Origin of the sequence: Nonomuraea sp. NPDC049695, assembly GCF_040674955.1 — a bacterium.
In the GTDB taxonomy this organism is placed as follows: Bacteria; Actinomycetota; Actinomycetes; order Streptosporangiales; family Streptosporangiaceae; genus Nonomuraea; species Nonomuraea helvata.
In genome coordinates this window covers 1-55683 of sequence record NZ_JBFANV010000064.1, presented here as the reverse complement: position 1 = coordinate 55683, position 55683 = coordinate 1, and the positions used below count along the sequence as shown (strand labels likewise).

Below are 55683 nucleotides of genomic sequence, written 5' to 3'. Positions count from 1 at the left end.
CACGCTGTGACCCTCAGTCGTCAACGGTCGCCACGGGTGCGGCCGTAGTCGGCCAGAATCAATCAGACAAAAACGACAGGCGAACCTGGCGTTGCGGGTTGTCGACGTTCAGGTCGACAAGTGCGATCGACTGCCATGTGCCGAGCGCCAATCGCCCGCCCAGCACGGGCACCGTGGCGTACGGCGGGATCAGTGCCGGCATGACATGCGACCTTCCGTGACCCCGCGAACCGTGCGCGTGACCCCAGCGGTCATCGGGCGGCAGCAGGTCGCGCAGCGCGGCGAGCAGGTCGTCGTCGCTGCGCGAGCCCAGCTCGAGCAGGGCGACACCGGCCGTCGCATGGGGCACGAAGATGTGCAGCAGCCCGTCCCCGCCCTGCGCGCGCACGAAATCAGAGCATTCGCCCGTGATGTCGTGCACCGTCTCTCGTGACCCTGTGGCCACAGAGATGATTTCAGATCTCACAGGGGAAATCCTACTTATGCACCACGACGGCATCCGGCCCAGGAAACACCAGTCCGGTGTGCCCGTCGTCGAAGCGCACCATGTACGGAGGTTCGCCACCGGGGCCCTGGACCTCCATGATCACACCACTCCGGTCCCTTTCGCCGACGATATGCCCGTGCACCAGGAGCCGGTCTCCTACCGCAGCATTCATACATCCCACATTGGTACGCGGAAAGCCGTACGAAAAGAGCGATTCGCAAGTTTTGCTCCCCCTGCAGGGGGAGGGAGAAATATGACCGAAACGTTACGATTCGCTGATGTGGCGTTTCGGGCTCCGCGGCCGGATGGCGATGTCGTACGTGCTGGTCACGGCCACCGCGGTGCTGCTGGTCGAGGCCGTGATCGTGGCCCTTTACGTGCTCCCGCAGGCCGGCGCGACGGACCTGGCCTCGGTGCTGCGGGACCAGGCGGGGCGGGACGCCAAGGTGCTCAGCCTGGACGCGGCCAGGCGGCCGCCGCCGCTGCCCGACGCCTCGGGCCGCGATCTCCTGCAGAAGGCGACGTCGAGGCCAGGGACCCTCCTGAGCGGCGTCAGGCCGCCCGAGCCGGGCTTCGCCATGCTGGAGATGCTCGTCGACACGGAAGGCGTGATCGTCGGCAGCTCCGCGCCCGAGATCTACGGCGTGGGCACCGGCCTGGACGTTCCCCTGCCGGGCCGCGAGGGAGGCGGCGGCACGGCCAGGACCAGGACGGGCACGACGGTCTGGCACTTCAGCCCCGTGACCGTGAAGACGCCGGTGGGCCTGCAGATCCTCGGGTACGTGTACGTCCAGGCCCCGGCGGAGGCCGCGCCCGCCGCGCCGGTCGTGGGCTCGCTCGCGCCCTTGCTGGTGCCCGGGCTGGTGGCGGTGGGCCTGGTGGTGCCGGTCGGGCTGGTGTTCGGCCTGCTCAGCACGCGCCGGCTGACCACCAGGGTGCGCCGCCTCGCCGGCGTCACGACGGCCGTGGCCTCGGGCGACTTCCGGCCACGGGTGGCGGTCACGGGGAGCGATGAGGTGAGCACGCTCGAGCGTTCGTTCAACCTCATGACCGACCGGCTCGGCGCGGCGGTCGAGGGCGCCAGGCTGACAGCGCGGGCCGAGGCCCGCCAGGCCGAACGCGGCAGGATCGCCAGGGAGCTGCACGACTCGATCTCCCAGGACCTGTTCTCGCTGAGCCTGCTGGCCGGGGGCATGCGCAGGGCCGCGCCGGACGCCCTGCGCGAACAGGCCGAGGCGATGGAGCGCACCGCCGCCCGCGCGATGCGGGAGATGCAGGCGCTGCTGCTGGAGCTGCGGCCGGTGGCGCTGGAGGACGTGGGCCTGCTGCCCGCCCTGGAGGAGCTCTGCCACGCGTACGAGACGCGGCTCGGCGTCGAGGTCCGGGCCGAGCTGGCGGAGGTCGCCCTCTCGCCCCCGGCCGAGCACGCGGTGCTGCGCCTCGTCCAGGAGGCGCTCGGCAACGCGATCAAGCACGCGGAGCCGACCAGGATCACGGTACGGCTGGGCCGCCACGACGGCCCGGTCACCGTGGAGGTGTCGGACGACGGCCAGGGCTTCGACCCTTCCGGCGTGGCCGCCAAGCACGGCATGGGCCTGGCGCTGATGCGCGAGCGGGTGGCGGAGCTCGGCGGCCGATGGGAGATCCACAGCGACGGGAGCGGCACCACGGTGAGAGCGAGCCTGCCATGACCATCCGCGTCCTCATCGTCGACGATCACGAGGTGGTGCGCCAGGGGCTGCGGTTCGTCCTGGAGCAGGAGGAGGGGATCGAGGTCGTGGGGGAGAGCGGCGACGGGTCGGCGGCGCTGCACGCCGTCCGGGGGCTGCGGCCCGACGTGGTGCTGCTCGACCTGGTCATGCCCGCCATGGACGGGCTCGCGGTGCTGGAGAGGCTGCGCGGGGAGGCGGAGCGGCCCGCGGTGATCGTGCTGACCTCGTTCCAGGAGGAGGACAGGGTGGTGGAGGCGGTACGGCTCGGCGCGCTGTCGTACCTGTCCAAGACGACCGCGGTCGACCGGGTGGTGGAGGCGGTGCGCGCGGCGGCGCGGGGCGGCAGCGTGCTGGAGCCCGGGATCGCGGCGCTGCTGCTCGGGCGGGTGCGCCAGGGCGGGCGCCCGAGGCCGCTCGACCTGCTGACGCCCAGAGAGCGGCAGGTGCTGTCGGCCGTGGCCAGGGGGCGGTCGAACGCGGAGATCGCCAGGGACCTGCGCATGGGCAGGGAGACCGTCAAGACGCACGTCTCCAGCATCCTGGCCAAGCTCGGCGTGGCCGACCGCACCCAGGCCGCGATCTTCGCGCTCCAGCAGGGCCTCGTCCCGCTGGACGAGGCCCTGGGGTAAGGAGGCGAAGGACCCTCGGGAGCCGCCCCGGGAGGACGGCCGTTAGACTCCCTCGGTCACATCGCGCTGTCGCGGGTGAGAACCTCTCCTCTTCGGGGGAGAGAGGAGAGTACGGGCAGCGGTGGCAAGGGAACATTCGAGCGAAATTTCGTCCGTTTTCCTGTCTTGTTAAATTGCTCCCGGGATGTAACCTTTGGGGGCGATTCGTCCTACCATCGGTGGTCTAGGCCATCTGATCGTCTCTGCCAGCAGGGACGCCTCTGGTTACCGGCCAGTAGAGATGCGTTTTCTACGGCTAGCGACCAGGATGGAAGGCGACCGCGAGGGCTAAGCGCCCAAAAGACCAGACATCAGTCATCCTCGGAAGGCGAGACCCAGTGGCTTCCGGACGCCAGCGATTCTCGATCATCAGCGACGGCCTACCCAGCCAGCTGCCTGATGTCGACCCCAGCGAGACCAACGAGTGGCTCGAGTCTCTCGACAATGTCGTCAAGACCGAAGGCCGCACCAGAGCCCGCTACCTCATGCTGCGCATGCTGGAGCGGGCCCGCGAGCACCAGGTCGGCGTGCCGGGGTTGCGGAGCACCGACTACATCAACACGATCCCGCCGGAGCGCGAGCCCTGGTTCCCGGGTGACGAGCACGTCGAGCGCCGCATCCGCGCCTACATCCGCTGGAACGCCGCGATCATGGTGTCCAGGGCCAACGCCCGCACCAACGTCGGCGGTCACATCGCCACCTACGCCTCCGCCGCCTCCCTCTACGAAGTGGGCTTCAACCACTTCTTCCGCGGCAAGGACCACGGCGAGTCCGGCGACCAGGTCTTCTTCCAGGGGCACGCGGCGCCCGGCATCTACGCCCGCGCCTTCCTCGAGGGCCGGCTCAACGAGGCGCAGCTCGACGCGTTCCGGCAGGAGCTCTCGCACGGCTTCCACGGCCTGCCCTCCTACCCCCACCCGCGCCTCATGCCCGACTTCTGGGAGTTCCCGACGGTCTCCATGGGCCTCGGCCCGATCGGCGCGATCTACCAGGCGCGGTTCAACCGCTATCTGCTCAACCGGCAGCTCAAGGACACCAGCCGCAGCCACGTGTGGGCGTTCCTCGGCGACGGCGAGATGGACGAGCCCGAGTCGCTCGGCGCGATCGGCCTGGCGGCCCGCGAGGAGCTCGACAACCTCACGTTCGTGATCAACTGCAACCTGCAGCGGCTCGACGGTCCGGTACGCGGTAACGGCAAGATCATCCAGGAGCTGGAGTCGTACTTCCGCGGCGCCGGCTGGAACGTGATCAAGGTCGTGTGGGGCCGCGACTGGGACCCGCTGCTCGCGGCCGACGTCGACGGCGTGCTGGTCAACCAGATGAACACGACCCCCGACGGCCAGTTCCAGACGTACTCGGTCGAGTCCGGCGGGTACATCCGCGACAACTTCTTCGGCGGCGACCCGCGCCTGCGCAAGATGGTCGAGCACCTGACCGACGACGACATCCGCAAGCTGTCGCGCGGCGGCCACGACTACCGCAAGGTCTACGCGGCGTTCAAGGCGGCCCGCGAGCACGTCGGCCAGCCGACCGTGATCCTCGCCCAGACCATCAAGGGCTGGACGCTGGGCAAGGACTTCGAGGCGCGCAACGCCACCCACCAGATGAAGAAGCTCACCAAGGCCGAGCTGAAGGAGTTCCGCGACCGGCTCTACCTGCCGATCCCGGACTCGGCTCTGGAGGGCGACCTGCCCCCGTACTTCCACCCGGGCGAGAATGACCCCGAGATCCAGTACATGAAGGAGCGCCGCGCGGCGCTCGGCGGCGTGCTGCCCAAGCGGGTCATGCGCGCCAAGCCGGTCAAGCTGCCCGGCGACGAGGTCTACAGCACCTTCCAGAAGGGCTCGGGCAAGCAGCAGGTGGCCACCACGATGGCGTTCGTGCGGCTGCTGAAGGACCTCATGCGCGACAAGGAGATCGGCCACCGGTTCGTGCCGATCATCCCGGACGAGGCCCGCACGTTCGGTCTCGACGCCATGTTCCCGACGGCCAAGATCTACTCGCCGCACGGCCAGACGTACGAGGCCGTCGACAGGGAGCTGCTGCTGTCGTACAAGGAGGCCGTGCAGGGGCAGATCCTGCACGAGGGCATCAGCGAGTCGGGCTCGATGGCCTCGGCCATCGCGGCCGGCACCGCCTACGCCACGCACGGCGAGCACATGATCCCGATCTACATCTTCTACTCGATGTTCGGGTGGCAGCGCACCGGCGACCAGATGTGGCAGATGGGCGACCAGATGGGCCGCGGCTTCCTGCTCGGCGCCACCGCCGGCCGCACCACGCTGAACGGTGAGGGCCTGCAGCACGAGGACGGCCACACGCCGCTCATCGCCTCGACCAACCCGGCCGCGGTCTCTTATGACCCGTCCTGGGCGTTCGAGGTGGCCCACATCGTCAAGGACGGCCTGCGGAGGATGTACGGCGACCAGCCGGAGGACGTCTTCTACTACCTGACCGTCTACAACGAGCCCTACCTGCAGCCCGCCCAGCCCGCGAACATCGACGTGCAGGGCCTGCTCAAGGGCCTGTACAAGTTCGCCGACGGGCCGCAGATCCAGGGTCCGAAGGCCAACATCCTGGTCTCGGGCGTGGCGGGCCCGTGGGCGATGGAGGCGCAGCGCCTGCTCGCGGAGGACTGGGGCGTGTCGGCTGACGTGTGGTCGGCGACGTCGTGGTCCGAGCTGCGCCGCGATGCCATGGCCTGTGAGGAGCACAACCTGCTCAACCCCGACGCCGAGCAGCGGGTGCCCTACGTGACCCAGGTGCTCTCCCACGCGCAGGGCCCGTTCGTGGGTGTCAGCGACTACATGAAGGCCGTGCAGGACCAGATCGCGCAGTGGGTGCCGGGTGACTGGTCCTCGCTGGGCACCGACGGGTTCGGCCTGTCCGACACGCGCTCGGCGCTGCGCCGCCACTTCCACGTGGACGCCGCCTCGATCACGCTGGCCGTGCTGACCAGCCTGGTCAAGCGGGGCGAGCTCGACGGCGAGGTGCTGCGCGAGGCCATCGCCCGCTACCACCTCAAGAACGGCGTCACCGAGGCCGGCGGCGCCGAGAGCAACGACACCCAGTCGATGGGCGTCTGAGTCATCCGGATGAGGCGCTCCCGCGAAGATTCTTTCGCGGGAGCGCCGTCATTTCAGCGCCCAGGCCGGTTGGCCTGTGAGGCGGCACGTCGAGGAGGGGTACGCGCTGCCTCACCCGGGTATGGTGCGGCGTCACGTATTGTGGGCACTACTTCCCCCTGAGAGACGAGGGGAAATCAGTTTCATGCGACGCGTCCTAGCCGCCGCCCTGCTCATGACGGCCGCCGCCGCCGGCTGCTCCACCGTGCCGGCAGCAGAGCCCGCCACGCAGTCCACGGGGGGCATCGATACGATCAACTGGGGACCGTGCACCGACATCAAGCGCCCTGACGGCGAGCCGCCGGCCCGCCAGGACGCGTCCGTACGATGTGGGAAGCTCGCGGTGCCCCTGGACTACGCCAAGCCCGACGGGGAGAAGATCGACCTGGCGCTCATCAAGCTCCAGGCCACGGGCAAGGCCAAGAAGCTGGGCTCGATGGTGTTCAACTTCGGCGGGCCCGGCGCCTCGGGCGTCGACACGCTCGACCAGGCCGGCAAGGCGCTCACCGCGCTGCGCGACCGCTACGACCTGGTCAGCTTCGACCCGCGCGGCGTCGAGCGCAGCTCCGGGGTGCGCTGCGGTGACGGCGCCGAGATGGACAGGTTCACCGCCCTGGACACCCTGCCGGTCGACAACAAGACCCACCAGGAGGCCGCGCAGGCCAACAAGCAGTTCGCCAAGCTCTGCGAGCAGAACTCCGGCAAGATCCTGCCGTACATCGGCACGGTGAACGCCGCCCGCGACATGGACAGGATCCGCGCCGCGGTGGGCGATCCCAAGCTCAACTACGTCGGCATGTCGTACGGCACGCAGCTCGGCGCCGTGTACGCCACCGAGTTCCCCAAGAACGTGGGGCGCATGGTGCTCGACGCGCCGCTCGACCCGACGGTGACGTTCGAGCAGCGGACGCTGGTGCAGACGCGCGGGTTCCAGCGGGCGTACGAGAGCTTCCTGCGGGCGTGCGTCAAGAACAAGTGCGACCTCGGCGCGGACCAGACCGCCGCCGACGCGAACGTCGAGAAGCTGATGACCCAGCTCACCACGCAGCCGCTGAAGGTCGGCCAGCGCGAGCTCACCCAGGGCCTGGCCTCCACGGGCGTGGCGGCGGCGCTGTACTCGGAGATGACCTGGCCGTTCCTGGAGCAGGCGCTCAGCGAGGCGCTCAAGGGCCGGGGCGACGGGCTGATGTACCTGGCCGACTCCTACACGGGCCGCTCCGAGGACGGCTCGTACTCGACGCAGATGACCAGCTTCCCGGCCATCACCTGCGTGGACACCTCCGAACGGCCCAGCGAGGCGGAGATCAGGCGCACCGAGGCGGCCGCGATGAAGATCTCGCCGCTGTTCGGCAGCGAGGGCTCGGGCGGGCTGTGCCGGGTCTGGCCGGTCAAGGGCAGCGATCAGGCGCGGCACGTGAACGCCACCGGGTCCGCACCGATCATGGTGGTCGGCGGCAAGGGCGACCCCGCCACGCCGTACGAATGGGCTCCCAAGCTGACGGCCCAGCTCAAGACCGCCACCCTGGTCACGTACGAGGGCGAGGGGCACGGGGCCTACCTGTCGGGGAGCAGGTGCATCCAGGGGCTCGTGGACGGGTTCCTGATCGACGGCAAGCTGCCGGCGAAGGGCACCACCTGCCCGGCGGCCTAATGTGGGCCTGTGACGTATGACTCGCTTATCGAGACGGAGGCCGCGCGGCTCGGCGCTCTGGCCACGGACCTGTCCATCCCGGTGCCCACGTGCCCGGGATGGACGATGGCCGACCTGATCACGCATGTCGGCCAGACGCATCGCTGGGCCGCCCACATCCTGCGTAACCAGGTCCAGGAGCGGATCTGGTCGCGCCAGGTGCCCAGCGGGCTGGCCGAGGGCCGGAGCGGCGACGCGGCCTGGCTGGCCGCCGGGGCAGCCGAGCTGCTCGACACGCTCCGCGCCACCGACCCGTCGATGACGGTGTGGACGTGGGGCCCTGACCGGCAGGCGTCCTGGTGGCCCCGCCGGATGGTCTTCGAGCTGGTGGTCCACCGGGCCGACGCGGAGCTGGCGCTCGGCATCGACCCGGTCGTCCCGGCCGACGTGGCGATCGACGGCGTCGAGGAGTTTCTGCACAACCTGCCGTACGCCGGCTGGATCACGCCGCGGCTGGCGGAGCTCGGCGTGGAGGGGGCCACGATCCACCTCCACGCGACCGACGCCGACGGCGAGTGGACCATCACCCAGGGGCCGGCCGGGAGGATCTCCTGGGAGCGCGGGCACGCCAAGGGCGACAGCGCGGTCCAGGGGACAGCCCAGGACCTGCTGCTCCTGATGTACGGCCGGCGCTCGCCGGAGGAGCTGACGGTCTACGGCGACGCTGACCTCCTCGGCCGCTGGCTCGCCACGGCCGCCTTCTGACCGTGCTCGGCCTGGCTGTGCTTGGCCTGATCGTGCTTGGCCCTGGACGCGCCGCCGCTCGGCGATCGGCGGCGTGCCCAGGGCACCGGGTGAACCGCTGTGAAGCGACCCCGTCCGTATGCCGGAGCCCGCGGGGAAGGCGCTCTCTCCGGCCGTCGGACGGCTGATCACCCAGGCGTCGGGGTCACCTCCGGTGGAAGATCCCGAAGACGCTGCCCGACGTGTCACGGAGGTAGGCGAAGTCGGTGCCGGCGCCGTCGTCGATCACCTTCATGATCACCTTGCCGCCCAGCGACTCGCTCTTGGCGCAGGCCGCCTCGACGTCGGCAACCTGCACGTGGAAGATCGCGTGCGCGGGGAACTCGCCCTTGGTGTTGAACAGCCCGCCGGCGGGCCGCTCACCGCCCGGATAGTTGATCATCCGGTAGTCGAGCGGCCCCTCGTCGTCGCGGGCGAACGTCCAGCCGAACAGCCCGCCGTAGAACGCCTGAGCGCCCTCGGGGTCGTCGGTCGCCACCTCGAACCAGGTCACCGTGTTGTCCATCGTCGTCTCCAGGTCGTATTTCTCGAACAGGACAACGATCTAACGTGATGGCGACAACCCTATGTCGGTGTTTTCCATTGACTAATCGAGCACAGTGCCGTGAACAATCATCTCGGGCACGTCGGGGGCGAAGCCTTCGAGCGGGCGGTCGGGACAGCGCTCGGCGGTCACGGTCGCGGCGGCGATCCGATCGAGGCGGAAGACCCGCACGTCATCGCGGAGCCGGCACCACGCCACGAGATACCAGAACCCGCCCCGGCCGCCCAGGAACACGCCAGGCTCGACGTCGCGCGAGGTCAGCATGCCCTTGGCGTCGGCGTAGTCGAGCCTGAGCACGCGCCGGCGCAGCAGCGCCTCCTCGATGGCCCGGGAGATCCCCTCGGCGCCGAGCGGCTGGGTCTGCGCACCGGGCTCGGGCTGATGCTGGATCAGCTGCACCCGCCGCGCCAGCTCCCTGGCGAGCTCGCCCTCCGACCCCGGCATCGCGGCCACCACCTTGCGTAACGCGCTGCGCGCCTGCCGGCCGAACGGCTGGTCGCCGGCCCGGCTGAGCGCCACCGCGATGGCCACCGCCTCGGCGGGGGTGAAGTTGAGCGGGGGAAGGGTCATCTTCTTGTCGATGGCATAACCGCCCTTGCGGCCCGGCTCGGCGTAGATCGGCACCCCTGACTCCTGCAGAGCGGTGATGTCGCGCTCGATCGTGCGCACGCTCACCTCGAACCGCTCGGCCAGCTCGCGTGCGGAGCGGCAGCGGGGCGCGATGGCGCGCAGATCCTCGACGAGCGCGTAGAGCCGGTCGGTACGATTCACAGCCGCGACGCTACGCGCCGCCACCGACAATCGCGGCGCGTCCGCCGCCCCCGCAACCCCTGCCTCACCGTACGGCCAGAGGGGTCTCACGGTGCCGAAAGGCCAGCCGCCCTACCAGCGGTGGTGGACCTGGGGGCGGATCAGGTCGTCGTAGATCTCCTGGACCGCCTTCATGGTCGCCGCGTCGAGCGCGGGCACGGAGGCCGCGGAGGCGTTGGCGGTGGCCTGGGCCGGGTTGCGGGCGCCCGGGATGACCACCGAGACGCCCTCCTGGTCGAGGATCCAGCGGAGGGCGAACTGGGCCATCGTCACGCCCGAGGGCACCAGCGGGGCCAGCCGGCGGACCGCCTCCAGGCCCGTGCCGAAGTCCACGCCCGAGAAGGTCTCCCCGACGTCGAACGCCTCCCCGCGCCGGTTGTAGTTTCTGTGGTCGTCGGCGCCGAAGGTGGTGTGCTCGTCGTACCGGCCGGACAGCAGGCCGCTGGCCAGCGGGACGCGGGCGATGATGCCCACGCCGGCGGCGCGGGCGGCGGGCAGGACCTGCTCCAGCGGCTTGAGCCTGAAGGCGTTGAGAATGATCTGCACGGTCGCCACACCCGGCCGCGCGATCGCCGTCAGCGCCTCCTCGCACGTCTCCACGCTGACCCCGTACGCCGCGATCTTCTGCTCGGCCACCAGCGTGTCCAGGGCGTCGAAGACCGCGTCCGTCGAATACACCGGAGTCGGCGGGCAGTGGAGCTGGACCAGGTCGATGGTGTCCACGCCCAGGTTCCGGCGGGAGCGCTCGTTCCACGCGCGGAAGTTGGACATCACATAGTTCGAGGGGAGCTGCTCGAGCCGGCGGCCCATCTTGGTGGCGACGGTCAGCTCCGGGCGGTCCTTGGCGAAGCGGCCGACGATCTGCTCGCTGCGCCCGTCGCCGTAGACGTCGGCCGTGTCGATGAAGGTGACGCCCGCGTCCACGGCGGCACTGAGGGTGGCGACGGCGTCGTCCTCCGTCACCTGCCCCCAGTCGGCGCCGAGCTGCCACGCGCCCAGGCCCACGATGCCCACCTGGCGCTCTGTCCGTCCCAACGTGCGTTGTTCCATGGGTAACAGTGTCCTGGATGGTCAACGGGCCGCTAGCCCAGGGGCGCGACGGCGCTCACCGTGGTGCCTCCCCCCAGCACGCTGTTGATCTTCAATACGCCGGAGATGTTCGCCAGGCCGGCCTTCATGACCCGCAGGCCCCGCCCCTCCGTCCCCAGCGGGAAGCCGGCCCCGTCGTCGCTGATGGTCAGCCGCAGTCCCCGCGCCCCCGCGGTGACCGCGACCGACACGGTACGCGCCTTGCTGTGGCGCTCCACGTTGTCGAGCGCCTCCCGAACGGTGGTCAGGACCACCTCCGCGACCTGGGAGGGCACGTTCCCGCCCGGCAGCGCCCACACCTCCACCGCGATCCCCGTCCGCTCCTCCCACTGCCGGAGGTAGTCCTCCAGGAGCTGCGAGAGCCCCCGCTGTTCGTCCAGATGAAGCTGCATATGACCCCCGTCTCGATCTTTCATCTGTTTGATTCACATAACTGGTGAAAGGTTCCGTCCGGTTTCCCCAGGCGATGACCGATACTGAACGGCATGATTCGACCTGCCACGCCCGCCGATGTGCCCCAGATCCTCAGCATGATCAGGGAGCTCGCCACGTACGAGAAGGCCGCGCACGAAGCGCGGGCGACCGAGCAGCAGCTGCACGCGGCGCTCTTCTCCGACCACCCCGCCGCGTTCGTCCACATCGCCGAGCAGGACGGCGAGGTGGCCGGTTTCACGCTGTGGTTCCTCACCTTCTCGACGTGGCGGGGAGTGCACGGCATCTACATGGAGGACCTCTACGTACGCCCCCAGCACCGCGGCGCCGGCCACGGCGTGGCCCTCATGAAGGAGCTGGCCCGCATCTGCGACGAGCGCGGCTACCAGCGGTTCGAATGGTCGGTCCTCGACTGGAACGAGCCCAGCATCGCCTTCTACGACAAGCTCGGCGCGGTGCGCCAGGACGAGTGGCTGAGGTACCGGCTGACCGACGAGCCGCTCCAGCGTCTGGGCGCCCGCCGGACTGATGATTACGTACCGTGACAAAGGTGACGCCCACGTTTCGGGGGGCAGCAGTTGATCATTACGAGCATGTTTCGTCAGTGACGCTTGTGCGTGGCTTGTTACAGCGGTGAATCACACGTAACGAACGCACAGCCACGGATCGTCAAAGTGCGTAACGAGCGCTTCCTACCTTGGAGTTCCCCGGACGCCGAGCGTAGGAGAGAGTTCGATGGCGCGCTGGATCGCCGAGTGGCACCCCGATGACCCAGCCTTCTGGGAGAGTTCAGGCAAGCGTGTCGCACGGCGCAACCTGATCTTCTCGATCCTGGCCGAGCACCTCGGTTTCACGGTGTGGACGCTGTGGAGCATCGTGGCCACCAAGATGGGGGCCTACGAGTTCTCCACGGACCAGCTCTTCTGGCTGGTCGCGCTGCCCAACCTGGTCGGCTCGGTGCTCCGCGTGCCCTACACGTTCGGCCCCGCCAAGGTCGGCGGGCGCAACTTCACGGTGATGAGCGCGATGCTGCTGCTCATCCCCGCCGTGCTGCTGGGGGTGGCGGTCAACAACCCGGCCACGCCGTACTGGCTCTTCCTGGTGATCGCGGCCCTGGCCGGGTTCGGCGGCGGGAACTTCGCCTCCAGCATGGCCAACATCACCTACTTCTACCCCCGCGACAAGCAGGGGGTCGCGCTGGGGCTGAACGCGGCCGGCGGCAACATCGGCGTCAGCTCCGTCCAGCTCGTCATGCCGCTGGTCATCGGCGCGTTCGGCCTGGCCGCCGCCGGGTGGTTCTGGATCCCGTTCGTCGTCGTGGCCGCCGCCTGCGCCTGGTTCTTCATGGACAACCTCACCAGTGCCAAGGCCGACCCGCGCCAGCAGCTCGCCGTGGCAGGCAAGGCGCAGACGTGGATCATGTCGTTCCTGTACATCGGGACGTTCGGCTCGTTCATCGGCTACTCGACGGCCTTCCCGCTGCTCAGCAAGAGCCTCTTCCCCGAGGCCCCGTTCGCCGCGGTGGCGTTCGTCGGGCCGCTGCTGGGCTCGCTGATCAGGCCGGTGGGCGGCTGGCTGGCCGACAGGCTCGGCGGCGCTCCCGTCACGCTCTGGAACTTCGCCGGGATGGGCGGCGGCGTGCTCCTGGTCTGGCTGGCCAGCGGCTCGGGCAACTTCTGGCTGTTCTTCCTGGCCTTCCAGCTGCTCTTCGTGACCGCCGGCATCGGGAACGGCTCCACGTACCGCATGATCCCGGCCATCTTCCAGGCCAAGGCGGTCGCCGAGCGCGGTGAGAGCGAGGAGACCCTGCTGTACGGCAAGCGCCAGGCGTCGGCGGCCCTCGGCATCATCTCGGCGGTCGGCGCGCTGGGCGGGTTCCTCATCAACCGGGCGTTCGGGATGGCGTTCGCCGCCGCGGGGACCCCGGCGCCCGCGTTCCTCGCCTTCGGGGTCTTCTACGTGTCCTGTTTCGCCCTGACCTGGTGGTGCTACACCCGCAAGGTCGGCGCCTCCGTCGTGGCCAGCCTCGCTTATGCCCGGGTCTGACGTGACGAAGACTCACTGCCCGTACTGCGCGCTCCAGTGCGGCATGGAGATCGGCCCCGGGCTGGCCATCAGCCCCAGGACCGACATCCCCGCGAACGCCTCGGGCGCGCTGTGCCAGAAGGGCTGGACGGCGGGTGAGCTGCTCACCAACGGCGAGCGCCTGACCGCCCCGCTCCTCCACGGCGAGCCTGTGGAGTGGGACGTCGCCCTCGACTACGTGGCGGAGCGGCTGGCCGCCATCCGCGCCGAACACGGCCCCGACGGCGTGGCCGTGTTCGGCGGCGGCGGGCTCACGAACGAGAAGGCCTACACGCTCGGCAAGTTCGCCAGGGTCGCGCTGGGCACCAGCCAGATCGACTACAACGGCCGGTTCTGCATGTCGTCGGCCGCGGCGGCCTCGATCAAGGCGTTCGGGATGGACCGGGGCATGCCGTTCCCGATCACCGACCTGGCCGAGGCCGACGTCGTGCTCCTGGCCGGCGGGAACGTCGCCGAGACCATGCCGCCGTTCGTGCGCCACCTGAGCGGCCCGCGCATGATCGTCATCGACCCGCGGCGCACGCAGACGGCCAAGCTGGCCTGGCTGCACCTGCAGCCCATGCCTGGCACCGACCTGGCGCTGGCGCTCGGGATGCTCCACCTGGCCATCGCGGACGAGCTCGTGGACGAGCGGTACGTGGCCGCCCGCACCACCGGCTTCGAGGAGGTGCGCACGTCGCTGGCCGCCTGGTGGCCTGAGCGGGTCGAGCGGATCACCGGCGTGCCGGTCTACCGGATGCGGCAGGCGGTCAGGGCGCTGGCCGCGGCGGGCAACGCGTACATCCTGACCGGGCGCGGCGCCGAGCAGCACGCCAAGGGCACCGACACGGTCACCGCGTTCATCAACCTGGCGCTGGCGCTGGGGCTGCCCGGCCGGCACGGCTCCGGCTACGGGTGCGTCACCGGGCAGGGCAACGGGCAGGGCGGCAGGGAGCACGGCCAGAAGGCCGACCAGCTCCCCGGCTACCGCAAGATCGACGACCCGGCGGCCCGCGAGCACGTGGCGGGCGTGTGGGGGGTCACCGCGGACAGCCTCCCGGGGCCAGGGCGGTCGGCGTACGAGCTCCTCGACGCACTCGGGACCCCGGAGGGGCCGCGGGCGCTGCTGGTGTTCGGGTCCAACCCGGTGATCTCCGCGCCGGCCTCCGAGCACGTGGCCGAGCGCATCGCCTCCCTCGATCTGCTCGTGACCTGCGACTTCGTGATGTCCGAGACCGCCGCGCTGGCCGACGTGGTGTTCCCGGTGACGCAGTGGGCCGAGGAGAGCGGCACCATGACCAACCTCGAGGGCCGCGTCCTGCTCCGCAACCAGGCCGTCGCGCCGCCCGAGGGCGTCAGGAGCGACCTCGACGTGATCGCGGCGCTCGCCGAACGGCTCGGGCACCGCTTCGAGACCGAGCCGGTAAGGATCTTCGACGAGCTGCGCCGGGCGAGCCAGGGCGGCCTCGCCGACTACTCGGGCATCACCTATGACCGCATCACCGCCGAGAAGGGCGTCTTCTGGCCCTGCCCGGAGCCCGGGCACCCCGGCACGCCGCGCCCGTTCCTCGACTCCTTCGCCACCCCGGACGGCCGGGCCAGGTTCGTGCCCGTCCAGCACCGGCCCGCGGCCGAGGAGACCGACGAGGACTACCCGATCTACCTGAGCACCGGCCGGGTGCTCGCCCACTACCAGAGCGGCGCACAGACCCGCAGGATCGCGCCGCTCGTCCAGGCCGTCCCCGAGCCGTACGTCGAGCTCCACCCGGACCTCGCCGAGCAGCTCGACATCTCGCCCGGGGACGTCGTACGGGTCAGCAGCAGGAGGGGCGAGAGCAAGGCCGTGGCCAGGATCAGCGACGCCATCAGGCGCGACACCGTTTTCATGCCCTTCCACTGGGAGGGCGCCAACCGGCTCACCAACCCGGCACTGGACCCGACGTCGAGGATGCCGGAGTTCAAGGTCTGCGCGGTGAGGGTGGAGAGGGACTCATGATGAGGCTCGTCGTCGTCGGCAACGGGATGGCCGGGTCGCGGCTGGTCAGCGAGGTACGCGACCGGGACCCGCACATCAAGATCACTGTTTTCGGCGCGGAGTCGCGCCAGCCCTACAACCGGGTGCTGCTGTCCAACGTGCTGGCCGGCAGCTCACGCCCCGAGCAGGTGCGGCTGCTCGACTCCGCGTGGTACGACGCCCACAGCGTCGAGGCCGCGTTCGGCGACGCGGTCGCCCACATCGACAGGGACACCAGGCACGTGGTGACCGAGGGCGGGCGGCGCGAGCCGTACGACCTGCTGGTCCTGGCCACCGGCAGCGAGGCGCTCGTGCCGCCGATCCCCGGCGTGCAGCGGGCCATCCCGTTCCGCACGCTCGACGACTGCGAGCGCATCATGGAGGTCGCGCAGCGGGCCCGCAGGGCCGTGGTCGTCGGCGGCGGCCTGCTCGGCATCGAGGCGGCCCGCGGGCTGGCCGGGCGCGGCCTGCCCGTGACGCTGCTGCACCTGGCAGGGCACCTCATGGAGCGCCAGCTCGACGTCGAGGCGGGCGAGGTGCTCGGCGAGACGCTGGCCGGGCTCGGCGTGGAGATCCGCACCGGCGTCAGCGCCGAGTCGGTCCAGGAGGACGGCGTCCGGCTGACCGGCGGCGAGCTCGTCGAGGCCGACCTCGTGGTGCTGGCCTGCGGCGTCCGCCCCGTCACCGGGCTGGCCGCCGACGCGGGGCTGGAAGTGCGGCGCGGGGTCGTCGTGGACGACGAGCTGCGTACGGACGACCCGTCGATCTTCGCCATCGGTGAGTGCGCCGAGCACGACGGCACCGTGTACGGCCTCGTCGCGCCCGCCTGGGAGCAGGCCACCGTGGCCGCCGACGTCATCACCGGCGGCAAGGCGCTCTACCGGGGCTCCCGGCTGGTCACCAGGCTCAAGGCCAGGAGCGTCGAGCTGGCCGCGATGGGCGAGACCCAGCTCACCGAGGAGCACGCGGAGGTGGTGCGCTTCAGCCACCGGGCCCGCGGCACGTACCGCAAGCTCGTCATCCGCGACGGGCGGCTGGTCGGCGCGATCGTGCTGGGCGAGAGCGACGCCGTGGGCACGCTCACCCAGCTCTTCGACCGCGGCGCGCAGGTGCCGGGGGACCGGGCGGGGCTGCTGTTCCCGGGTCTGTCCACGACACCGGTGGCCGAGAGTCCGACGCTGATGCCGGACGCGGCCAAGATCTGCCAGTGCAACAACGTGACCAAGGGCCAGATCAGGGCGTGCTGGGAGGCCGGGGCACGCGACGTGGCCGGAGTGGCGGCCGCGACCAGGGCCACCACCGGATGCGGGACCTGCCGCGACGCCGTGGAGGGCATCGTCGGCTGGCTGTGCGAGCAGGAAGGGATCTCCGTATGAGCAGGATCGTCGTCGTGGGTTACGGGCCGACGGCCCACCGGCTCGTCGAAACCCTCGTGAACAAGGGCTTCGACGGCCGGATCACGGTCATCGGGGAGGAGCCGCGCCCGGCGTACGACCGGGTGGCCCTGACCTCCTATCTGTCGGGCATCACCGCCGAGGACCTCACCTACCAGGTGCCCGTGGGCGTCGTGACGAGGCTGAGCAGCCGGGTCACCGGCATCGACAGGGACGCCCGCCTGGTCACCACGGCGGACGGCGGCACCGAGCCCTATGACGTGCTCGTGCTGGCCACCGGGTCGGCGCCGTTCGTGCCGCCGGTGCCCGGCGCCGAGCACGCCTTCGTCTACCGGACGCTCGAGGACCTGGACGCGATCAGGGTGGCCGCCAAGGACGCGGTCGAAGGCGTCGTGGTCGGCGGCGGGCTGCTCGGCCTGGAGGCCGCCGACGCGCTGCGGGCGCTCGGGCTGAAGGCGCACATCGTCGAGATGAGCCCCTGGCTGATGCCGCGGCAGGTGGACGAGGGCGGCGGCTCGGTGCTGAAGTCCCACATCGAGGGGCTCGGGCTGAGCGTGCACGCCGGCGCGGGCGTGAAGGAGATCGTCGCCGGCGACGACGGCCAGGTCATCGGCCTGCGCAAGCCGGACGGGACGCTGGTGGACGCGCAGGTCGTGGTCTTCTCGGCGGGCATCAGGCCGCGTGACGAGCTGGCCAGGTCGTCCGGGCTCGAGGTGGGCGAGCGGGGCGGCATCGTGGTGGACTCCGCGATGCTCACCTCCGACCCCTCGATCTACGCGGTCGGCGAGTGCGCGCTGGTCGGCGGAATGGTCTACGGGCTCGTCGGGCCGTGCAACACGATGGCCGAGGTGGCGGCCGACCGGATCATGGGCGGCGCCTCGACCTTCGAGGGCGCCGACATGTCCACGAAGCTCAAGCTGCTGGGCGTCGAGGTGGCGCAGTTCGGGGCGATGACGGGAGCGCTCGACGTCACCTACATGGACCCCGTGGCCGGCGTCTACAAGAAGCTGTTCATCAGCGACGACGCCAAGACGCTGCTCGGCGGCATCTGCGTGGGCGACGCCTCCCCGTACACCTCCCTGCGGCCCTTCGTGGGCAAGCAGCTGCCCGCCTCGCCGTCCGACCTGCTGTTCAGCGGGGCCGGGGCCAGCCTGGACCTGCCGGACGAGGCGCAGGTGTGCTCGTGCAACAACGTCTGCGCGGGCGACGTCCGCTCGGCCATCGCCGACAAGGGCGTCACCGACGTCCCCGGCATCAAGGCCTGCACGCGCGCCGGCACGACCTGCGGCAGCTGCGTGCCGATGCTCAAGCAGCTGCTGGAGAAGTCGGGCGTCGAGGTCAGCAAGGCGCTGTGCGAGCACTTCACGTACTCGCGGGCCGAGCTCTTCGACATCGTACGGGTCCGCAAGATCACGACGTTCTCCCAGCTCATCACCGAGCACGGGCAGGGCAGGGGCTGCGACATCTGCAAGCCGGCCGTGGCCTCGATCCTGGCCTCGCTGCACAACGGCCACGTGCTCGAGGGCGAGCGGGCCGCGCTGCAGGACACCAACGACGCCTATCTCGCCAACATGCAGAAGAACGGCACGTACTCGGTCGTGCCGCGCATCCCCGGCGGCGAGATCACCCCCGACAAGCTCATCGTGATCGGCGAGGTGGCCCGCGACTTCGGCCTCTACACGAAGATCACCGGTGGGCAGCGCATCGACCTGTTCGGCGCCCGGGTGGACCAGCTCCCGGAGATCTGGCGGCGGCTGGTGGACGCCGGCTTCGAGTCGGGCCACGCGTACGGCAAGGCGCTGCGCACGGTGAAGTCGTGCGTGGGCTCGACCTGGTGCCGCTACGGCGTCCAGGACTCGGTGGGCCTGGCCATCGCGCTGGAGCTGCGCTACCGCGGCCTGCGCTCGCCGCACAAGCTCAAGTCGGCCGTCTCCGGCTGCGCCCGCGAGTGCGCCGAGGCCAGGTCGAAGGACTTCGGCATCATCGCCACCGAGCAGGGCTGGAACCTGTACGTCGGCGGCAACGGCGGCTTCAAGCCCCGCCACGCCGACCTGCTGGCCACGGACCTGAGCACCGACGAACTGATCAGGACCATCGACCGATTCCTCATGTTCTACATCCGCACGGCCGACCGCCTGCAGCGCACAGCCGCCTGGCTCGAGTCGCTCGACGGCGGCCTCGACTATCTCCGCGAGGTGATCATGCAAGACTCGCTCGGCATCTGCGCCGACCTGGACGCGCAGATGGAGAACCACATCGCCACCTACGCCGACGAGTGGGCGGCCACCCTGGACGACCCGGAGAAGCTGAGCAGGTTCGTCAGCTTCGTCAACGCCCCCGGCGTGCCCGACCCGTCGATCGTGTTCGCCAGCGAGCGCGGCCAGATCAAGCCGGTGATGGCCCGATGAGCAACTGGACGCGGATCTGCGACTACGAGACCATGCTGCCGGAGCGCGGCGTCTGCGCCCTGGTGGAGGGCGTGCAGGTGGCGATCTTCCGGACCTACGACGGCAAGCTGCACGCGCTGGACAACCTCGACCCGTTCAGCGGCGCGTACGTGCTCTCGCGCGGCATCGTCGGCACCAGGAAGGGCGAGCCGACCGTGGCCTCGCCGCTGCACAAGCAGGTGTTCTCGCTGGTGTCGGGGCAGTGCCTGGACGAGGAGGCGGTGGTCGTGCCGGTCTATCCGGTACGGGTGGCGGACGGCGGCGTGGAGGTCGGCCTCTAGCCCTGTGGGGAGATGCTGTCCGGCGCTGCCGTTCTGGCATATCGGCTGCGCCGGCGGCCTATCGGCGGCTATGCTCCAGTCTCCACCGGGGGATAGACGTGAGGGCTCCGATGGGCCGCCGGCAGCACGCAGCGCCGTTCTGAGTCGACGCTGTCACAACGTTCGGCGTCCTCGCGCTGGGGGAGAGGTTCGGGGTTCGCCTGAATTCGCGACACCGGACGGACGCTATCGGCGACGCCCGGTGATCTGGTCTCGTGGCGGCAACGATCAAAGCTCTGACCGGTCTCATCAAATCCCGTGAACCGTTACTGTGAGTAACACCCGGGCTCGGGTAAAGGCGTCGTGCGGAGTGGCCAAACCCCGCATTCGCTCAAGACCTGCCGGGGCATCAAGCGGCCATGAGCAAGATTTTTCAGCGCAGAGGTCTCCTGCTGGCGGCGGTCGTCCCGGCCTTCCTGGTGGCGGGCTGCGCCGTGGGCGGTAACGGTACGCAAGCGATGAAGGGGGAGGCGAACCAGGCGACGCCGACGGAGGAGACGACGGAGGAGACGTCGCCCGGCGAGACCGAGTCGCCGGAGGGGCCCGAGAGCGGGGGACCGGAGGAGACGGGGAGCGAGGGCGCCACGCCGACCGCGACGAGCAGCGGCGCCGGGCTGCCCCGCTCGGCCGTCGAGGACTTCTTCTCCGCGCTCAAGTCCGGCAACCTGGACCAGGTCGTCAGCGCGTTCGCCAGCACCGCGGTGGTCGAGCTGGACGGCGCGCCCACGGCGGAGAGCACCGATGCGATCCGCGCCCTCGTCCAGAAGGTGCTCCAGGGCGGGAGCGCGAAGCAGGCCACGTACACCGTCGACGACGTGCGGACGATCGGCGACAAGAACGCCGTCGTCCGCTCGACGAGCAAGGCGGGGAACAGCACCCACCGCGAGCTGTTCCTGCTCATGAAAGACGGCGCCGAGTGGAAGATCACGGAGCTGATGAACAACAAGCCGTCCTGATCCCGGTCGCGCACATCAACATTTACCGCGAAATTATGACGGCTAAGTTTGCGGGGTGTCGCCGGGAATGCGCGGAGTGATACGGCGCTGGTCCACGAGCGCCAGATAGACGGCGAAGGCGCCGCGCGCCCACATTTCCGCCTGTCGCGTGGTCAACCGGATCTCCTCGCCCTCGTGCGAGACGATCATGTAGCCGACCCAGGGAATCCTGCGCCACGCGACCAGGACGTTCTCGTAAACGAGTACGTCGAGCATCGCAGTCAGATATTCGCGTCCGGCGGCGGACACGGCGCAAGCCTCCTCGCTCCTCGCCGAATTCTCGCCTTACTTCTATTGTGCGCCCTGCTTGGGTGTCTCATGAAGAGAATTCTTCCCGCGGGCCGTTCCCGCCATGATTACGCCCCTGCCGCAGGGGCAGATGGTGCCATGCCCCGTGCCACGAGGCCGCTGAGCGGGGCTTGGGTAGATCGCCGGGGTGTGCTCTGCGACGCCGCTTTCCCGAGCGGCACCGCGTCGCGGCCACCCCGGCTTTCGCTGCCTTGCAGCCGAAGTGCATGCGACCGGACCGCACCCGGACTAGGGTGGGCGGTTTCATGATCACGGAGGTAACAGGGTGAAGCAGACGACAGCCATGAGGATCGGCCGTTCGGCGCTGGTCGTGGCGCTGGCCGGAGGGGCCGTGGTGGCCGGTGCCGCGCCCGGGGCGATCGCCGGGACCGCCGCCACCGCGCGCAAGGCGACGTTAGGTCCGTTCGGGTACGGCAGGTTGAGGCTCGGGGCGACCACGACGAAGGCCTTGGCGACCGGCATGATCGTCCGCAAGCCCGCCGGAGACACCGCCCGCTGTACGACCTGGGACCTGAAGGAGAATCCCTACGACAGCTACCGGGTCGGGGTGTACATCTCGAAGAGGCGCGGTGTGGCCGTGATCGTCGCGCCGCCGAGGGCCAGGACGCCCCAGGGGATCGGTGAGGGCTCCACCAAGGCGCAGTTGAAGGCCGCCTATCCCAGGTTGCGGCGCGGCCCGTACGGCTACCCCGCCGCCGACGTGCCCGGCAACAAGCGGGCGTACTACCTCTTCGATGTGCGGAACGGCGAGGTCACCGGGATGAGCCTGGTCCTGGCGAAGCAGGACTGCGTCATGTGACGCGTCGCGGGCCGTCCTGCCGGGGCGTCAGAGGTGGCGTTCCTGCTGGTCGAGGATGGCGACCGACACGGCGACCGCCCGCGTCACGTCAGCGTCCTCGATCGCGCGCAGCAGGTCGTCGTGGGAGCCGTCCAGGTCGAGCTCCGTCTGCTCCTGAGGCCTGATGCTGTCGCGCAGGGCGTCGCTCATGCTGCGGTAGAGGTCGGCGAGAAGCGCGTTGTGCGCCGCGTCCGCCACCCGCACGTGGAACTCCACGTCCGCGTCCGCGAACCCGTCGAGATCGCCCGCCCGGACGGCCGCGTCCCTGCGGGCCAGCGTCTCGCGCATGGCGGCCAGGTCCTCCTCCGTGCGCCTGCCCGCGGCGAGCCTGGCCGCGACGAGGTCGAGGCCGCGGCGCACGTCGATGATGTCCATGGCGGCCGCCGTGTCGAGCCGCCGGCGCAGGGCGACCTTGGACTCGTCGGTGGCGGTCACGTAGGTGCCGTCGCCCTGGCGGGTGTGCAGCAGCCCCGCGTGGGCCAGCACGCGGACCGCCTCGCGCACGGACAGCCTGCTCATGCCGAGGGTCTGCGCGAGCTGGCTCTCGGAAGGGATCTTGGTGCCGACCGGCCACACCCCACGCGCGATCTCCCTGCGGAGCTCGTCGATGGCGGCGTCCACCAGCGAGGTCCGAGCGACGTTTCGCATGCACCTTCTCCTCATCGGCTGCAGGGAATCCAGCCTAGACGCCGACCAGCGGAAGTGTGGTCCGCGTTACCCGGCCAGCTCCGAGGCGAGGCGGTCGATCGTGTCGCGGCCCTCCAGCGTTCGCAGCCAGGAGGTGGGCAGGGCGGCGACGCCGTGGAGGGCGCCGAGCAGGTTGCCGCAGACCGAGCCGGTGGAGTCGCTGTCTCCCGAATGGTTGACGGACAGCAGGAGCGCGTCTTCCACGGAGAGCTCGGCCAGGGCGCAGTACACGCCGATGGCCAGCGCCTCCTCGGCCACCCACGCGCCGCCCAGCGACTCGACCCGCTCCGGCGAGTGCCCGCCGTCGGCGGCCAGCGCCACGGCCGCGCGCAGGGCCGCGGTGGTCTCGTCGTGTGCCGGGTACGTGGCCAGCAGCTCCAGGGTGCTGTGGACGGCGGGCTCCAGCGCCTCGCCCGCCGCCAGGTGCGCGATGATCGCCGCGAACGCTCCCGCGGCCAGGTAGCCGGTCGGGTGCCCATGCGTGATCTGCGCGCACGCCGCCGCCACCTCGAACGCCTCCCGAGGGTCGTGCCGCGAGAGCAGGCCGAAGGGTGCCGAGCGCATGACGGTGCCGCAGCCCTTCGAGTCCGGGTTCACCGGGCCGGGCTCGCCCAGCGGGGACGGGCCGGGGAACGGCCGGTGCAGGCCGGACAGGCAGGCGTTGCCCGGGGCTCTGCGCGAGTACAGCCAGCCCTCCTCGCGCAGCCACCCGCTGCGGTGCGGGCGGTCCGCGGGCGGGGGAGTGTGATGGTCCTGGGTGTCGAGCCAGCGCAGGTACGCCTGCCGCACCGCGTCCACCACCGGCGCCGCCCCGCCGTCAGCCCCTGAGGCGGTACGGGCGCGGAGGAGGCCCTCCACGGTGAAGAGGGTCATCTGGGTGTCGTCAGTGATGAGGCCGGATTTACCGCGCCAGGTCGCGACATATCCGCTAATGCCCTCCACCCCGTGATCCCTGCGGATCTCCCGCAGCGACTGGAACTCGATCGGCGCCCCCAGCGCGTCGCCGATCGCGCCGCCGAGAAGGCAGCCCCGGACTCGATCCACTACATCCATACGGGAAATCTTGTCAGCTCCCGGGCGGTCTGAGAGATTGCGGTGTATTTGGCCAACTGTCCCGGAGGTCACGCGTGCCACAATTACGACCGGCCGTGCTCGCCGTCGCCCTCGCCCTGGCGATCGCGACCCCTGCCCAGGCGGCAGCCGGACCAACGATCACCGTCGAGAACGGCCGTACGCAGCCGGTCTTCTCGTACGCGGACGCCGTCCGCGAGCACGTGTACGTCGAGTCCACCGTGGACAGCGACCTGGACGGCAGGCTCGACAAGGTACGGGTGGACATCATCAGGCCCAAGGAGTCCGGCCCGGGGCTCAAGGTGCCGGTGATCATCGATGAGAGCCCGTACTACGACAACTCAGGCCGTGGAAACGAGGCAGAGCGCAAAATTTATGACGCCGCCGGAAATGTCGTTAAATTCCCGCTCTTCTACGACAACTACTTCGTCCCCCGCGGCTACGCCGTCCTCAACGTCGACATGCTCGGCACCACCCGCTCAGAGGGCTGCCCGGACATCGGCGGCAAGGCGGACGTGCTGGGCGGCAAGGCCGTCATCGACTGGCTGAACGGCCGCGCCAAGGCGGTCAAGGAGGACGGCACGCCGGCCGTGGCCGACTGGACGACGGGCAAGGCCGCCATGATCGGCAAGTCGTACGACGGCACCCTGGCCAACGCCGTCGCCGCCACCGGGGTCGAGGGCCTGAAGACGATCGTCCCCATCTCGGCGATCAGCTCCTGGTACAAGTACCAGCGCTCCAACGGCGTCATCTACAACTACGACTACGCCTCCTGGCTGGCCAACTATGTGGACACCGACCCCGAGGCGAAGTGCCAGCCCGTACGCGACAAGATGGACGCCGAGGACGGCGACGACACCGGCGACTACAACGCCTTCTGGGCCGAGCGCGACTACCTCAAGGGCCTGCTGGGCGACGCCTCCAAGGTCAGGGCCAGCGTCTTCGTCGTGCACACGGTCAACGACCTCAACGTCAAGCCCGACAACTTCTCCACCTGGTGGAAGGCCCTGTCCGACAGGAACGTGCCGCGCAAGATCTGGGTCGGCCAGACCCAGCACGTGGACCCGTTCGACTTCCAGGACCGCAGGGCGCTCTGGGTGGACACCCTGCACCGGTGGTTCGACTACTGGCTGCACGGCGTACGCAACGGGATCATGAACGAGCCCCGTGCCGACGTCGAGATCGGCCCGGCGCGGTGGACCACGCAGCGCGACTGGCCGGCGCCGTACGCGCTCAAGGCGTCGCTGCGCCCGGCCGCCGACGGCTCGCTCGGCCTGAAGCCGGCCGCCAGGAACAGCACGGCGTCCTTCACCGACGTCGCCATGAGCGAGTCCGACATGGTGGCCGACGTCGGCACGGTGAACCCGGGGCGGGTGGCGTTCACCACGGGTGAGCTCCCGCTCGACCTGCGCCTGTCCGGCACGCCCACCGCCGACCTGCGGGTCAAGCTGGACAAGCCGACCTCCAACCTGACCGCCCTGCTCGTCGACTTCGGAGAGGACACCCGCGTCGACTGGCGGCGCGGCCAGGGCATCACCACGCTCACCGAGGAGGACTGCTACGGCGAGAGCACCGCGACCGACGACGCCTGCTACAAGAAGGTCGTCACCAACGTGGCCACCCGCCCGCTGGAGATCGTCGCCCGCGGCTGGATCGACGTCCAGAACCGCGACTCGCTCAGTCAGGCCACGCCGCTGCCGCCGAACACGTACGGCACGGTCAAGTGGCTGACGCTGCCGCAGGACTACACCTTCAAGAAGGGCCACAGGATCGGTCTCGTCGTGGCGGGCACCGACTCGACCTACAGCGAGGAGACCGGCACCGGCGCGAACGTGACCATCGACCTGGCCAGGTCCAGCGTCGTCGTGCCGTTCGTGCTGGGCACCCCGCTGGCCGACGTGCCGAAGGACACGCGCACGTTCCGCGGCCCCGACCGGGTCGAGCTGCCGCGGCCCGAGCCCGAGTTCTCGTTCTTCTAGCGGCCTGAGAGGGCCTCGGGCACACGCCTGGGGCCCTCACTTGCAATAGACGACGCCGCGCTCCCTGTCGAGCATCGGCACGCCGTTCTTGCCGGCGACCGTCCAGGTCACGCGCATGGTCAGGGTGCCGCGCCCGGCGGTCGTGCCGCCGGTGGTCTTGCCGTCGCCCGTGGTCCTGCCCGCCCACCGTACGGTGATCCTGCCCTGTTGCACGGCCGGCCGCGCCGAGCAGCCGCGCTGGGAGAGCGGCGCGCGCACCGTGAAGGCGGTTCCGGAGACGGCGATGCCGTTCGTGCCGGTGGCCGAGGTGATCGCGCAGTTCCCCGTGCACGACAGCGAGAACGTTCCGGTACGCCCCGAGCCCAGCGACACCGACGACGGCGTCAGCCGCGCCACCGGCGGCGCGGGCCTGGGCAACTCGGCCTTCCTGGCCGTGCTCGTCAGCCCCGACCCCCCGACCGGGACGACCTCGGCCACCCAGGGCGTGCCGTTCACACGGGGCTCCTCCAGCACGCCCGTCTGCGCGGCGGCCTTGGTGAGCGTCGCGGGATGCCGCTGGGCGTTCACGACGGCCCAGACCAGCCCCGCCACCAGCAGGCCCACGCCCATGACGAGCCCGAGCCTGGCCACGGCCCTGATCGGCGGCCCGGCCTCCGGGTCGTCGTCGTCCGGCCGCTCCCGCCAGAACTCCTGCACATGGGCGTCGCGCAGCTCGACCAGATCACCGTTCATGGTGATCCCGCCGTACCGGATGATGGCCCCGTGGCTCTGCCCGCCGCTGGGCCCGTCGCTGGGCCCGTCGCTGGGCCCGCCGCTGTGCTCGTGGCTGTGCCCGTTGCTCGAGCCCTTGACGACGGCGCTGTAGACGAGCTTGTCGCCGTTGGCTCCGCCGCGGAAGGCCCGGGTGCGGCTCGGCGGCGTGAACGGATGCCGTCCGCGCACGGCGTGCCCACTGAGCGGGGCTGCGGGAGGCTCCTGGTCGGCGGCAGCCGCGCCCGCCGCCGACCAGGGCTTTCCCGAGGTCGCCGTCGTGGGGTCGGCGACCGGGACTTGCGGCGTGGCGTCGGCGACCGGGGGAGCCGGGGAAGGACCGGTCTCCACCAGTGTGCGAGCCTGCACCGGGAAGCCGTCAGCCCGCCAAAGTGGCCCCTCGCCGGGCAACGGCTGCGCCAACGCCAGCCGGTTGGGAAGCGTGCCGGGCAGCGTGGTGATCGGCAGCCGGCGCAGCAGCGCCGCCGCCGACACGGTCCTGGGCGCGGCCCGGCAGGTCGCACAGGACTGGATGTGACGGCTGATCCTGGCCCTGGCCCGCCGGCCGGGCGCAGCTACCCACTCCGACACCCGCGCCGTCAGGTCGGGGCACCCGTCGTGCCCCCGCGCGGCGATGATCGCGGCGAACCACTCCTCCAGGGAGGCGGCCGCCCGGGTGACGACGGCCCGCACCTCGTCCTCGCGGAGCTCGAAGATCACGGCCAGCTCCGGATCGGCCAGGCCGTGCCGCAGGGACAGGTCGAGCAGCTCGCGCTGCGAGCGGTCCAGGGAGAGCAGCGCCTCGGGCAGCAGCTCCGACATCCGGCCGGGCCGCGACCACGAGCCGATGCTCGCCGGCCCCGCCACGATCGCCCGGTGCGCGCGGGCCACCGCGTACAGCCAGGGCCGCCGCAGCGCCGGATCGACCACGCGGTCGGCGTACAGGTGCGCCGTCAGTACCGCGCCGGCCACCGCCTGCTCGGCGTCGTCCGCGGCGAGCTCTGTGCGGCAGTAGTCGTAGAGGCGGGCTCCGTGCTTGTCGCACAGGTCCCGAATGGCCTGGCGAGCGTCGTCAGACAGGGTTCGCCACATCCGGCGCCACCTCCTCCACGGGTCGTCGTCAGCTCTTCCCCGGCACGGTGGCCAGGGGTTTGCCTGGCACGGTGTCCAGGAGCGAGGCCTGCGCCAGGTAGGCGCGGGTCGCGTCCGGGTCGCCGGCGATGGCCCGCAGCCCGGCCATGGCCGCCGCCAGCCTGGCGCTGTCGTGCTCCCGCACACCCGCCAGCCGGGTCTCGCCGCGCGGGACCACGCGTTGCAGCAGCACCGAGCGGCGCCGCCAGGCCCACGCCTCCAGCGCGGCGGGCGGGGCGAAGCCGCCGATCACGGCCGAGATCACCTGGCCCACCTCGGCGGCGTCGTGGATGCCCGCGTTCATGTTGAGCCCGCCGACCGTGGAGGTCAGGTGCGCGGCGTCGCCCACGAACAGCACCCGGCCGCACCGGTACGACGTCAGCACGCCCCTGGACAGCCCGAACCGGTCGGCGCCCGTCACGTGGATCGGCCCGCTCGCCCCCGGCAGGGCCCGGCGGACCAGCAGGGACAGGTTGGCGGGCGACAGCGGCTCGTGCGCGTCGCAGGGGATCTTGAAGATGATCCGCCAGTGGTCCGGCAGCCCGAGCAGGGTGCACGACTGCTGCACGTCCCGCACGTACGTCAGCGGCGCCAGGCTCGGCAGCAGCCGGTCCAGCGGCGAGTCGGTGAACACCCGCAGCGCCTGCGTCGGATAGGCGGACCTGGGGAACGGCAGCCCCAGCGAGCCGCGCACCGTGCTGTGCGCGCCGTCGGCGGCGATCATGTACCGGGCCCGCGTCCAGGTGTGGCCGACGCGGACCCGGATCCCTGTGCCGCCTTCCGCCACGCCGTCCACGTGGGTGCCGAACCGCACGTCCACGTCCGGGTAGACGCTCAGGGCGGCGAGCAGCAGCGGGGTCAGCGAGGCCTGGTCGGCGTGGATCCTGAACGGATGCCTGGTCAGGCCGTTGAGCCGGTTCATGCCCATCTCGGCCAGCACGATCCCGGACCGGTCGCGCCACTGCACGCGGTCCACGACGCGGCCCTTGGCGACGAGCTGGGAGGCCACGCCGAGGTCGTCGAGCAGGTCGAGCGTGGCCGGGTGGAACGTGCAGGCCCTGGTCTGCGTGCTGAGCTCGGTCCCGCGCTCCAGCACGGTGACCGGGACTCCCGCCCGGGCCAGCGAGAGCGCCGCGGTGAGCCCCGCGGGTCCCGCTCCCACCACGATGACGCCGCTCATGCCGCGCCTCCCATGTACCGGCGGTGCGGCACGCGGCCGAGCGTCACGTGCTGCCCGATGGCCCTGGACAGGGCCCACCACGCCGTGCAGAGGTTGGAGGTCAGCAGGATCCGGTCGTTGCCGGCGCTGAGCCGCGCGAGCACGGGCAGCGTGGCCAGGCCGGTGCCGGTGAACAGCAGCGCCGCGTCACCGGGCAGCTCCGCCAGCTCGACCTGGCTGATCAGCTCGGGGGGAGTGACCGCGTACGAGGAGTAGCCGTTCTTCGCGCGTACCTGGACGACCTGGGTGACGTTGAGCCCGGCCGACTTCCAGAACCGCTCGGCCAGCTCCGTCAGCCACGGCTGGTACGGCGAGACCAGCACGATGTCGCTCACCTCGGCGTGCTCCATGGCCTCGCGCGTGGCCTGCGTGGACGAGGCGAACGGCACCCCGGTCGCGGCCGTCAGCTCGGCGCACTGCTCGCGGTCCTCGTCGGGGGCGAGCAGGTAGCGGGGCTCGCTGCAGGCCATGACCATCGCGCTCAGCGGCAGGCCGTCGAACGCGTAGACCATGGAGGGCAGGGCCTCGTTGTAGCTCTCCAGCCGTTCGGCCAGGGACCCGGGACGTACCGGGAAGCGCGTGACGTGCATGTCGGCGCGCGACCCGAGCAGGCGGGTCAGCTCCGGCTCCGCCGAGGGGTTCGCGGGCGCCACGATCACGCCCACCCTCCCGCGGCTCACCGGATACTCCGGGCGAGGACGGTGCGCATATGGGTTCTCCTCCTGTGCGGGAAGGCTGGGTGTTCAGGAAGCGCGGTGCCGCAGTGCCTGGTCGATCTCGGTGATGGCCTCGACGGACACCTGCCGGATGCGGCGCAGCCGGTGCACGGTGCGCGCCGGTGCCGGCGGCGGGGTGTCGTCCTGGTCCTCGCCCCAGGACGGCGGTGGCGCGTGCCGCGCCCCTCGCGCGTGAAACTCGTGCGGTTGTGACCTGTGCAGCTCATCGGCGAGCATGACGGCTCCTGTTCATCGCGGGTTGACGCGGCTCGGCGAGGAGCCGGCGATGCCCCGCCGGCTCCTCCTCCGCCGCACGTTGAGATCGAGGTTCGGTCTCATGGCCCGACGCCCCGGCGACCCGCACCAGCGCCGCGGCGGCGAGCAGAACGGCGGCCAGGAGAACGGCCACCAGAACGGAGGCGTGCCCGGTCACGGGCACCTCCAAGAACGGCCGGTCGATCAGCACCATGGCGCCCACCACGCTGATCGCCCCACCCAGCATCGCTCCTCCGCCCAGAGCGACGCCTCCGCAGTGGCCGGCCCGGACGAGCCCGGCGCGGCGGGCGGCCACCAGGGCCGCCGGAATCGCCGCGATCATGGCTGTCAGCAGCCCGGCCGTCTCCACATAAGGCGGCCCCATGGCGAGCACGGCGAATGAGGCCGCGCCGGGCAGGCAGATCGCGCCCGCCGCCCATGGGACACCGCGCCGCCGCCGCAAGCACAGGTCGATCGCGTCGCCGCGACACCGCCACGAGGTCGCGAACGACCCCGCGAGCAGCACCGCGAACGCGACCACCCGGCCCGGCGGACGCTGAGAAAGCCAGCCCCAGGCGCAACCCCTCGAGTCGGCCAGCACGCCAGCCGCTACCGCGCTGGCCGACAACACCGCGCCGACTAAGTCGGGCACGTGCCGCACGGTGCCGGGGGGGTGGGGAAGCGCCGGGGCCAGCCGCACACGCGCGGCCATCGGTCCCGCGGCAAGGGCGGGCCGGCCGTGCTCGGCCGGCGGCCGCCCGCCGCCTGATGGCAGCGCCGGCATTCCCGCCACGCCGCACGCGCACCGGAACGCGACGCCCCAGGGCCTGCGGCCGGTGGGCGGCGCGCCGAGCGGCAGCGCGAGCGAGGCGGGCAACATCATGACGACACCGATGCCCTTCTGCTCACGTTGGGGACGCTGACGCAGACCATGCGCTCCGTCAGTCCGGCCCCTGGTGAGGACGATGTCGACGAACGCGCGCGCGACCTGGCCGGCACCGCACCACCGGCCACCGTGCGCGCGACTTTGGAGGCGAGCGCGAGATGCTCGCCGCAGCGACGGCTCACCTTGGCCTCCAGCCCGGCCACCTGGGCCAGCCTGAGCCTCAGCGGCTCCAGCGACGACCGGCGTTCGAGGCCGTCGAGATCGGCCAGCCGGGCGGGCCAGCGCAGCGCGTCGCCGCAGCGAGCTTCCACCTCGGCGGGAAGGTCCTCGACGGAGAACCTCTCGTGGCGCAGCCGGGTGGCGATCATGACGGCCATGAACGCCGTCTTGTCGAAGTCGGCCAGCCGTCCGGCCAGGGCCGCGCTCAGCATCCTGGCCCGATGGCTCAGGCAGACCGCACTCCACCCGAGCAGCACCAGCCGATCAGATCCCGTCTCCGTGTGCCATCCGGCCAGCCGCAGCTCGCGGGCCATCCGGTGATGGAAGCGCCAACGGTGGCGGGGGCTGTCCAGCCATACCTCGAGCCCGCCCAGCGGCAGGCTCGCGACGTGCACGCCGGCTCCCACCACCGGCCCCGCCACGCGCACGCAGATCCGCTGGACCACCTGCTCCTGGCCGGTGGAGGCCGGACCTTCCTGGAACAAGGATTCCGCGGTCATGTCCGGTCACCTCCTCCCCGTCTGGCTGTTAAGCCTCAGTTACCACGCGCTCCGATAGTCCGCTTATACACGGGGCTATGTCAACTGACAGTTTGCGAATAAGTTGATACCTACGCGCGGGACAGAGCTGGCCCGCATGGCAGGGGACAGTGCGGCCCGCGTCCCTTACGCTGGAAAAGTTCACGGGCGGTAGGAGGTGTGCCGTGGCGAACTTCGCCGAGCGGCTCGATCTCGCGCTGACCAAGCGCGGCTTCACCGGCGCGCAGGTTGCCTCCGCCCTGACGGAGGCGGGCATCCCCATCACCCGCGCCTACGTCAGCCAGCTGCGCACCGGCAAGCAGACCAACCCGACGCTCCAGGTGCTCAGGGCCCTGGCCTCTTGCCTCCAGGTGAGTGTCGGCTGGCTGGTCGGTGACGACTACCTGGAGTCCGGCTCCGTCGAGGACCTCCAGCTGCGCGCGGCCGCCGTCGGCCTGAACGCCTCAGGGCTGTCCGAAAGCTCGCTGACCGTCCTGCGCGGCGTCGTCGAGCTGGCGCGCAAGGCCGAGGGCCTGTCCGAGGAGTCCGGGCCCGCCGCCGCCTCCGACATCCCCGACGCGGCCGCGCCGCTGAGCGGGCCGCAGCGCCGGGCGCTCGGCAAGCGGCTGCACGGCCTGCGCCTGGCCGCCGACCTCTCGGTCGAGCAGGTGGAGACCGCCATCGGCCGGGGGACCGCCGCGATCGCGGCCGTCGAGCAGGGCAGGATCGCCCCCGCCCCCATCTCCGTCGAGCGCCTGCTCACCCTCTACGGCGTCGCCGCGCCGCCCATCCGCGAATACGTGCTCTCGCTGGCCAGGGGCGAGCGCGAGTCCGCCTGGTACGACGCGCAGTCGGTGCCCGTCTGGCTGGCCGCCACGTACGCGCTGGAGCAGCGGGCCACCGTGATCCGCACGTACCAGCCCCAGTTCGTCCCGCCGCTGCTGCAGACCGAGGAGTACGCCAGGGCCGCCATCACCGCGGCCGGGCCGGCGACGCTCGGGCAGCAGACGGTCGACGAGGCGCTCGCCCTCGTGCTGGCCCGCCAGGAGGCTGTGGCCGGCGACAGCGGCATCGTGGTGTGGGCGGTGATCGACGAGAGCGTGCTGGCACGCTCGATCGTCGGGCCGCACGTCCAGCTCCGCCAGATCGAGCAGCTCCTCGACCACGCCAAGCGCCCCAACGTCTCGCTGCACGTGGTGCCGATGGAGGAGCCGGCCTACGTGCCGCGCACCGGCCCGTTCACGCTGTGGCGCTTCGCCGAGGCTTTCGAGCCGGACATCGCGTGCGCGCACGGCATCGAGTCGGACGAGATCGTCGCCGACACGGCCGCGGTGGAGGCGTACCACCAGGCTTTCACGAAGCTGTCGGTCACGACGACCACGCGCGAGGAGACCTTCGAGGTCCTGAATTTCCATCGCGAACGGCTTTCGCGTTCACTCGGAAAATGATCTCTTTCCCGAATGAGAGATCATTATTCACGGGTGAGGGTTAGCCACATATACCGAAAACTAATGGCTTTTCCGGTTGTCATCTGTCCCCGAAGGGGGATCATATGGTCTGGGTCATCGAGTGTGGGGTCCGAAAGGATCAGCTTTTCCCGAGATAGTGGGCGAGGGGAAAGGGGCAACACTCAATGCGTCAGCGTGCCATCCGAAACCTGGCGAAGCTGGAGATGACCCAAGCTAGGATCACCCGGGTTCTCGACGCCGCCACGGGTGGAAAGAACAATTTCGCGGCGGACAGAGACACGGTGCGCCGCTACGATCAGGCCGCTCCGATCGTGACGACGGCCGCACGGGCCGTGCTGGACTATTTATGCCGTGTGGTACGTCATCTCGCGACAGCGGGCGTGGACCAGTTCGTGATCGTCGGGAGTGGCGTGCCCAGCGGCCTGCCGGCGGGCACACAGTTGCACGACGTGGCCCGTGACGCTTCGGGCGCCGCGGTCCCCCGTGTGGTCTACGTGGAGAACGACCCGATGGTGCTGGCCGGAGCCCGGGCGACGATCGAGCCCGTCACCGATCTCGTACGCGTCGTAGAGGGCGACGTGCGCGAGATCGACGACATCCTCGACGACCGGGTCATGCAGACGTTCCTCGACTGGGACCGGCCCATGGCCGTGCTGCTGCTGTCGACCCACAGCCTGAACGACGACGAGTACTTCCACTACGTGATCAAGCGGATCCGGCAGGTGGTGCCGGAAAGGAGCTACCTGTCGCTGCTGCAGACCACGTTCGACGCGATGCCACCGGAGCTGCTGCCGGCCGTTCACGACCTGCTGGCGATGACGCTGCCCGGTCACGCGATCAGGACCAGGGAGGAGGTGGCGGCGTTGCTCGAAGGTCTGGTGCTGGTAGATCCGGGACTGGTGTGGGTCCCGGAATGGCGGCCGGACGGCCTCGACACCGCCTGCGCCGATCAGCCGAGCTCCTCGGGGACGTACGGCGCCGTGGCCCACCTCCCGTGAGCGACGGCCCACCCCCTTTCCCCCAGGGGAGAGGGGCGTGGGCGGCCGGGGAGCCGGGGTTCAGTCCCACCAGAACGACCAGGCGTGCTCGCCGATGATCTGCTCGGCGTAGCCCTCCAGGTCGCCGGGTCCCTGGACGATGTTGTCCGGGCAGAACGTCCAGTGCTCCGCGGCCACGTGTAACGCGTGCTCCGGGTCGTCAGGCGGCGCGGCCACGCTCAGGTCCAGCGTGTTGAACCCGACGCTCACCACCCGCGCCCCGAACCGCTCCTCCCAGCTGCGCACCACCGCCGCCATCGGAACCATCCACTCGTTGTGGTGCAGCGCGCCCTGCCAGCCCATCACGGCCAGCGCGTCGGCGCCCCGCGGCGCGGCGACCAGGCCCAGCGGCATCCCCTTGACGGACAGCTCCCGCGCGAGCCAGTCGGCGACCGCCTCGGGATCGGCCTTGAGCACGCCGGGCGGAGCAGGACCTGGGCAGATCGCCCCGTACGGCTCCAACTCGTCCAGCGCGCCCTGCGGCATCTGGGCCACCCACTCCTGCCACACCTCGGTCATGAACCCCTCGGCGGTGAAGTGGCCGATCTGGCGTGGATCGTCCGGCACGATCTGCCCGATCCCCCAGGGCTGCGCCGACTCGTCCAGCAGCACCGGCCACAGGCCGCTGTGCGGGTGCCACTCGCGCACCCGCGCCCAGTCCTCGCCGCTCACGGCCTCCTCGCTCATCCAGAACGCCGGCCTGGCCGCCTCGCCCTGCCCGGTGTAGCCGGGATCGGGCCAGACCACGTCCCCCGGCGGCAGCGCTACAGGCAGCCTGCGCCCCCCGCCGCCGTCGGCGAACAGCCGGCCCAGCTCGGGTGGCAGCCGGTGATCGTTCATGCCCTACCGTTCCGATACCGAATCCTGTCTCGGAGATGGTAGTGCCGCCGGTCGCCCCGGCACCTTTGGTGGCGCGCGAAAAGCGGATCGCTGTCACAATGAGGGGCTGTGATCCCCTTTGACGCGGTTCTGTGTGATCTCGATGGAGTGCTCCGCCACTTCGACCACGCGGCCCAGGCGGACATCGAGGCCCGTTACGGTCTCCCGCTCATGAAGACGGCCCTCGACCCCGAGCTGATCATGCCTCCCACGCTCGGCCAGGTCACCGAGGATCAGTGGTTCGAGTCCATCGTGGCCGCGCTGGGCGGCGACGAGCGCGCCCGCCAGGCGGTCACCGAGTTCGCGCAGATCAGGTACTGGGTGGACGAGGAGGTCAGGGCGCTGCTGGCCAAGGCGCAGCAGCACGTGCCGGTGGTGATCGTGACCAACGCCATGGACCGGCTGGAGGAGCAGCTCGACCTGCTGGGGCTCACGTACTTCGCGGACGACGTGGTGAGCAGCGCGAAAGTGGGCGTGGCCAAGCCCGATCGCCGGATCTACGAGATCGCGGCCGAGCGCGCCGGTGCCGCCCCCGAGCGCTGCCTGTTCGTGGACGACCGGCTGCACAACGTGGAGGCGGCCAGGGCGCTCGGCATGACGGGCGTCCACTACCGGACGTACGAGGACCTGGCGGCCGTACTGACCTACTGATGAGCCATGTCGAAGAAGGCCCGCTCCAGCTCGACCGCGCGGCGGAACACGTGGAGCACCTCCGTCCGCCGCGGCCCGTCCAGCTCCGCGCCCAGGCGGTCGAGCTCGCCGCGCAGGAAGGCCACCCACGCGCGGAACTCCTCGCCCTCGTGCAGTTCGATCCACTCGCGGTGCACGAACCTCTCAGGAAGCGGCTCCCCGGCCCGCGACGCCCAGCCCAGGTAGGACCACTCGGCCACGCAGAGCACGGCCACGATCAGCAGGTAGTCCTGCGACGCCCGCACCTCGTCCATGAGCCGCCTGAACGCCGCCGTCACCGGCTCCAGCGGCACCTCGGTCCGCCCGCCCAGCTCGGCCAGCGCCCGGTGGAAGTACGTCTTCTCCTCGGTGGTGGCGACCTGCCCGAGGAACCTCCCGTACGGCACCCGCGCCTCGAACGTGTCGGCACTCGCCACGGCCGCCCCGAGCAAGGCCGTGAACGAGTCCACGAACTGGAAGTCCTGCTCCAGGTAGCGCCGCAGGTCCTCGTCGGCCGCCGCGCCCGTCGTGATCGCCATGGCGAACGGGTGCGTCACCACCGCCGTCCACTCGGGCTCGCACTGCTCCCTGAGCCACTCGCTGAAGCTCGCTCCGCTCACACTCCGACCGTACCGAAGTCTTGTCACCGAGTATGACCGCCGCCCCCAGCCTCGTGGAGGCGAGCTGCGCACTCGCCAGGCTGGGGGCGACGGCGAGCGAGCGCCGGTCAGTACCCGCCGTACGGGTTCTGGGAGGACGGCGAGCTGCTGGGCGCGCTCGACTGGTGGCCCGACGGGTGGTTCGTCGGGGTGCTCGACGGCGTGCCGGTGGACGTCGGCTTGGTGCCCTGCGGGGCGATGATGCCGATCAGGCCGTGCTTGGTGCCGTCGATGCCTGCGGAGAACCACAGGGAGTTCTCGCCGCCGGTGGTGGCCGTGCCGGGCTCCAGGTCCCAGAGGCCGGGCAGCACGATCGGCTTGCCGTCGGACGTGCGCAACGCGCCCAGGTGCCGCGAGTGCTTGTACACGTGTACGGTGCCGTCGCCGAAGTTGCCGACCAGCAGCGCGCCGGCGTACTGACCCCAGCCCTTCGGCGCGGCGGTGATCCCCCAGGGGGCGTTGAGCCCGACTCGGGAGATGCGGCCGGTGACGCGTCCGCCGGCGTTGAAACGGCTCACGAAGCCCTTGCCGGCGCCGAAGACGGGCTTGCCGGTGGACTGGTCACGCAGGGCGTAGGCCACCCAGATGCTGCCGTTGGCGACCGCCACGTTGTAGGCCTTGTACGTCCGGGGGACGCCCGGGTCCCTGAACTGCCAGCTCTTCAGGTGGATGGGCTGGAAATCCTCGTCGAAGGCGTGGATGCGCCCGCCGGCGAAGTCCGCGGCCAGCAGGAAGGCGCCGTCGTCGGTCTCGACGAGCTCCAGCCCCTTGTAGTCGGCGCCACGCGTGAAGGCCGCGATGATCGCGTTGGCCGGGTCGACCTCCGCGTTCCAGCCGCTGATGGCGCCGCTCGGGCTGGAGAAGATGAACGTGGCGGGCTTGCCCTTGACGGTGAAGCCCTCGCCCGGGTTGAACACCTGGCCGGTCGGGGCTCCGCCCGGAATGGCCACCTCGGTCTGCTCCTTCTTGCCCGTGCCGGAGTAGACGGTGGCGCTGCCGGTGCCGGTGTTCGAGACCCACAAAGTCTTGCCCATGGCCAGGCCCCACGGGTTGACGACCTTGGGGTCGGTAACAGGGGCTTTGCCCTTGATATCCGACACAAGGTTGATGACGTCGAAACGGTTCCTGGTGGTGGCGTGTGCGGGAGTGGTGAGAGTCGCTCCCAGAACGACCGCAACAGCGCAGAGTGTGATGATGCGTGGCCGCATCCGTTGCCTCCTAGTTAGCGCTTGTGACGCGAGATACGCGGAGGCGTGCGAGACAGGTTCACTCTTCTGGAAATATCAGGCCGGGAATTTTTCCCGTCCTGAAGGGCAGAGGGGATTGGCATGAACGTGTTGGGCATTGACATCGGCGGCTCAGGGATCAAGGGCGCGCCGGTCGACATCGAGGCGGGCGAGCTGGTCGAGGAGCGTTTGCGCATCCCCACGCCCCAGCCGTCCAAGCCCGATGAGGTCGCCGAGGCGGTAGAGGCGATCATCAAGCATTTCGGCTGGAACGGTCCCGTCGGGGTCACGTTCCCCGGCGTGGTCAAGGACGGCGTCGTGCTGACGGCCGCCAATGTGGACCACTCGTGGATCGGCGTCGACGCGGCGAAGCTTTTCGGCGGGGCCACGGTGCTGAACGACGCCGACGCGGCCGGCGTGGCCGAGATGACCTTCGGGCGCGGGCGGGGGACACAGGGCACCGTCCTCATGCTGACGTTCGGCACGGGGATCGGGAGCGCGCTGTTCACCGACGGGACGCTCGTGCGCAACACGGAGCTCGGGCACCTCGAGCTCCATGGCAAGGACGCCGAGCACCGGGCGTCGGCGCGGGCGCGGGAGGAGCACGACCTCAGCTGGGAGAAGTGGGCCGAGCGGGTGGAGGAGTACCTCCGGCACGTGGAGATGCTGCTGTCGCCCTCGCTGATCGTCATCGGTGGAGGTGCGAGCAAGAAGGCCGACAAGTTCCTGCCGCACGTCCACATCGACACGCCCGTGGTGCCCGCCGCCCTCCAGAACGAGGCCGGCATCATCGGCGCCGCCCTGGCCGCCTCCGGCTGACCGCCCGTGCTCAGTCGCGGGGTTCGCTGGGGGCGACCCAGTCGAAGTCCTTCGCCGCGTCAGGCAGCTTGTCGCCCCGGTCCGGAACCTGGAAGGTGGGGTACGCGGACCTGTCGATCTTCGCGGTGGAGAAGTCGACGTCGCGCAGCCTCGCCGCCGGCCAGCCGCCGTCCTCGTAGCTCTTGGCCATCCGGCCCAGCTCCTGGCCCTGGGTGATCAGGTAGGCGAGGATGGTCGCCTGGCCCATCAGGTACGTGATGAGCGCGCCCGCCATCACGGACACCACCTTGTCCGCGGCGTTGGCCAGCCACCGCAGGTACAGGCGGCCCTGGACCGCCCCCATGGGGGACAGGCACATCATCCCGACTCCGTACGCGGAGCAGGCGAGCATCATGGAGGAGTAGGCCGCCATCGCCCCCTTGAAGAGGCGCATGGCGCCGGCCATGCCTTCGAGGATGTCTCCCACCTGGTCGAGCCCGTCCCGCAGGGACTCCGTGGCGGTGTGCATGTCGCCGGTCACCCGCGCGAACTCCCGCTGGTCGTCGGCGATCCACCCCCACCTCGACTCCTCGGGCAAGCGGTCCAGCATCTCGACGGGAGTGTCGAGGTCCCTGGCCATCTGCTTCCAGATCTTGCCGACGTCCGAGACCTTGTCGTCGTTCATCTGGAGGCTCTCCAAGAGGGAAAGGGCCACCATGGGGACGCCCGCATAGAGCTGGAGCTGCCTGATTGACCGGATCGCCGGCAGCAGCGAGGCCGCCATCAGCGATACTCCACGATGCTGGCCTGCTCGGCCGCACGCCAGTTGGCCGCGCAGGTGGACAGGGCCTCAGAGATGCCGTGGGCGGCAATGGAGCCGTCGTCCAGCGCCTGCCTGAACCCTCGCCACGCCGTCTCATAAGCCGGGCCGATGACGCGGGACATGATCGTGCCGAGTGATCCGTCGTCGATGTCGACGTCGTAGGCGCGCTCTCCGCTCTGCAGGAAGCCACCCCAGACGTCGCTGTAACGCTCGCTGATGTTGTCGATGACCACGGATGTGATGACTTTTGTCTCTTGAGACGTGGACACGCGGCTCCTTCTGCTGTTCTGTACCGAAGGTCATCCTTCCGCGACGAAGGGCATGATCAGCCGGGTTCACCAGATGTTCGGAGAGGCGAAACCAATCGCTGGAAGCCGGTTCAGGAAAACTTGATCAACTCCGGGGCATGTTCGACTTCGATCCCGCCGCTGTCACGCCTGAGCAGCTCGAGAAGCTGGCCCGGCGCTCGGACGAGGCCATGTCCAGGCTGGCCGCGGCGATGAACGGGCTTGACGAGGTCATCGGGCAGGGGTTGGCGGCAGACGGGAAGGTCAGGGCCACCGTGGAGGCCGACGGCCTCCTCCGCGACGTCCGCTTCGACCCGCGCGTGCTGCGCACGATGGGCAGCGACGAGCTGTCGGAGGCCATCGTGGAGGCAGTGCGCTCGGCCCAGCTCTCGGCCCGCGGGCAGTTGGAGGAGCGGGTGGCCGCCGCCCAGGGCGGGGAGCGGCTGTCCCTCGATATTCACGAGACCCACCGGCGCCTCGAAGCCATCCAGTCGGCGTTCCTCTCCTCCCTCGACTCGCGCTGATCGAGGGGTTCCCACGGCCACCCTCCTCGGAACCCGAAGGCCACGCCACGGGATATTGGGATGCGCGTCACCGCCACGGTCGGGCAGCATGGGCGGTTGGCTCCGGGGAAGCCGGGCTCAAATATCCTGAAAGCAGTATGGGAACGCCTTCGTTGTCCTCTCCACTGGCCGAGCTCCACTCCCGCCTGCCCGAGCTCATGCCGCGCGACCAGCGGCGGCTGCAGCGCAGGCTTGACGGCATGCGCCGGGTGCGCTCCCGCGACGCCCGGGACAAGATCGTCGCGGAGATCCTCGCCGACGTCGAGCGAGCCGAGCAGCGGCTCGTACGGCGCCGCGACGCCGTGCCGGTGGTGACCTATCCAGAAAACCTGCCGGTCTCCCAGCGCAAGGACGACATCCTGGCGGCCATCCGCGACCACCAGGTTGTGATCATCGCCGGCGAGACGGGCTCCGGAAAGACCACCCAGATCCCCAAGATCTGCCTGGAGCTCGGCCGCGGCGTACGCGGGCTCATCGGCCACACCCAGCCCCGCCGCATCGCCGCCCGTACGGTCGCCGAGCGCATAGCCGAGGAGCTCGGCACCGGCCTCGGCGAGGTGGTCGGCTACAAGGTCCGCTTCACCGACCAGGCGAGCGAGCGCACGCTGGTCAAGCTGATGACCGACGGCATCCTGCTGGCCGAGCTGCAGAACGACCGCATGCTCGACCAGTACGACACGCTGATCATCGACGAGGCCCACGAGCGCAGCCTCAACATCGACTTCATCCTCGGCTACCTCAAGCAGCTCCTGCCCAAGCGGCCCGACCTCAAGGTCGTCATCACCAGCGCCACGATCGACCCCGAGCGGTTCTCGCGCCACTTCGACGACGCGCCGATCGTCGAGGTCTCCGGGCGCACGTACCCGGTCGAGGTGCGCTACCGGCCGCTCGACGAGGACGACGACCAGACCCAGGGCATCGTGAACGCCTGCAAGGAGCTGATCGGGGAGGGCCCCGGCGACATCCTCGTCTTCCTGTCGGGTGAGCGGGAGATCCGCGACGCCGCCGACGCGCTCGGCAAGGCCGAGTTCCGCAACACCGAGATCCTCCCGCTCTACGCCCGTCTGAGCGCCGCCGAGCAGCACCGCGTCTTCCAGAGCCACACCGGCCGCCGCGTCGTGCTGGCCACCAACGTGGCGGAGACGTCGCTCACGGTCCCCGGCATCAAATACGTCGTGGACCCCGGCTACGCGCGCATCTCCCGCTACAGCCACCGCACCAAGGTGCAGCGCCTGCCCATCGAGCCCATCTCGCAGGCCAGCGCCAACCAGCGCAAGGGCCGCTCGGGCCGCACCTCCGACGGCATCTGTATCAGGCTGTACGAGGAGGAGGACTTCCTCAACCGGCCCGAGTTCACCGACCCCGAGATCCTGCGCACCAACCTGGCCTCGGTCATCCTGCAGATGACCTCGATCGGGCTGGGCGACATCGAGGCGTTCCCGTTCGTGGAGCCGCCGGACCGCCGCCAGGTCAAGGACGGCGTCAACCTGCTGCACGAGCTGGGCGCGTTCGACGGCCACGGCAAGCTCACCGGCACCGGCCGCAAGCTGGCCGGTCTGCCCGTCGACCCGCGCCTGGGCCGCATGGTGCTGGAGGCCGAGAAGAACGGGTGCCTGCGCGAGGTCATGGTGATCGCCGCCGCCCTGTCCATCCAGGACCCGCGCGAGCGCCCCTCCGACAAGCAGCAGCAGGCCGACGAGAAGCACCGGCGCTTCGCCGACCCCGAGTCCGACTTCATGGCCTACCTCAACCTGTGGAACTACCTGCGCGACAAGCAGAAGGAGCTGTCGTCCAGCGCGTTCAGGAGGCTGTGCAAGGCGGAGTTCCTCAACTACCTGCGGGTCCGCGAGTGGCAGGACATCTACAGCCAGCTCCGCCAGTCGCTCGGCGCGCAGCCCAACAGCCAGCCGGCGCAGCCGTACCACGTGCACGTCTCCCTGCTGGTCGGGCTGCTGTCGCACATCGGCGTCAAGGACGTCATGGACAAGCAGCAGCGCGGGCAGGACGGCCGCAGGCCGATGCAGGAATATCTCGGGGCCCGCAACGCCCGCTTCGCCATCTTCCCCGGCTCCGCCCTGGCCAAGAAGCAGCCGCAGTGGGTCATGTCGGCCGAGCTGGTCGAGACCTCCCGGCTCTGGGCGCGGGTCAACGCCAAGATCGAGCCCGACTGGGTGGAGCCCCTCGCCCAGCACCTGGTCAAACGGACCTACTCCGAGCCGCACTGGGAGAAGAACCAGGGTGCGGTGATCGCCCTGGAGAAGGTCACCCTGTACGGGGTGCCGCTCGTGGTGGGCCGCAAGGTCAACTACGGCCGCATCGACCCCGACCTGTCGCGGGAGCTGTTCATCAGGCACGGGCTGGTCGAGGGCGACTGGGACACCCACCACCGCTTCCTCAAGGACAACCGCAGGCTGCTCGACGAGGTCGAGGAGCTGGAGAACAGGGCGCGCCGCCGCGACATCATGGTGGACGACGAGGCGCTGTTCGACTTCTACGACCAGCGGGTGCCCGCCGACGTGGTCTCGGCCCGCCACTTCGACTCCTGGTGGAAGAAGGCCAGGCAGGAGACCCCCGACCTCCTCACGTTCTCGCCGGACATGCTGGTCAACGAGGGCGCCGACGTCAGCGCCCGCGACTATCCCGACACGTGGAAGCAGCTCGGCCAGCGGATGAAGCTGACCTACCAGTTCGAGCCCGGCGCGGACGCCGACGGCGTGACCGTCCACGTGCCGCTCCAGGTGCTCAACCAGGTCAGCTCCGACGGCTTCGACTGGCAGATCCCCGGCCTGCGCGAGGAGCTGATCACCGCGCTGATCCGCTCCCTGCCGAAGGCTCTGCGCCGCAACTTCGTCCCCGCCCCCAACTACGCCAAGCAGGTGCTGGCGGGGGTCAAGCAGGGCGGCGAGCCGCTGCTGGCCGCCGTGGAGCGCGAGTTGCTGCGGCTCACCGGCGTACGCGTGCCGCACGACGCCTGGCAGCTCGACCAGGTGCCCGACCACCTGCGCATCACGTACCGGGTGATCGACGAGCGCAGGCGCACGGTGGCCGAGGACAAGGACCTCGACGCGCTGAAACGCCGCCTCGCCCCGCGCCTGCGGCAGACGCTCTCGCAGGCCGGCGACGACCTGGAGCAGACGGGCCTGCACACGTGGAGCTTCGGGACGCTGCAGAAGGTGTTCGAGCAGGGCCGGATGAAGGGCTATCCGGCGCTGGTGGACGCGGGCGACTCGGTCTCGATCAAGATCTTCGAGACGGCGGCCGAGCAGCGCCGCTCCCACTGGCCCGGCGTGCGCCGTCTGCTTCTCCTGAACGTCACCAACCCGGCCAAGTCGCTGCTCGGCGGCCTGTCCAACCAGGCCAAGCTGGCGCTGTCACGCAGCCCGCACGGCGGGGCGGTGGCGCTGTTCGACGACGTGGTGAACGCGGCGGTGGACAAGCTGATGCTCGACGCCGGGGGCCCGGCGTGGGACCCGGTGGCCTTCGACCGCCTCTACCAGCACGTACGGGCGCACCTCTACGACACGGCGGCCGACGTGCTGTCGAAGGTCGAGCAGATCCTGAGCGTGTGGCACGAGGCCGGGGCCCGGCTCGACGCCCTGCGGCCCGGCGCGGCCACGGACGACATCCGCGACCAGCTCGGCAAGCTCGTCTACCGGGGTTTCGTCACGGCCACGGGCTACCGGCGCCTTTCCGACATTCTCCGATATATCCGGGCAATCGACCGCCGCCTTGCCAAGCTCCCGGAGGAGCCCTGGCGGGACCAGGAGTGGATGGACCGGGTGCACAAGGTCGAGGACGACTATCACGACGTGCTGCAGAAGCTTCCCCCGGCGCGGAGGGGGGATGCGGATGTGGTGGAGATCCGGTGGATGATCGAGGAGCTGAGGGTGAGCTTCTTCGCCCAGACCTTGGGGACGCCTACGCCGGTGTCGGAGAAGCGCATCGCCAAGGCGATGGAGAAGCTCACGCCATGAAGATCGGCACGCGCGTGCTCCCGCGACACGAGTCGGCCGCCCCCGAGGGACGGCCGACTCACGGCCTCTAGTCGGCTACGTCCTCACGCAGTTCGCTCAGCCGCTCCTGGGCGAACGAGCGGATCTCCTCTTCCTCGACCGTGGCCGCATGCTCCAAGAGGTTCATGTCCTCCTCGTCGGACAGACTCGCGGCGGCCGCCGCGGCGAACAGCCGGGTCACCGGGTCGCCTGCTTCGAGCCGGATGACGATGCCGGCCAGATCCGGCTCCTCGCCGTCCTGGAGGATCAGCCACTCGGCCAACTCCTTGACCTGACCGGGGGGCAGGCAGGCAGCCCCTGCCTCAAGCTGCTCGACCGAGGCCTCGGCCAGGAACTCGAGGACCTTCCAGCGGACGGCGCTCTCGGGGTCTCGGCTCAAGTTCATGACCTGCGCGATGATGGGTCCGTGCCGCTCGTCGGCGTTCTCCAGCACCACTTCTATCGCGTCGTATCGCACAGTGCGGATCGGGCTGGACAGGAGGGCCGGAACCTCGTCGATCAGCGGCGCCGCGAGGTCGGTGAGTTCCGACAGCAACCAGGTCGCCGTCGGCAGGATCCGGTCATCACCGCTATGGAGAAGTCTGGCGAGGTGCTCGACGGGGAATCCCGCGTACAGCTCGCTGAGCAGGTCGTTGGCTGCCGAGCCCACGAGGTCGGCGTCGGCCGGATGCGCGAGGATGCGCTCGATCAGATCCTCGCCTGCTTGCGTCCGCATCGGCTCTACCACCTCCTGTTCTTCTTCTGCTGCTCCCACTCGGCATCAGTGGGGTAGCGGTCGGCGTTGGATTGTGAGCCTCCGTTGTACGTGCCCCCGCTGGACGACGAGCTGGGCGGCGCGTCGTACTGCCGTTTGTTGATGCTGTCCTCGAGCTCCCTGAGGGCCTTCTCTTCTCTTTTGAGTCGTTCCGCGTGCCCGGCCTCCCAGCCCTTTCTTTCCTCCTCGGCCTTCCTCGCCTTGATGCTCTTCTTCAACATATCCCTGGCGCGCTTCGCCTCCGCCTCCGTCATGCCCTTGGCGCTGTTAGGCGGATCGCCGTGAACTCTTCCGTCATGGCGTGAGCCATTGTTCGAGTTGCGAGAGAAGAAGCCCCCGCCGCCACGGTTCCCGCCGCTGTTGCCCCGCCCATTGCCGCGGTTGTCCCTGTTGTTCCTGCGGGCCATCTGGGCGATGCCGTCCTTGCCGGACCGAGGTCCGGACCGATTTCGCAGACCGGACGACCGCAAGGGGACTCCTCCGCGCGGGCCGGCCGCGGCGAGGCGTGATCCGGGACCTCCTGGGCCTCGGAGGTCGTCCAGGATGCGGCGCATCGGCTCGGTGACCCGGCGGCGCACGATGGGAGCGATCACCTTGCCGGTGCCCTCGCTGCCCTCACGAAGGATCTTCCTGACCGCCTGACGCGACGCCAGCACCCGAGCCGTCGCGACGGTCGCCCCGACCGCCCCGCCGAACGCCAACGCCTTGGCCACACCGACCGCGGTGAACACCGCCTGCGTGCCCGCCGCCACCTTGACAGCCGTCACCACCGCAGCGGTGCCATCCAGGGCGATCGGTATCACCTTCATCGCCGCGTTCGCCTGAGCGACGTGGCCGCCCTGCGCACCGGTCCTGTTCCAGTAGTTCTCCATGCTGGTGGCAGACTCGCCGCGGTAGACCTGCTGCGTAGCGCGGACCGCCGAATCGGCACCGCTCGCCGCGGGGGCGGTGCCGGAGTGGGCGACCCGCGCGGCGTTGGCCTCGGCTCTGACGTCGTCCTCGTTCATGTTCGGCCAAGGACCGAGCATCTGCATCATTGCGGCCGCCGCCGGGGGAAGCACTACAGCCATGTGCGACCGAGGTTCTGGACGTGCTCGATGCTCGCGGTCTCGCCGTCGCGCGTGTTCCTGACCACGGCGTGCAGGCCGTCGCCTGTATCGGCTATCACCGTGGACAGTCCGGCGAGCGCGGCCATCGACACCGCGCGGCACTCGGCGTACATGCTCGTGAAGATGCCGAACAGACCCTCATCCCCGAACGACGACACCCCGTCGCCGCGAGCTCTGAGCGGCTCCAGTGCGGCGTTGTAGTCCTCTCCATGGGTCCTGATCCGGGAGCCTTCCTGCTCCACAGACCCCATGGCGATCTCAAGTCCCGTCATGTCGAAGCACCATATCGTCACATGTCATGATCTTCGCGGCACTTGTCGTTCATGAGACATGAATCTCCACGTCAAACTCGCGGCCAATATGTGTCTAAACTGGGCGGCTGTATCTAGACTGCGCCCTCCTGACAGCCTGAGGTCCGACATGCGGCCACCCACACCCGACAACGACGACGAGTACCTGCTCGAATACTTCGCCCAAGGTCAGCGGGCCATACGCGACCTGCAGGCGGCTCAGTCCGCGATCCGACTGGTGGAAGGTCTGGCGAAGAGCAAGGACGGGCTGTTCGAGGCGGCTGCCGACGGCGAGGGCGGGCTCACCCGGTTGCGCATCGACCCGCGGGCGATGCGGCTCGGAGAATCGGCGCTCGGCCGTGAGGTCGCAGCGGTGCTCCGGGCGGCACAGGAGGACGCGGCGCGCAAGGCGCAGGAGATCGCGGACGCGGCGGAAAGCGCCGCCGCACTGCCCCCGCCACTCGACGAGACCTTCGTACGCGGGCGGGTCGAGCAGGTCGCCCGCGACCTTCTTCAATAGGCTCGGAGGCAAGCGTGTACGGCCAGCAGTTCGACCCCGCCATCATCACAGACCAGCACATCGACGACGTGGTCCGCCAGGGTGAGCGGGTGCTGGCCTGGCTGGAGACGGCGCAGGCGGACCTCGACCAGATCGTGGGGGCGGGGGAAACGGCGGAAGGCCAGGTCAAGGTTGTGGTGGACGTGAACGGCCTGGTCCTCGGGGTCACCTACGGCCCCCGCGTGACGCGATTGAGCAGCCAGGAGTTGGCCGAGCAGACGCTCGTGGCCGTGCGGGCGGCGTGCGCGGACGCCCAGCGCCAGGTGCACGATCTCATGCGCGAGGCCATGCCGGACTTCGATCCGGTGGAGGCGAACGAGCAGTTTCAGCGCCTGCTGACTGAATGGAGCTGACTCGGCCGTGACTGTCGGGCGTCGTCGCAGTTGACAGCGGTCTGCCGCTCATCCGGATACGGCAAGATCGCTCACACCGTGAAGATCGAGGTGTCGAGCTCGAAGTCGATGGGCGTGGGCAGCTTGATCGGAGTGCCGATGAGCGTGGTGTTTCTCACCTGGTAGGCGTCATCCTTGATCTCGCTGAACACGGTCACGGCCGGCTCGTCGGCGAGCGGATCGATCAGCAGGTAGACCGGCACCCGGCCCAGGGCGTAGAGGCGCACTTTCTCCTTGCGGTCGATGTCCACACTGCTGGGCGAGACCACCTCGGCGGCCATGATCACCCCAGGCGACAGCAGCTCGTTGCCCCATCGTTTACAGTCGGGCGGCCACAGCACGTAGTCAGGTTGGACCGAGTCCCGGGGCCCATCGATGCAGATGTGCGGACCATACGCTCCGTTCCAGCCGCGCTCCGTGCGCAACGGACGCAGAGCATAGGACAGCTCGTCGCTTGTCAGGAAATGCTCAGGGGTGCCCGACGGGCTCACGATCAGCTTCCCTTCGATGACCTCAACCCGGAAGCCGGGGAGGGGGGGTAGGACATCGAACATCTCGCGAGCAGTCTGCGGTAGATGCGGAAAGCTCGCGTAGGTGGATTCCGTCTGGTGCTTCTCTTCCATCATGGCGACCATGGAATCTTTCCCTTCGTATTCGAACGGACACGCTAAGTATTCCATCGCACGCGCCCTGACGCCACACGAATCGGCCGCCCTCGTGGGGCGGCCGACTCGCGTACCCCGTCAGGCCGGGACGGCGGACACGTCCCGCTCGTAGAAGCGGTGCCCGGCCACCGCCGTCGCGAACTTCTCCGCGATGCCGTCCCCCATCACCACCCCCACGTCGTTGGGCAGCCGCGCGGCCTCGAGCAGCTCGCGCCCGGACCCCACCGCGCCGATGGCCTTGCCGTGCTTGAACGCCTCCTTGACGAAGAACTGCGCCCGCCCCACCGGCGCCAGCGCGGCGCCGTCCGCGGCCACCACCGCGTCGTAGATCACCGAGTTCGCCGCGCTGAGCTGGCGGTCCACCGGGATGCCGCCGACGGTGCCCTCCGCCGGGGCGACCACCTCGCAGATGGCTCCCTTGGCCTCCAGGGACTCGCGCAGGGCCGTGACCTCGCCGGCGTCCGTCCCGTCCGCCATGAGGATGGCGATCTTGCGGGTGGCGACGCTCTGCGGCTGGCCGGTCATGCTGAGCGCGGGTGAGGCGTTCGAGTGGACCTGGGCCATCGGCGGCTCGGGGAGGCCCAGCCCCGCCGCCACCTGCGAGGCGAGGTCCGGGTGGATCTGGCCGAGGTGCCGGACCATGCCCTCCTTGATGTGCGGGCGCTCCACATGTCCCAGCTCGAACAGGAACGCGGCGACGATGTGCTGCTTCTCCCAGTCGGCCATGCTGTTCCAGAACAGGGTGGCCTGGCTGTAGTGGTCGTCGAAGCTGGGGCTGCGCTTGCGGATCTTGGTGCCGTCCACCCGCTCCTGGTAGTGCCGATAGCCGTCGGCCGCCGCGGGGTGGCCGCCGCTGATGGAGTTCGGCGCGTAGCTCGTGCGCGACTCGTGGATCATGTGCTGGTGGAAGCCGTCGCGCTGGTCGTTGCGGACCTCGTTCACCGGCCGGTTGATCGGGATCTGCGGGAAGTTCGGCCCGCCCAGGCGCAGCAGCTGGGTGTCGAGGTACGAGAAGTTCCTGGCCTGCAGCAGCGGGTCGTTGGAGAAGTCGATGCCGGGCACCACGTTGGCAGTGTGGAAGGCCACCTGCTCGGTCTCGGCGAAGAAGTTCTGCGGGTTGCGGTTGAGCGTCATCTTGCCGATGGGCCGCAGCGGCACCTGCTCCTCCGGGATGATCTTCGTGGGATCGAGCAGGTCGAAGTCGAAGTCGTGCTCCCGCGACTCCGGCACGAGCTGCACGCACAGCTCGTACTCGGGGTAGGCGCCGCGCTCGATGGCCTCCCACAGGTCCCGGCGGTTGAAGTCGGGGTCGTTGCCCTGGATGCGCAGCACCTCGTCCCACACCAGCGAGTACGTCCCCAGCACCGGGCGCCAGTGCCACTTGACGAACGTCCCCTGCCCCAAGGCGTTCACCAGCCGGAACGTGTGCACGCCGAACCCCTGCATCGTCCGGAAGCTGCGCGGGATCGCCCGGTCGGACATCAGCCACATGACCATGTGCAGCGACTCCGGCTGCAGCTGGATGAAGTCCCAGAACGTGTCGTGCGCCGACTGCGCCTGCGGGATCTCGTTGTGCGGCTCCGGCTTGACCGCGTGCACGAAGTCGGGGAACTTGATGCCGTCCTGGATGAAGAAGACCGGGAAGTTGTTGCCGACGAGGTCGAAGTTCCCCTGCGAGGTGTAGAACTTCGTGGCGAACCCGCGCACGTCACGCACGGTGTCGGCCGAGCCGCGCGAGCCGGCCACGGTCGAGAAGCGCACGAATGTCGGCGTCGGCTTCGACGTGTCGTTCAGGAAGGCCGCCGTGGTCAGGTCGCCGAGCGGCTCGTAGAGCTGGAAGATCCCGTACGCGCCGGCGCCCCTGGCGTGCACCACACGCTCGGGGATGCGCTCGTGGTCGAAGCGGGTGAGCTTCTCCCGGAAGTGGAAGTCCTCCATGAGTGTCGGCCCGCGTTCGCCGGCCCGCAGCGAGTCGTCCGTGTGGTCGACCCCGACGCCTTGGTCCGTGGTCATGGTGAGGTCGTCCGCCGGGACGCGGTGGGCGTCGAGCTGGCGGTCCTTCGCGTCGCGCTCTGATGGCATGAGAAAATCCCCCTTTGCAGGTGTTTGTCAGGCTTTACACCCGTGCCCCTATGGGCACGTCGAAACGGGGGGATCGATGATCAAGGCTGTGGTGTTCGACGTCGGGGAGACGCTGATCAGTGAGGAGCGGATCTGGGCACGCTGGGCCGAGCGGCTGGGCGTGAGCGGGTTCGTGCTGATGGGCGCGCTCGGCGGGATGGCCGCGCTGGATCGTCCCCACGGCGACGCCTTCGAGCTCATACGCCCCGGCTTCGACCTCCTCGCGGAGGAGGCCGCCTGGGAGCGCGACGACCCCCACGGCCTGCGCAGCCACTTCGACGCCGACGACCTGTATCCCGACGTGCGAGACGCGCTGGCCGCCATCCGCGCCGCCGGCTACCAGGTGATCATCGCGGGCAATCAGCCGAGACGCGCCTATGACGCACTGGTCGCCATGGACCTGCCCACCGACTCCGTGCACACCTCCGAGGGATGGGGCGTCTCCAAGCCGGCCCCCGGTTTCTTCGCCAAGGTCGCGGCTGTCGCGGGGCGGGAGGCCGCCGAGATCCTCTACGTCGGCGACCGGCTGGACAACGACGTGCTGCCCGCCGCCGCGGCGGGCATGCGCACCGCGCTGCTGCGCCGCGGGCCGTGGGGATACCTGCACGCCGAGCGCCCGCAGGCGGAGGCCGCCGACGCGATCGTCGACGGCCTGCACGCACTGCTGCCTGTGCTCGAACGCCTCGCGTGAGGCGGTCACGGGCCTGACGCCTGGGCCGGGACCTCTCACGGAAGATTCTCGTCGGGGTCGATGCGGATGGCACGCTCTTCCGCTGACAGGTCGTTGCCGTCGTCATCGCCCCAGTCCGAGGCGATCTCCTCGCTCTCGGTGTCGGGCTCCAGCCCCTCGTCCGGCTGCGTCAGCCGGTGCTTGGGCCGGGGCTCGTGGAGCCGGTCCCTGGCCTCCCGGCGCAGGCGTTCGTCGAGCGTGTCTCTGTGCTGGGGGTCGTCCTCGACGACTTCGTGGTAGAAGCCGAGGTCGTCGGTCCACTCCTCGACCTCGATCTCCTGTTCGTCGCTGAGGCCGAACCGGTCCGGAGGTTTTTCGGTCATACGCGCCCCCTACCCAGCGATGAGCCCGAAATCCTCCTATTTGGAGTGTCGTAGCGCCTCGGCCAACTCCTTCTTGCCCATCTGGGATCGGCCGGGAATGTCGGCCTTCTTGGCCTTCTCGTACAGCTCCGCCTTGCTGGCCCCCTCGCGCGAGCCGGCCGGGGCCGCCTGCTTGGGGACGCCGAGCGCCTTGAGCTCCTCCGCCCTGCGCTCCTTGAACGCCTTGCCGAGCTCCTTCAGCTGCTTCTCGCCGACGGACTTCGCGAGGGTGGGCAGGATCTTGCTCTCTTCTTCCTCGACGTGGTGGGTGACGGACGTGATCAGCTCATCGAGCGTCTTGCGGAACTCCGGCGTGCCGGGCTTGGCGCGTACGAGCGCGTCGAGCAGGATCTCGGCCTCTTTGTGCTCCTCGACGCTGTGGTGGGCGTCGATGTGCGGATAGACCCGGTCCTCCTCGGCCCGCGAGTGGGCGATCAGCAGGGCGTGCAGCTTCGCCACGGTGGCCGACGGGTCGCCCTCCTGCTTCTTGAGCCGCTCGAAGAGGCTCTCCACGGTCCGGTGGTCACTGGTGATCAGACTGATGACGTCGGTTGCCATGGTGGCCACCGCTACCCAAGTGAACGGTGTCCAATCACGTCACTCCAGCTCGCGGATCCTTTCCCGGGCTTCCTTCAGCTCCTGGCGGAGCTCGGCGAGCTCCCGCTCGAGCTGGAGGATGCGGCGGATGGCGATGAGCGTCATGCCCTCGTCGGCCATCCGCGTGACGTGCTGGACGATCATGATGTCGCGCCGTGAGTAGCGCCGCTGGCCGCCGCTGGAACGGCTCGGGCTGAGGACGTCGTGCTGGTCGAGCCGGCGCAGGTAGGCCTGCTGGACCTGCAGCATCTCCGCCACCTGCCCGAGGGAGTAGAGGGGGGCGTGTTCGTCGTCGAAGGGCAGGTCGGCCATCACGGACTCCTCGTCGTACGGGGGTGGGCGGGGGTGCCCACCCCCGTGCCGCGGGTCAGGCCCTGATGGCCTTCGTCTCGCCTCGCTGGATCTCCACCTTGCGCGGCTTGGCCCGCTCCAGCACCGGGATGCGGACGGTCAGGACGCCGTTGGCGTAGCCCGCGTCGATCTTCTCGCTGTCCAGGTGCTCGGAGAGATAGACGCGCCGGGTGAACGAGCCCATGGGGCGTTCGCGCACGAACAGCCGCTCGTTCTCCGCGAGCTCCTCCTCCCGGCGGGCGGTGACGCTGAGGACGCCGCGGTCGACCGTCACCTCGATGGAGTCGGGGTCGATGCCGGGAAGGTCGAAGCGCAGGAGCACGTCGTCGTCGCGGCGCAGCCCGTCCATGGGCATGACGGTGCCTTCGGTGCCGAAGGTCTGGCGAGCCAGGCGGTCGAACTGGCGCTCGAACTCCTGGAAGAACGGGTCAATCGAGGTCAAGAGCATTTCGGAACCTCCTCGCTGCGATGTTGTTCGTAACTAACCTCCAACTGCATTTACAGGTTAACTCTAAGCATGCCTGCAAGCAATCGCGGTGAGGAGTTACTGGCTCTCTGGTTAGACCGTCAGGCGTTCTCCAGGCGCGGGCGCAGCCGTACGGCCTGCCTGAAGGTCCGGCCGGACAGGCGGGCCAGCCCGGCGGCGGCCAGGAGCGCGGCCGCCACGCAGGACACGCCGCCGATCTCCAGCGCGACGCGCGGCCCGAGCGCGTCGCTGAGCCAGCCGAGCAGCGGCCCGCCGAGCGCGCCCGATCCCGCGCTGACGATGGACAGTGCCGCGATGACCCGCCCGCGCATGGGCTCGGGGCTGTCGAGCTGGGCGCGCGCCGAGACGGTGGTGTCGAGGGCCACCGCGCCGGCCGCGATCGGCAGCAGCACGGCCCCGAACGTCCACAGCTCCGGCATCAGCCCGCTCACCGCCTGCGCCACCCCGGTCGCGAACGCCGTGACCAGCAGCAGCCGGATCGTCAGGTGGGGCCTGGCGGCGGCCAGGAAGCCGCCGAGCACCGTGCCGACGGCGAAGGCCGTGGACAGCAGGCCGTACCCACCGGCGCCCGCCTCCAGCGGACCGGCGCTCATGGCGGCCATGGTGACCTGATAGTTGCGCCCCATGCTGCCCGACACGAACCAGAGCGCCAGCACGACCAGCAGCCACGGGGTACGCAGCACGTACTCCAGGCCCTCGCGCACGGAGCCGCGCTGCCGCTCGGCGGGCGCGAGCCGGTGGAACTCCGCACGGCGCATGGCCAGCACCGCCGCGACCACCACGAAGAAGCTGGCGGCATTGATCACGAACAGCCCATGGTTCCCCGTGAACGGCAGCAGCGCGCCCGCCAGGCTCATGCCCAGGATGCGGCCCGCGGAGCTGAGGATCGAGCCGAGCGCCATCGCGTTCGGCAGGTCGGCGGGCGGCACCACCTCGGCGCCGAACCGTCCGAGCGCGGGACCGCCCAGCGCGGTGATCACACCGCCGGCCAGCGCCACCCCGTAGATCGGCAGCACCGACTCGACGCCGCTCATCGTGATCAGCGCCAGTACGGCGGCGAGCGCGGCCTGCGCGAGCTGCGCCGCGATCACGACGGGCCGGCTCGGCAGGCGGTCGGCCAGGGCGCCGCCCCACATGCCCAGCAGCAGCGTCGGCAGCGCCTGCATGACGAGGCTCAGCCCGACGCTGGTCGCCGAGCCCGTCAGCGTCAGGATGAGCCAGTTGACACCCAGCACCTGCATCCAGGTGCCGGTCACGGAGACGAGGTCAGCTCCCGCCCAGAGCCGGTAGTTGTGATGCCGGAGAGCTCTGAACGTGGAGGAAGAGAGAGACAAAACGGGTCCTAGCCTTGAAGATTCACCGGGGGGTCAAACACAGTGATCTCAGAGGCAGATTCCGGTCTGACCGGAATGTGAGGCAAGACACGTCTAATTGACGTTTAAACAAGCTCGAGCGGTTCGTCCCGACTCACCAGCGCCGCGTAGTGGCCGCCGCGCGCTATCAGCTCGTCGTGGGTGCCGCGCTCGACGATCTTCCCGTCGTCCAGCACGACGATCTGGTCCGCGTCGCGGACGGTGGACAGCCGGTGCGCGATCATGATCGTGGTACGGCCCTGCGCCAGGCTGTCGAGCGCCTCCTGCACGGCCCGCTCGGTCTGGGTGTCCAGCGCGCTGGTGGCCTCGTCGAGGACCAGCACCGGCGGGTTGCGCAGCAGCGTGCGCGCGATGGCCAGGCGCTGCTTCTCGCCGCCCGAGAACCGGTAGCCGCGCTCGCCCACCAGGGTGTCGTAGCCGTCGGGCAGCGAGGCGATGTGGTCGTGGATGCGCGCCGCCCGCGCCGCCGCCTCCAGCTCCTCGTCGGTGGCCGACGGCCTGGCGAAGCGGAGGTTGTCGGCGATCGAGGCGTGGAAGAGGTACGTCTCCTGCGACACGACGCCGACCGCCTCGCTCAGCGTCTCGAACGTCAGCTCCCGCACGTCCACCCCGTCGATCGTGACCCGGCCGCCGGTGACGTCGTAGAGCCTGGGCAGCAGGTAGCTGAGCGTGGTCTTGCCCGATCCGGTCTCGCCCACGACGGCCAGGCTGGAGCCCGGGGGGACCGTGAGGTCCACGCCGGTGAGCGTGGGGGCCTCGCCGTACGAGAAGTCGACGTCCTCGAAGCGGACCTCGCCGCGCACCTCGCGCAGCTCCCGCGTGCCAGGGTGGATGTCGACCGGCAGGTCGAGGTACTCGAAGATCCGCGCGAACAGCGCCAGCGAGGTCTGCACGTCCACGCCCAGCCGCAGCAGCGACACCATCGGCCGGAACAGGCTGGTCTGCAACGTCGTGAACGCCACCAGCGTGCCGACCGAGATCGCGCCCGTGTAGCCGACGGCCCAGTAGATCAGCGCGGGCATCGCGGCCATGACGAGCTGGATCGACGACTGCCGCCAGCGTCCGGCCATGCTCACCCGCACGCCGACGTCGGCCAGCTCGCCGGAGGCCCGCCCGAAGCCCTCGGTCAGCTCGCCGGAGCGGCCCATGGTGCGGCCCAGCAGGATGCCGCTGATGGACAGCGACTCCTGGACCATGGACGCGATGCCGGCCAGCTTGCGCTGCTGCTCGGCGGTGATGCGCTTGCGTTCGCGGCCGACGTTGCGGCTGATCCACACGAACACCGGCATCAGCAGCAGCGAGATCACCGTCAGCCGCCACTCGAGCGCGACCATGGCGACGATGGTGGCGATCACCGTGGTGAGGTTGGAGACGAGGGAGGCGGCGGTCGTGGTGACGACCGACTGCATGCCGCCGATGTCGTTGGCGATGCGCGACTGCACCTCGCCGGTCCTGGTGCGGGTGAAGAACGCCAGCGACATGCGCTGCAGGTGACCGTAGACGGCGAGGCGCAGGTCGTGCATCACGCGCTGGCCCACGGTGGTGGAGATCAGCGTCTGCAGCACGTCGAACACGTTGGTGGTGACCGCCACCGCGATCATGCCCAGGGCCAGCAGCGTGAGCAGGGCGGCGTCCCTGGCCGGGATCGCCACGTCCAGCACCTCGCGCAGCAGGAACGGCGAGGCCAGCGCCACCAGTGACGACAGGAGGATGAGGACGCCCACCAGGGCCAGGCGGCCGCGGTAGGGGCGGAACAGCTTGATGATGCGCCCGAGAGGCGCGCGTGGTTCCTCCGCCAAGTGGTGCCTCCTTTCAGATGTCCACTAAAACAGAGGTTAACTCATATTTGTTCCGGCTAAACTTCGTGGGTATGGAAGAGAAGGAGCTCGCCGAGCTCTTGCACCTGGTGGGGCGGCGGTTGCGGCACGGGTACATCCATCGGCTGGGGCCGCTCGGGCTCAACCCCGGCCAGGCGCGCGCCCTGCGTGCGCTCGCCGACGCCGCGCAGCCGCTGCGCATGGTGCAGTTGGCCGACCAACTGCGGATCGTGCCCCGCTCGCTCACGCCGGTGGTGGACGCCCTTGAGTCGGCGGGGCTCGTACGCCGGGAGGTCGATCCCGCCAGCCGCCGCTCCACGCTGCTGCTGATCACCCCGGAGGGCCGCCGCCTCGCCGCCCGCGCCCGCGACGCCCGCCGCGAGGAGGGCCAGGAGCTCTTCGCCGTGCTGTCGGAGGAGCAACGCGACCAGCTCCGGGATTTGCTGAGCCTGGTGGAGGAGCAATTCCGCTGCGGGCGCCGACAACCACACCCGGATGCGCCACCAGCAGTGCGTGATGAGCGCCATGCTCACCCAGCTC

Annotated in this window: 55 protein-coding genes; 24 read left to right on the top strand and 31 right to left on the bottom strand. The window is 70.0% G+C overall.

What is annotated here, in order from left to right:
• Positions 1 to 58: 58 nt before the first annotated feature.
• Entirely contained in the window at positions 59 to 466 is a 408-nt protein-coding gene (locus AB0J64_RS39495) for a secondary thiamine-phosphate synthase enzyme YjbQ (protein ID WP_357600536.1), read from the bottom strand.
• 10 nt (positions 467 to 476) lie between these two features.
• Complete coding sequence (locus AB0J64_RS39490; protein WP_364039314.1) at positions 477 to 659, bottom strand: DUF1918 domain-containing protein; 183 nt, start codon at positions 657 to 659, stop codon at positions 477 to 479.
• Between the two features lie 106 nt (positions 660 to 765).
• On the opposite strand from AB0J64_RS39490, the gene AB0J64_RS39485 reads away from it, so the two are divergent.
• The 5 genes from AB0J64_RS39485 (at position 766) to AB0J64_RS39465 (ending at position 8387) form a co-directional block, all read left to right on the top strand.
• A complete protein-coding gene (locus tag AB0J64_RS39485) occupies positions 766 to 2178 on the top strand; it encodes an ATP-binding protein (protein WP_364039311.1) in 1413 nt (470 codons plus the stop codon).
• Positions 2175 to 2828, top strand: a complete 654-nt coding sequence (locus AB0J64_RS39480; protein ID WP_364039308.1) for a response regulator transcription factor — start codon at positions 2175 to 2177, stop codon at positions 2826 to 2828. The genes AB0J64_RS39485 and AB0J64_RS39480 overlap by 4 nt, the downstream gene beginning before the upstream one ends.
• A gap of 377 nt (positions 2829 to 3205) precedes the next feature.
• Positions 3206 to 5953: a pyruvate dehydrogenase (acetyl-transferring), homodimeric type gene (gene aceE / locus AB0J64_RS39475; protein ID WP_345002300.1), complete on the top strand. Its 2748-nt coding sequence runs from the start codon at positions 3206 to 3208 to the stop codon at positions 5951 to 5953.
• 184 nt (positions 5954 to 6137) lie between these two features.
• A complete protein-coding gene (locus AB0J64_RS39470) occupies positions 6138 to 7643 on the top strand; it encodes an alpha/beta hydrolase (RefSeq protein WP_364039303.1) in 1506 nt (501 codons plus the stop codon).
• 9 nt (positions 7644 to 7652) lie between these two features.
• Positions 7653 to 8387, top strand: a complete 735-nt coding sequence (locus AB0J64_RS39465) for a maleylpyruvate isomerase family mycothiol-dependent enzyme (RefSeq protein WP_364039300.1) — start codon at positions 7653 to 7655, stop codon at positions 8385 to 8387.
• 184 nt (positions 8388 to 8571) lie between these two features.
• Here the strand turns inward: AB0J64_RS39465 and AB0J64_RS39460 are convergent, their stop codons facing one another.
• The 4 genes from AB0J64_RS39460 to AB0J64_RS39445 all read right to left on the bottom strand — a co-directional run bounded on the left by AB0J64_RS39460 (position 8572) and on the right by AB0J64_RS39445 (position 11261).
• Positions 8572 to 8931 carry a VOC family protein gene (locus AB0J64_RS39460; protein WP_364039297.1) on the bottom strand — a complete coding sequence of 120 codons (360 nt, stop codon included), beginning with the start codon at positions 8929 to 8931 and terminating at the stop codon, positions 8572 to 8574.
• Between the two features lie 81 nt (positions 8932 to 9012).
• Positions 9013 to 9741: a YafY family protein gene (locus AB0J64_RS39455; protein WP_364039294.1), complete on the bottom strand. Its 729-nt coding sequence runs from the start codon at positions 9739 to 9741 to the stop codon at positions 9013 to 9015.
• A 111-nt stretch (positions 9742 to 9852) separates the two neighbouring features.
• Positions 9853 to 10830 (bottom strand): aldo/keto reductase, encoded by a 978-nt coding sequence (locus tag AB0J64_RS39450; protein WP_364039291.1) that lies wholly within the window; start codon positions 10828 to 10830, stop codon positions 9853 to 9855.
• A 32-nt stretch (positions 10831 to 10862) separates the two neighbouring features.
• Positions 10863 to 11261 carry an ATP-binding protein gene (locus tag AB0J64_RS39445; RefSeq protein WP_364039288.1) on the bottom strand — a complete coding sequence of 133 codons (399 nt, stop codon included), beginning with the start codon at positions 11259 to 11261 and terminating at the stop codon, positions 10863 to 10865.
• A gap of 93 nt (positions 11262 to 11354) precedes the next feature.
• Here AB0J64_RS39445 and AB0J64_RS39440 point away from each other — a divergent pair, with 93 nt between their 5' ends.
• From AB0J64_RS39440 to AB0J64_RS39410, 7 genes are all read left to right on the top strand, one after another.
• Positions 11355 to 11846 (top strand): GNAT family N-acetyltransferase, encoded by a 492-nt coding sequence (locus tag AB0J64_RS39440; RefSeq protein ID WP_364039285.1) that lies wholly within the window; start codon positions 11355 to 11357, stop codon positions 11844 to 11846.
• Between the two features lie 190 nt (positions 11847 to 12036).
• Entirely contained in the window at positions 12037 to 13347 is a 1311-nt protein-coding gene (locus tag AB0J64_RS39435) for an MFS transporter (protein ID WP_364039282.1), read from the top strand.
• A 1-nt stretch (position 13348) separates the two neighbouring features.
• Positions 13349 to 15361, top strand: a complete 2013-nt coding sequence (locus AB0J64_RS39430) for a molybdopterin-dependent oxidoreductase (RefSeq protein ID WP_364039279.1) — start codon at positions 13349 to 13351, stop codon at positions 15359 to 15361.
• Entirely contained in the window at positions 15358 to 16755 is a 1398-nt protein-coding gene (locus AB0J64_RS39425; protein ID WP_364039276.1) for an FAD-dependent oxidoreductase, read from the top strand. The genes AB0J64_RS39430 and AB0J64_RS39425 overlap by 4 nt, the downstream gene beginning before the upstream one ends.
• Positions 16752 to 19181, top strand: a complete 2430-nt coding sequence (gene nirB, locus AB0J64_RS39420) for a nitrite reductase large subunit NirB (protein WP_364039273.1) — start codon at positions 16752 to 16754, stop codon at positions 19179 to 19181. Before AB0J64_RS39425 ends, nirB begins: the two co-directional genes overlap by 4 nt.
• Positions 19178 to 19501, top strand: a complete 324-nt coding sequence (gene nirD / locus AB0J64_RS39415; RefSeq protein WP_364039270.1) for a nitrite reductase small subunit NirD — start codon at positions 19178 to 19180, stop codon at positions 19499 to 19501. Before nirB ends, nirD begins: the two co-directional genes overlap by 4 nt.
• Before the next feature lie 398 nt (positions 19502 to 19899).
• On the top strand, positions 19900 to 20496 hold the full coding sequence (locus AB0J64_RS39410) for a nuclear transport factor 2 family protein (RefSeq protein ID WP_364039267.1): 597 nt from the start codon (positions 19900 to 19902) through the stop codon (positions 20494 to 20496).
• A 42-nt stretch (positions 20497 to 20538) separates the two neighbouring features.
• Here AB0J64_RS39410 and AB0J64_RS39405 read toward each other — a convergent pair whose 3' ends face one another.
• Positions 20539 to 20784: a hypothetical protein gene (locus AB0J64_RS39405; protein WP_364039264.1), complete on the bottom strand. Its 246-nt coding sequence runs from the start codon at positions 20782 to 20784 to the stop codon at positions 20539 to 20541.
• 325 nt (positions 20785 to 21109) lie between these two features.
• Between AB0J64_RS39405 and AB0J64_RS39400 the strand changes: the two genes are divergently transcribed.
• On the top strand, positions 21110 to 21643 hold the full coding sequence (locus AB0J64_RS39400) for a hypothetical protein (RefSeq protein ID WP_364039261.1): 534 nt from the start codon (positions 21110 to 21112) through the stop codon (positions 21641 to 21643).
• 27 nt (positions 21644 to 21670) lie between these two features.
• Here AB0J64_RS39400 and AB0J64_RS39395 read toward each other — a convergent pair whose 3' ends face one another.
• Positions 21671 to 22330, bottom strand: coding sequence for an FCD domain-containing protein (locus tag AB0J64_RS39395; protein ID WP_364039258.1), 660 nt, complete (start codon positions 22328 to 22330; stop codon positions 21671 to 21673).
• Positions 22331 to 22396: 66 nt separating this feature from the next.
• A complete protein-coding gene (locus AB0J64_RS39390) occupies positions 22397 to 23422 on the bottom strand; it encodes an ADP-ribosylglycohydrolase family protein (protein ID WP_364039255.1) in 1026 nt (341 codons plus the stop codon).
• Positions 23423 to 23496: 74 nt separating this feature from the next.
• On the opposite strand from AB0J64_RS39390, the gene AB0J64_RS39385 reads away from it, so the two are divergent.
• Positions 23497 to 25419, top strand: a complete 1923-nt coding sequence (locus AB0J64_RS39385) for a Xaa-Pro dipeptidyl-peptidase (RefSeq protein WP_364039252.1) — start codon at positions 23497 to 23499, stop codon at positions 25417 to 25419.
• Positions 25420 to 25455: 36 nt separating this feature from the next.
• Here AB0J64_RS39385 and AB0J64_RS39380 read toward each other — a convergent pair whose 3' ends face one another.
• The 6 genes from AB0J64_RS39380 to AB0J64_RS39355 all read right to left on the bottom strand — a co-directional run bounded on the left by AB0J64_RS39380 (position 25456) and on the right by AB0J64_RS39355 (position 31095).
• Positions 25456 to 27261 carry a hypothetical protein gene (locus AB0J64_RS39380; protein WP_364039249.1) on the bottom strand — a complete coding sequence of 602 codons (1806 nt, stop codon included), beginning with the start codon at positions 27259 to 27261 and terminating at the stop codon, positions 25456 to 25458.
• Positions 27262 to 27289: 28 nt separating this feature from the next.
• Entirely contained in the window at positions 27290 to 28480 is a 1191-nt protein-coding gene (locus AB0J64_RS39375; protein WP_364039246.1) for an FAD-dependent oxidoreductase, read from the bottom strand.
• A complete protein-coding gene (locus tag AB0J64_RS39370) occupies positions 28477 to 29199 on the bottom strand; it encodes a hypothetical protein (protein WP_364039243.1) in 723 nt (240 codons plus the stop codon). Before AB0J64_RS39370 ends, AB0J64_RS39375 begins: the two co-directional genes overlap by 4 nt.
• 63 nt (positions 29200 to 29262) lie before the next feature.
• Positions 29263 to 29472, bottom strand: coding sequence for a hypothetical protein (locus AB0J64_RS39365; RefSeq protein ID WP_364039240.1), 210 nt, complete (start codon positions 29470 to 29472; stop codon positions 29263 to 29265).
• Positions 29459 to 30373, bottom strand: a complete 915-nt coding sequence (locus AB0J64_RS39360) for a hypothetical protein (protein WP_364039237.1) — start codon at positions 30371 to 30373, stop codon at positions 29459 to 29461. The genes AB0J64_RS39365 and AB0J64_RS39360 overlap by 14 nt, the downstream gene beginning before the upstream one ends.
• Positions 30370 to 31095, bottom strand: coding sequence for a hypothetical protein (locus AB0J64_RS39355; protein WP_364039234.1), 726 nt, complete (start codon positions 31093 to 31095; stop codon positions 30370 to 30372). Before AB0J64_RS39355 ends, AB0J64_RS39360 begins: the two co-directional genes overlap by 4 nt.
• Positions 31096 to 31298: 203 nt before the next feature.
• Here AB0J64_RS39355 and AB0J64_RS39350 point away from each other — a divergent pair, with 203 nt between their 5' ends.
• The gene (locus AB0J64_RS39350; protein WP_364039231.1) at positions 31299 to 32561 is read left to right on the top strand and encodes a Scr1 family TA system antitoxin-like transcriptional regulator; all 1263 of its coding nucleotides are present in this window, start codon (positions 31299 to 31301) and stop codon (positions 32559 to 32561) included.
• A 224-nt stretch (positions 32562 to 32785) separates the two neighbouring features.
• On the top strand, positions 32786 to 33580 hold the full coding sequence (locus AB0J64_RS39345) for an SAM-dependent methyltransferase (protein ID WP_364039228.1): 795 nt from the start codon (positions 32786 to 32788) through the stop codon (positions 33578 to 33580).
• 60 nt (positions 33581 to 33640) lie between these two features.
• On the opposite strand, the gene AB0J64_RS39340 is transcribed toward AB0J64_RS39345, so the two are convergent.
• Complete coding sequence (locus tag AB0J64_RS39340; protein ID WP_364039225.1) at positions 33641 to 34459, bottom strand: DUF4253 domain-containing protein; 819 nt, start codon at positions 34457 to 34459, stop codon at positions 33641 to 33643.
• 108 nt (positions 34460 to 34567) lie between these two features.
• On the opposite strand from AB0J64_RS39340, the gene AB0J64_RS39335 reads away from it, so the two are divergent.
• Entirely contained in the window at positions 34568 to 35149 is a 582-nt protein-coding gene (locus AB0J64_RS39335; RefSeq protein ID WP_364039222.1) for an HAD-IA family hydrolase, read from the top strand.
• Here the strand turns inward: AB0J64_RS39335 and AB0J64_RS39330 are convergent.
• Positions 35143 to 35787, bottom strand: a complete 645-nt coding sequence (locus tag AB0J64_RS39330) for a TenA family protein (RefSeq protein WP_364039219.1) — start codon at positions 35785 to 35787, stop codon at positions 35143 to 35145. The two genes, AB0J64_RS39335 and AB0J64_RS39330, sit on opposite strands and share 7 nt — an antisense overlap.
• A gap of 107 nt (positions 35788 to 35894) precedes the next feature.
• Entirely contained in the window at positions 35895 to 37034 is a 1140-nt protein-coding gene (locus AB0J64_RS39325) for a TIGR03118 family protein (protein ID WP_364039216.1), read from the bottom strand.
• 120 nt (positions 37035 to 37154) lie between these two features.
• Between AB0J64_RS39325 and ppgK the strand changes: the two genes are divergently transcribed.
• The gene (ppgK, locus tag AB0J64_RS39320) at positions 37155 to 37871 is read left to right on the top strand and encodes a polyphosphate--glucose phosphotransferase (RefSeq protein WP_364039213.1); all 717 of its coding nucleotides are present in this window, start codon (positions 37155 to 37157) and stop codon (positions 37869 to 37871) included.
• 10 nt (positions 37872 to 37881) lie between these two features.
• Here ppgK and AB0J64_RS39315 read toward each other — a convergent pair whose 3' ends face one another.
• Both AB0J64_RS39315 and AB0J64_RS39310 read right to left on the bottom strand, forming a co-directional pair.
• Positions 37882 to 38634: a hypothetical protein gene (locus AB0J64_RS39315; RefSeq protein ID WP_364039210.1), complete on the bottom strand. Its 753-nt coding sequence runs from the start codon at positions 38632 to 38634 to the stop codon at positions 37882 to 37884.
• Positions 38634 to 38942 (bottom strand): hypothetical protein, encoded by a 309-nt coding sequence (locus AB0J64_RS39310; RefSeq protein WP_364039207.1) that lies wholly within the window; start codon positions 38940 to 38942, stop codon positions 38634 to 38636. Before AB0J64_RS39310 ends, AB0J64_RS39315 begins: the two co-directional genes overlap by 1 nt.
• A gap of 137 nt (positions 38943 to 39079) precedes the next feature.
• Here AB0J64_RS39310 and AB0J64_RS39305 point away from each other — a divergent pair, with 137 nt between their 5' ends.
• Together AB0J64_RS39305 and hrpA are read left to right on the top strand one after the other, a co-directional pair.
• Positions 39080 to 39484 carry a YbaB/EbfC family nucleoid-associated protein gene (locus tag AB0J64_RS39305; protein WP_364039204.1) on the top strand — a complete coding sequence of 135 codons (405 nt, stop codon included), beginning with the start codon at positions 39080 to 39082 and terminating at the stop codon, positions 39482 to 39484.
• Between the two features lie 137 nt (positions 39485 to 39621).
• Positions 39622 to 43497 carry an ATP-dependent RNA helicase HrpA gene (gene hrpA, locus AB0J64_RS39300; RefSeq protein ID WP_364039201.1) on the top strand — a complete coding sequence of 1292 codons (3876 nt, stop codon included), beginning with the start codon at positions 39622 to 39624 and terminating at the stop codon, positions 43495 to 43497.
• A 67-nt stretch (positions 43498 to 43564) separates the two neighbouring features.
• Here the strand turns inward: hrpA and AB0J64_RS39295 are convergent, their stop codons facing one another.
• Genes AB0J64_RS39295 through AB0J64_RS39285 form a run of 3 tightly spaced genes read right to left on the bottom strand, consistent with a single transcriptional unit; the run spans position 43565 to position 45671 of the window.
• Positions 43565 to 44251, bottom strand: a complete 687-nt coding sequence (locus AB0J64_RS39295; RefSeq protein ID WP_364039198.1) for a hypothetical protein — start codon at positions 44249 to 44251, stop codon at positions 43565 to 43567.
• A 5-nt stretch (positions 44252 to 44256) separates the two neighbouring features.
• On the bottom strand, positions 44257 to 45360 hold the full coding sequence (locus tag AB0J64_RS39290; protein WP_364039195.1) for a hypothetical protein: 1104 nt from the start codon (positions 45358 to 45360) through the stop codon (positions 44257 to 44259).
• Complete coding sequence (locus tag AB0J64_RS39285; protein ID WP_364039192.1) at positions 45351 to 45671, bottom strand: hypothetical protein; 321 nt, start codon at positions 45669 to 45671, stop codon at positions 45351 to 45353. The genes AB0J64_RS39290 and AB0J64_RS39285 overlap by 10 nt, the downstream gene beginning before the upstream one ends.
• Positions 45672 to 45819: 148 nt before the next feature.
• Between AB0J64_RS39285 and AB0J64_RS39280 the strand changes: the two genes are divergently transcribed.
• Complete coding sequence (locus AB0J64_RS39280) at positions 45820 to 46209, top strand: YbaB/EbfC family nucleoid-associated protein (protein WP_364039189.1); 390 nt, start codon at positions 45820 to 45822, stop codon at positions 46207 to 46209.
• Between the two features lie 14 nt (positions 46210 to 46223).
• On the top strand, positions 46224 to 46601 hold the full coding sequence (locus AB0J64_RS39275) for a YbaB/EbfC family nucleoid-associated protein (RefSeq protein ID WP_364039186.1): 378 nt from the start codon (positions 46224 to 46226) through the stop codon (positions 46599 to 46601).
• A 71-nt stretch (positions 46602 to 46672) separates the two neighbouring features.
• Here the strand turns inward: AB0J64_RS39275 and AB0J64_RS39270 are convergent, their stop codons facing one another.
• Positions 46673 to 47275 (bottom strand): Uma2 family endonuclease, encoded by a 603-nt coding sequence (locus AB0J64_RS39270; protein WP_364039183.1) that lies wholly within the window; start codon positions 47273 to 47275, stop codon positions 46673 to 46675.
• Positions 47276 to 47383: 108 nt separating this feature from the next.
• Entirely contained in the window at positions 47384 to 49387 is a 2004-nt protein-coding gene (locus tag AB0J64_RS39265; protein WP_364039180.1) for a catalase, read from the bottom strand.
• A 76-nt stretch (positions 49388 to 49463) separates the two neighbouring features.
• Between AB0J64_RS39265 and AB0J64_RS39260 the strand changes: the two genes are divergently transcribed.
• Complete coding sequence (locus AB0J64_RS39260) at positions 49464 to 50117, top strand: HAD family hydrolase (protein ID WP_364039177.1); 654 nt, start codon at positions 49464 to 49466, stop codon at positions 50115 to 50117.
• A 35-nt stretch (positions 50118 to 50152) separates the two neighbouring features.
• Here AB0J64_RS39260 and AB0J64_RS39255 read toward each other — a convergent pair whose 3' ends face one another.
• The 6 genes from AB0J64_RS39255 to AB0J64_RS39230 form a co-directional block, all read right to left on the bottom strand.
• The gene (locus AB0J64_RS39255; protein WP_345002340.1) at positions 50153 to 50479 is read right to left on the bottom strand and encodes a DUF5709 domain-containing protein; all 327 of its coding nucleotides are present in this window, start codon (positions 50477 to 50479) and stop codon (positions 50153 to 50155) included.
• A 36-nt stretch (positions 50480 to 50515) separates the two neighbouring features.
• On the bottom strand, positions 50516 to 51076 hold the full coding sequence (locus tag AB0J64_RS39250) for a hemerythrin domain-containing protein (protein WP_364039173.1): 561 nt from the start codon (positions 51074 to 51076) through the stop codon (positions 50516 to 50518).
• Between the two features lie 39 nt (positions 51077 to 51115).
• Positions 51116 to 51427 (bottom strand): MerR family transcriptional regulator, encoded by a 312-nt coding sequence (locus AB0J64_RS39245; protein ID WP_364039171.1) that lies wholly within the window; start codon positions 51425 to 51427, stop codon positions 51116 to 51118.
• Positions 51428 to 51482: 55 nt separating this feature from the next.
• The gene (locus tag AB0J64_RS39240) at positions 51483 to 51914 is read right to left on the bottom strand and encodes an Hsp20/alpha crystallin family protein (protein WP_364039168.1); all 432 of its coding nucleotides are present in this window, start codon (positions 51912 to 51914) and stop codon (positions 51483 to 51485) included.
• Positions 51915 to 52033: 119 nt separating this feature from the next.
• Positions 52034 to 53287 carry an MFS transporter gene (locus tag AB0J64_RS39235; RefSeq protein ID WP_364039165.1) on the bottom strand — a complete coding sequence of 418 codons (1254 nt, stop codon included), beginning with the start codon at positions 53285 to 53287 and terminating at the stop codon, positions 52034 to 52036.
• Positions 53288 to 53391: 104 nt separating this feature from the next.
• A complete protein-coding gene (locus tag AB0J64_RS39230; protein WP_364039162.1) occupies positions 53392 to 55125 on the bottom strand; it encodes an ABC transporter ATP-binding protein in 1734 nt (577 codons plus the stop codon).
• A gap of 71 nt (positions 55126 to 55196) precedes the next feature.
• Between AB0J64_RS39230 and AB0J64_RS39225 the strand changes: the two genes are divergently transcribed.
• Positions 55197 to 55683: MarR family transcriptional regulator (locus tag AB0J64_RS39225; protein WP_364039159.1), on the top strand; the 487-nt coding region annotated here is incomplete at its 3' end.

Bases quoted from the DNA above. Each gene is read 5' to 3' on its own strand.
- AB0J64_RS39490 (WP_364039314.1), bottom strand. From the start codon at position 659: ATGAATGCTGCGGTAGGAGACCGGCTCCTGGTGCACGGGCATATCGTC.
- AB0J64_RS39485 (WP_364039311.1), top strand. From the start codon at position 766: ATGTGGCGTTTCGGGCTCCGCGGCCGGATGGCGATGTCGTACGTGCTG.
- AB0J64_RS39480 (WP_364039308.1), top strand. From the start codon at position 2,175: ATGACCATCCGCGTCCTCATCGTCGACGATCACGAGGTGGTGCGCCAG.
- AB0J64_RS39470 (WP_364039303.1), top strand. From the start codon at position 6,138: ATGCGACGCGTCCTAGCCGCCGCCCTGCTCATGACGGCCGCCGCCGCC.
- AB0J64_RS39460 (WP_364039297.1), bottom strand. From the start codon at position 8,931: ATGGACAACACGGTGACCTGGTTCGAGGTGGCGACCGACGACCCCGAG.
- AB0J64_RS39450 (WP_364039291.1), bottom strand. From the start codon at position 10,830: ATGGAACAACGCACGTTGGGACGGACAGAGCGCCAGGTGGGCATCGTG.
- AB0J64_RS39445 (WP_364039288.1), bottom strand. From the start codon at position 11,261: ATGCAGCTTCATCTGGACGAACAGCGGGGGCTCTCGCAGCTCCTGGAG.
- AB0J64_RS39440 (WP_364039285.1), top strand. From the start codon at position 11,355: ATGATTCGACCTGCCACGCCCGCCGATGTGCCCCAGATCCTCAGCATG.
- AB0J64_RS39435 (WP_364039282.1), top strand. From the start codon at position 12,037: ATGGCGCGCTGGATCGCCGAGTGGCACCCCGATGACCCAGCCTTCTGG.
- AB0J64_RS39425 (WP_364039276.1), top strand. From the start codon at position 15,358: ATGATGAGGCTCGTCGTCGTCGGCAACGGGATGGCCGGGTCGCGGCTG.
- nirB (WP_364039273.1), top strand. From the start codon at position 16,752: ATGAGCAGGATCGTCGTCGTGGGTTACGGGCCGACGGCCCACCGGCTC.
- nirD (WP_364039270.1), top strand. From the start codon at position 19,178: ATGAGCAACTGGACGCGGATCTGCGACTACGAGACCATGCTGCCGGAG.
- AB0J64_RS39410 (WP_364039267.1), top strand. From the start codon at position 19,900: ATGAGCAAGATTTTTCAGCGCAGAGGTCTCCTGCTGGCGGCGGTCGTC.
- AB0J64_RS39395 (WP_364039258.1), bottom strand. From the start codon at position 22,330: ATGCGAAACGTCGCTCGGACCTCGCTGGTGGACGCCGCCATCGACGAG.
- AB0J64_RS39390 (WP_364039255.1), bottom strand. From the start codon at position 23,422: ATGGATGTAGTGGATCGAGTCCGGGGCTGCCTTCTCGGCGGCGCGATC.
- AB0J64_RS39380 (WP_364039249.1), bottom strand. From the start codon at position 27,261: ATGTGGCGAACCCTGTCTGACGACGCTCGCCAGGCCATTCGGGACCTG.
- AB0J64_RS39375 (WP_364039246.1), bottom strand. From the start codon at position 28,480: ATGAGCGGCGTCATCGTGGTGGGAGCGGGACCCGCGGGGCTCACCGCG.
- AB0J64_RS39365 (WP_364039240.1), bottom strand. From the start codon at position 29,472: ATGCTCGCCGATGAGCTGCACAGGTCACAACCGCACGAGTTTCACGCG.
- AB0J64_RS39360 (WP_364039237.1), bottom strand. From the start codon at position 30,373: ATGATGTTGCCCGCCTCGCTCGCGCTGCCGCTCGGCGCGCCGCCCACC.
- AB0J64_RS39355 (WP_364039234.1), bottom strand. From the start codon at position 31,095: ATGACCGCGGAATCCTTGTTCCAGGAAGGTCCGGCCTCCACCGGCCAG.
- AB0J64_RS39345 (WP_364039228.1), top strand. From the start codon at position 32,786: ATGACCCAAGCTAGGATCACCCGGGTTCTCGACGCCGCCACGGGTGGA.
- AB0J64_RS39340 (WP_364039225.1), bottom strand. From the start codon at position 34,459: ATGAACGATCACCGGCTGCCACCCGAGCTGGGCCGGCTGTTCGCCGAC.
- AB0J64_RS39325 (WP_364039216.1), bottom strand. From the start codon at position 37,034: ATGCGGCCACGCATCATCACACTCTGCGCTGTTGCGGTCGTTCTGGGA.
- ppgK (WP_364039213.1), top strand. From the start codon at position 37,155: ATGAACGTGTTGGGCATTGACATCGGCGGCTCAGGGATCAAGGGCGCG.
- AB0J64_RS39315 (WP_364039210.1), bottom strand. From the start codon at position 38,634: ATGGCGGCCTCGCTGCTGCCGGCGATCCGGTCAATCAGGCAGCTCCAG.
- AB0J64_RS39305 (WP_364039204.1), top strand. From the start codon at position 39,080: ATGTTCGACTTCGATCCCGCCGCTGTCACGCCTGAGCAGCTCGAGAAG.
- hrpA (WP_364039201.1), top strand. From the start codon at position 39,622: ATGGGAACGCCTTCGTTGTCCTCTCCACTGGCCGAGCTCCACTCCCGC.
- AB0J64_RS39295 (WP_364039198.1), bottom strand. From the start codon at position 44,251: ATGCGGACGCAAGCAGGCGAGGATCTGATCGAGCGCATCCTCGCGCAT.
- AB0J64_RS39290 (WP_364039195.1), bottom strand. From the start codon at position 45,360: ATGGCTGTAGTGCTTCCCCCGGCGGCGGCCGCAATGATGCAGATGCTC.
- AB0J64_RS39285 (WP_364039192.1), bottom strand. From the start codon at position 45,671: ATGACGGGACTTGAGATCGCCATGGGGTCTGTGGAGCAGGAAGGCTCC.
- AB0J64_RS39280 (WP_364039189.1), top strand. From the start codon at position 45,820: ATGCGGCCACCCACACCCGACAACGACGACGAGTACCTGCTCGAATAC.
- AB0J64_RS39270 (WP_364039183.1), bottom strand. From the start codon at position 47,275: ATGGTCGCCATGATGGAAGAGAAGCACCAGACGGAATCCACCTACGCG.
- AB0J64_RS39265 (WP_364039180.1), bottom strand. From the start codon at position 49,387: ATGCCATCAGAGCGCGACGCGAAGGACCGCCAGCTCGACGCCCACCGC.
- AB0J64_RS39260 (WP_364039177.1), top strand. From the start codon at position 49,464: ATGATCAAGGCTGTGGTGTTCGACGTCGGGGAGACGCTGATCAGTGAG.
- AB0J64_RS39255 (WP_345002340.1), bottom strand. From the start codon at position 50,479: ATGACCGAAAAACCTCCGGACCGGTTCGGCCTCAGCGACGAACAGGAG.
- AB0J64_RS39250 (WP_364039173.1), bottom strand. From the start codon at position 51,076: ATGGCAACCGACGTCATCAGTCTGATCACCAGTGACCACCGGACCGTG.
- AB0J64_RS39245 (WP_364039171.1), bottom strand. From the start codon at position 51,427: ATGGCCGACCTGCCCTTCGACGACGAACACGCCCCCCTCTACTCCCTC.
- AB0J64_RS39240 (WP_364039168.1), bottom strand. From the start codon at position 51,914: ATGCTCTTGACCTCGATTGACCCGTTCTTCCAGGAGTTCGAGCGCCAG.